This window comes from Flavobacterium sp. KMS, assembly GCF_000813005.1.
Classification (GTDB): domain Bacteria; phylum Bacteroidota; class Bacteroidia; order Flavobacteriales; family Flavobacteriaceae; genus Flavobacterium.
Genome location: NZ_JSYP01000020.1, coordinates 1 through 57,671, shown reverse-complemented (window position 1 = coordinate 57,671; position 57,671 = coordinate 1). Strand labels below are relative to the sequence as shown.

Below are 57,671 nucleotides of genomic sequence, written 5' to 3'. Positions count from 1 at the left end.
GTTTTTGCCGAGCATATTGCTAAAACCCAAGGAACTCAACTTATACTTACAGGAAGAAGCGCTAAAAACGAAACAATCCAAAAGTTTATAGGAAACCTGCCAAACGCGCAATATTACGCATGTGATGTTAACAGGTATGAAGAAGTAGAAAACCTGATACAAACTATCCTGACCGATTACAAAAAAATAGATGGAATTATTCATTGTGCAGGTATAGGTTTGGCAAGTACAATTATAGAGAAAACAGCAACAGAAATCTATAAGGTATTGCCACCAAAAATTGCAGGAGTACAAAATTTAGACAAAGCATTACAAAATAAAACAATAGATTTTATGATGTATTGCTCTTCCATTTCTTCGGTATTGGGAGATATAGGATTGTCTGATTATGCAGCTGCTAATGCCTATATGGATCATTTTGCAAAAAAACGCAATCGTTTAGTTCAAGATGGTAAACGTAAAGGAACGACACTTTCTGTAAACTGGGGATTATGGGAAAGTGGAGGTATGCAAGCCAATGCTGAGAGTATAGAATTTTTATCAAAACAATGGGGAATGTCTCCTCTTCCTGAGGCAGAAGGAGCAAAAGCTTTGGATAAGGTACTACAACTAGCAAAGGAACAAACCATTGTGGTATATGGTACTAAAAATAAACTAGACAAAACCTTTGGAGTTAAAGGAATTGATATAGTAGTTCTTGATGAAAATAGTATTTCTGAGCAACCAACAGAAGATTTAAAGACAATTGCTTATCAGAAAATAGTCGAAATATTTAAGAAAGAGCTAAAATTAAAAGAAGAACATATTCAAACCCAACTACCTTTTGAGGAGTATGGTATAGACTCAATGTTGGTAGTAAAACTAACCAATAGATTAGGAGATGTTTTTGATAACGTTTCGGTATCGTTACTGTTTGAATATCAAACAATAGACCAACTTGTGTCTTATTTTGTAAAAGAACATTCAGCTACTTTGCAAGCATTAAAAGCTACAAAACATACATATGATGTTCCCGTTGACAAAATAATTAAGAAAGAAGAAGATTTTGCTATAATTGAAGCAAAAGAGTACACGCGTTTTATGCAACCAAAATTAGTTTCGGTTGTAAAAAAGGAAGAAATAAAAAACGAAGATATTGCCATAATTGGATTGAGCGGAATCTATCCTGGGGCAAAAGATATTGCGGAGTTCTGGGAAAATCTTAAAGCAGGTAAAGATAGTATTACAGAGATACCTGAACAACGATGGAATATTGATGAGTTTTATAATGAGCAGAAAGGAAAAAAAGGAACAAGTTATAGCAAATGGGGAGGTTTTATTGATGATATAGATAAGTTCGATTCCTTGTTTTTTAATATTTCGCCACGTGAAGCTTCAATGATGGATCCACAAGAACGTTTGTTTTTACAAACTGCCTGGCATGCGATTGAAGATGCGGGATATACCAAAAAGAAATTACAAAATATAGGGAAAAACACAGCTACAGATATAGGAGGTAACGTAGGTGTTTTTGTTGGAGTAATGTATGAAGAATACCAATTGTTCGGAATAGAAGAAAGATTCAAGGGTAATTTTATCGCTCCAACGGGAAATGCCAGTAGTATAGCCAATAGAGTTTCTTATTTTTTAGATCTTCATGGGCCAAGTATGGCTGTAGCTACGATGTGTTCTTCCTCGTTAATTGCCATCCAGATGGCTTGCGAAAACATACATTCTGGTAACTGTGAAGCAGCTATAGCGGGAGGTGTTAATTTAAGCATACATCCGGGCAAATATTTAATGTTGAGCGATTTGCATCTAGTGTCAGAAAAAGGCAAATGCGAAACCTTTGGCGAAGGTGGAGATGGGTATGTTCCTTCAGAAGGAGTGGGCGCAGTCATGTTAAAATCCTTAGCAAAAGCTAAAGAAGATGGAGATCAAATTTATGGGGTTATCAAAGGTGGAGCTATAAACCATGGTGGAAAAGTAAACGGATATACGGTACCTAATCCTAATGCGCAAGCCGCAGTAATTTCCAAAGCAATGGAAAAAGCAGGTGTTTCGGCTAATGCCTATAGTTATATCGAAGCTCATGGTACAGGAACCAAATTAGGAGATCCTATCGAGATTGCCGGACTTAAAAAAGCATTTGCAGGGGCCGAAAATCAATCTTGCAAGATTGGTTCGGTAAAATCGAATATTGGGCATAGCGAGGCAGCAGCAGGAATATCTGGAGTTACGAAGGTGCTTTTGCAACTCAAGAATAAGCAACTTGTTCCTTCATTACATTCTAAGAAATTAAATACCAATATCGATTTTGAAAATAGTCCATTTAAAGTACAGCAAGAATTAGAAGATTGGATTACTACAGATGGCAGGCCAAGAATAGCAGGTATAAGTAGTTTTGGGGCAGGAGGTACCAATGTACATCTTGTGATAGAAGAATATGAAAATGCTACACAGGATTTGGCAGATAATCAAGATCCTGTTATCGTTCCTATATCGGCTAAAGATGCTATACGATTAAAAGAATATGTCCAAAATATAGGCAACTATTTAGAAGAAAATATAGCGCAGCTTACGATTAATGATATAGCCTATACTTTGCAAACAGGAAGAGAAGCAATGGAGAGCAGAGTTGCTTTTATAGTTACAGATGCACACCAATTGGTTGCAAAACTAAAGCAATATCTAGTAGAACCTACGGTAGGAATACTAGGCGAAATAGAGACCAATAAATTGTTTCATTATAAAGAAATAAGCAATGACGCTGAGCAGGCTATAAGACAAAAAGATCAGGAAGTTTTGGCTACTTTATGGACTCAGGGAGAACGTATTGATTGGAGTCGTTTGCATGATAAAACGCCTAATATCATTAGTCTGCCAAATTATCCATTTGCCAAAGAATATTGTTGGTTTAAGCCAAAAGAAGCAATAGCAATTAAAAAAGAGCATCCATTAGTACATCAACAATTTCATAAATTAGATAGTTCTCGATTTATAAGTAAATATTCGGGTACCGAACAATTTTTGTCAGAACATATCCTGAATACAGAAAAAATCTTACCTGGTGTGGCCTATCTTGAGATAGCAAGAATTTCAGGAGGATTATATATAGATAAAAAAATAGCGCAATTAAGAGATGTATTTTGGATGTCTCCATTACAAGTTAACGGACATTCCAGATCAATAGTTACTGAATTACAGACATTAAATGAAGAAATTACTTTTACTGTTAAAGATAAAGAACAAGAAAACATTGTTTTTAGTCAGGGTAAAATCAGTACCGCCTTTTCAAAACAAACAGAAAGAGTTGATACAGAATTAATCCGTAATCGATTATTGGATGTTGTTTATAAAGAAGAATATTATAAATTATTTAAAGAACTTGGATTTCATTATGGAACAAGTTTTCAAGGAATCGAATACATCCAATATTCCAAAAATGAGGCCTTAGCAAAAATTAGTATTGATAAAGATTTATCAGATCAGTATTGGGCTGTTCAGGCAATGGATAGTGCTTTACAGACCTGTTTAGGAATTCACCTTAATGGGAATACAAAACAATTGCCATTATCAATCCCATTTAGTGTTAAAGAAGTAAATATTTACAAAGAATTACCTTCTTCGTTCTGGTCTTATGTAACTATAAAAGAACAAGATGAAGGACAAAACGCGCTAAAACACTATGATGTAAAATTAATAGATGGCACGGGAGAAGTAATAATGAGTTTTATAGATTTTGTAACGCTACCTTTTATAAATCAAGAGCAAGCAGTATCGAATAAAATAGAAGCTTACACACAATTATATTCTTATGAGTGGAAATCTAAACCAATCACAGAGAGTGCAATAATCAACTCTAATAGAAATTATGAAGTTATTCTGGCAGGTTCAACTTCAGAAATAGCCGAACGATTAACTGATGAACTGGAAATTCAGGTTACGAGTATACAAAGCCAGAACGAGGAAGAATTTTTTAATGCTATTCTGGATTGTGTTAAACAAAAACTGATTCATAAAAAAGAGACTCATTTCTTCATTGTATTTGAAAACCAAGAAAGTTTGGCGTATAGTTTTGTTTCTGGAATATTGAAATCTGCAAACAAAGAGAACCCTATAATCTCAGGGAAAACGATAACAGTAAATCAAATTTCAATAGAGAACATAGACCTTCTGTGCAAGATTATAAAAGAAGAAAAAAATACAAAAGATACAGAAGTTCGATATAGCAATAGCGGTCGTGAAGTTAAAGAAATTGGATTCTATGAGAAGACATTCAATGAAAATACGATTACCATTAAACCTAATGGAGTTTATATCATTACTGGAGGAGCTGGAGGACTAGGGATGATTTTTGCAAACTATTTGAATCAATTTGAAAACACCAAACTCTTTTTGATTGGAAGAAGTGAATTATCTCAAGAAAAGAAAAACACTATCAATGCATTAAATAATGCAAAGTATATCCGTTGTGATGTTACTAATCGAGTAGCTATGTCTATGGTAATTAATGAAATCCTTAGAGAAGAGAGACAAATTAATGGAATTATTCATAGTGCTGGAATAGGAACAGCGAGTCAGATAATAAAAAAGATCCCAGAAGAAATACATAAAGTATTATCCCCAAAGATTGATGCAACTAGAATTTTAGATGAATTGACACAGCAACTGCCATTAGATTTTATGATGTATGTATCTTCCATTTCTGCCATTATGGGAGATATAGGATTAGCTGATTATGCCTCTGCCAATGCCTATATGGATGCTTATGCGCTATATAGAAACCAATTGGTAAAAGAAGGAAAACGCTCAGGAAAATCCATTACAATCAATTGGGGATTATGGGAAAATGGAGGACTACAAATTCATGAAGAAAGTCAGAAATATTTAGAGCATTATTGGGCAATGGTACCATTGCCTACAACAGAAGGGCTTAAAGCATTATCTCGTATTTTTAAAGAAGCGCCGTCGCAAGTAATGGTTGTGTATGAGAAAGCATCTAAACTCATAGAAAAGAAAGAACAAAAAATAATAGGCTCAGCTACAAATAATTCTGTAGTTACAAAAGAGATTTGTATTGAATATTTTAGAAATCTGATAGCCGAAGAGTTACAAATAGAACCTGAGAGAATAGGTTTAACGATACCATTTGAAACGTATGGAATGGATTCTATCCGTATCGTAAAACTTACCAATAAGTTAAATGAAGATTTTGACGACATCTCAAATACATTGTTTTTTGAGAATCCAACTCTGGAAGATTTAGCAATATACTTCATGAAGTATCAGTCGGATTCGATGTTGAAACTCACAGAACCTCAGCAAGGAAAACAAACATTTGTAGCAGATAAAAGTGAAACTTTTTACCATAAAGAAGTAAAAGAACCAATAGCAGTTAATTCTAAAGCTATTGAGGAGCCTATTGCAATTATTGGTGTGGCAGGAAAATACCCTGGAGCCAATACCTTGGAAGAATTTTGGGAGAACTTAAAAACAGGAAAAGATAGCATTACAGAAATTCCAAAAAACAGATGGAATACCGAATTATTCTTTGATCAGGAAAAAGGTAAAGAAGGAAAAACGTATAGTAAATGGGGTGGTTTTGTAGAGGATGTAGACAAGTTTGATCCTATATTTTTTAATATATCGCCCAAAGAAGCGGAGCTAATGGATCCACAGGAACGTTTGTTTTTACAAACAGCCTGGGCGACGGTCGAAGATGCAGGATATACGCCAGAAGATCTGAATCAAAAAGTAGGTGTTTTTGTTGGGGTAATGTATAGTGAGTATGCCATGTTTGGTATAGATGCCATGCATGGAGACCAATTTGTAACACCAAAAGGAATCCATAGTAGTATAGCTAATAGAGTTTCTTATGTAATGAATTTTGAAGGACCGAGTATGGCTATCGATACCATGTGTTCTTCTTCTATTACCGCAATACATTTGGCTTGTGAGAGTATCCGAAAAGGAGAATGTACAACCGCAATAGCAGGAGGAGTAAATCTTAATTTACATCCGTATAAATATCTCTCGCTAAGTAGTGCTGGTTTTGTATCGAGTCAGGGAAAATGTGCCGCTTTTGGCGAAGGGGCAGATGGGTATGTTCCAGGTGAAGGAGTTGGAGCAGTACTTTTAAAACCACTATCAGAAGCTATAAAAGATAAAGATCAAATTTATGGTGTTATCCGATCTACAGAAATCAATCATGGCGGAAGATCCAATGGTTTTCATGTGCCTAATCCTAATGCGCAAGCCAAGGTTATTCAAAAAGCAATTCAAAAAGCAGGGATAGAAGCCTCCTCATTGCAGTATATCGAAACTCATGGTACAGGTACAAGTTTAGGAGACCCAATAGAAATAGCAGGGTTATCTCAGGCCTTAAATCTTGGTTATAATGCTAATTGCAAAATAGGGTCTGTAAAATCTAATATTGGGCATTGCGAGTCGGCTGCTGGAATTTCGGGATTGACAAAAATTTTGCTTCAATTTAAAAACAAACAAATAGCCCCTTCGATTCATAGTACTATACTCAATAAGCATATTCAATTTGATGAAAGTCCATTTGAGGTTCAGCAAGAACTCACAGATTGGATAATTAAAGATTCAGAGAAAAGAAGAGCGGGTTTAAGCAGTTTTGGAGCAGGAGGAAGTAATGGGCATATCATACTCGAAGAATATCAAAGAAATGATGAAAGAGATACTCATAAGATAGAGCCAGTACTCCTTGTTTTATCGGCAAAGAATACCGAACGATTAAAGCAGAAAGCCGAAGAACTTATTCAATTTCTGGATGAAAATGATACTATTTCGTTGACAGATTTAGCCTATACATTACAACTAGGCCGAGTTGCTATGGAAACGAGATTATGTATAGAAGTTGCATCTGTAAAAGCACTAAAAAAGGAACTTTATGACTATTTGCAAGATCAGTTTTTAGGGTATCAAAACACCTTAAAAAGCTACGAATTAAATAAAACAGTCAATACAGATATTTTGTATAAAACAGCTTTGGATAATAAAGATCTAAATGAACTGGCAAAATCGTGGATTCAGGGAGAATACATTGCATGGGAAAAGCTCTATAATACACAACCCAAGCGAATAAGTTTACCAACATATCCATTTGTAAAGAAGAGGTATTGGTTACCAGAAATCTCGGAGAAATTAGACAAAAGAGAAAAGGTATCAAAAGTTATTCATCCATTATTTCAAAATTAAATCACATGAAATTCAAGATTATATATACAGGAGAAGAGTCATTCTTTCAATATTATAAAATAAAAGGAAAGAAAACTTTACCATTATCAGCTTATATAGAGATGATAAGAGTTGCAGGATGTAAAGTAAATAATGGAGAAATCAATGTAATACAAAACTTTAAATGGAATCTGCCTATTATAATAGAAAAGGATCCGTTGGTACTTTATATCGAATTATGGGAACAAAAAGAGGGATTCTCTTTTGAATTCTATCAGGAAAATGATGCTTTTCATAAAACAATATATGCACAAGGAAATTTATTAAATGTTTCCAGAGCTATACCTACGAAGATTAAATTGGAGCACTTGGCGGGTATAGTTCCTGAGTTAAACAAAGAAGAATTCTATAAGCAGTTAGCAAATAAATCATTTGAATATAGTAATGAATTACAGAGTATTCATTCTGTATTTCAAATACAAAATCAGTCATGGACAAGGGTTACTCCCAAAGAGGAACATGAGCAGTATGTGTTACCATTAAATATAATTGAAAGTGCTTTTCAGACTTTAAAAGGGCAGCAAGACAGTAATACTTCAAGGATAGAAAGCATTGAAGGAATGCATATATATGGAGATATTAAGGATACACAATGGTGTCAGGTAATCAAGGAAGAAGGTAAAGAGGTACTCTATACCGTTAATCTGCTTAGTGCGGGAGGAGAAGTCCTTTTAGTATTTGAAGGAGTAAAGTTGTTTTCGGATAATAGTGTTTTCGGATTGCAATATTTTGAAGAAGTATGGGAAGAGATTAAAGAAATCAATCAAGAAACCAATCCTTTTCAGGAAAAGAAAATTCTATGTCTGGGTGATACTAATGATGTACTTCTTCACTTTAAAAATGCATTTACAAAACATGGTGCAGCCGTAATTCATGCTCCATCTATGGAGAATATCAAAGGATCTTTTGATTATGTATTTATATTCCCAGATCGTTCTTTGGTACTCAATGATAACGAAAGTATATCTTATGGAAAAGAAGAAGAATTTGTATTTATATGTTTAAAAAAGCTTTTAGAATTAAAAACTAATAATTCTCAGATACAGATTATTACAAACCAGACGCAGAAAGTTTTTCCTACTGATATAGTTCAGGAAAAAGGAGCTGGAATCTTTGGTTTAGTTGGTACTGTAGCTGCCGAAATGCCAACTTGGAATTTTAGAGTAATTGATATCAATGAAAAAGAGTTAATAGATTTTGAAAAATTAGCGATTAAAATACTAGAAGCAAACGAAACATTAGTGGGGTATAGAAACGGAAGTTTTTATAAGAAACTATTAAATACTATAGATGTATTACCTGCATTACCTTATTCTAATAAAATTAGAAAAAACGGAACGTATGTAATTCTTGGAGGAGCTGGTGGATTAGGTAAAATCACTACCGAACACTTGATTAATAAATATAATGCCAAAGTATATTGGTTAGGAAGAAGGCCATTAGATATATCTATAAAAGCTAGTATAGAAGATTTTTCCGGATATAGCAGGAAGCCTGTTTATATTTCATGCGATGCGAATAAACTAGAAGATGTAAAAACTGTCTTTGAACAAATAAAATCTAGTGGAGAAACTATAAACGGTGTAATTCATTCTGCTTTAGTACTGGAAGATAAACCATTTTATGCAATGAGTTTTTCGGATTTTACTAAAGCCTTTGCTCCAAAATCAATAGCAGTTCAAAATTTGGTTCAGGCATTCAAACACGAACCTTTAGATTTTATGTGTTTTTATTCCTCTATTCAAGGGTTTTTTAACGGTCCAGGACAAGCCAATTATGCCGCTGGATGTACCTATAAAAATGCTTTAGCAAAGGTAATTGAGCAAAAATATAATATACCTGCATATACCATTAATTGGGGATATTGGGGGAATATAGGTGTGGCTTCGGATGCTAAATATGCAGATCGAATGGATCAAATGGGAATAGGGAGCATTGAAGCAAAAGAAGGAATGATTGCCTTTGAAAAAATTCTGGAAGGCGAAAAAAAGGAACTATATGCAGTGAAGTTTTCTAAAAAAACGATTGCAAAAAGTTTAACGTCCAGAATAAAAAAGGACTCCTTAGTAAAAAAGATTACTGAAGAGAAAAGACTGATGGATCAATTTGAGTTAAATGCCTCAGATAGTGAAGAACATCAAAATAGTGTATTAGCCATAGTACAAAAAATAGCAGCTTCTCTAATTAAGCTTCCTCAGGAAGAGTTTGATATAGACGAACCTTTTTCTACAATGGGGTACGATTCTATTTTGAGTAGTCAACTTAGCGAATACATAAACAAAGAACTAAATATTGATATCCAACCAACGGACTTATTTAATTATCCTAGTATTCGATCATTGGTGCAATATATTATCGAAAATAAGGACGGTTGGAAACACAAGATAATAGAAACCAAAAATGTAAATATACCAGTACCTAATAAGGAAGAGTATATAACAACCCAAACAATAGATGAAAAAATAGATTCAGGTGATATCGCAATTGTTGGTATGAGTGGAGCTTATGCAGGAGCTTCTAATTTAGAAGAATATTGGGAAGCTCTAAAAGGAGGAGAAAGTCTAATAAGAGAAGCCCCAATAGAAAGATGGGATAGTGCGCTTCATTACAGTCCTATTAAAGGTGAAGAAGATAAAACCTATAGTAAGTGGGGTGGTTTTATGGATAATGTAGACAAGTTTGATGCAGGATTTTTTAAAATATCAGGTATAGAAGCCGAAAACATGGATCCACAACAACGATTGTTTTTAGAGCATTGTTGGCATGCATTAGAAGATGCAAATTTAACGCAAATTCATTTAGATGGTAAACAAGTAGGAGTTTATGCCGGAGTAGGAAATAGCGATTATATACAAAATCCAAAAAACAAGCATGTATCCGTTTTTTGGGGTATGGATAATTCAATTCTTGCAGCCAGAATCTCATATTATTTAAATTTAAGAGGACCTGCAATAGCAATTGATTCAGCATGTTCATCATCATTAGTAGCATTAGAAGCAGCTTGTAGAAACCTGTTAACAAGAAATATTGATATGGGGATTTGTGGAGGCATAAGTTTAGCAGCCACGCCACTATTTCATAAAATGGCAAGCAAAGCAGGAATGTTAAGTGAGGACGGGCAGTGTTTTACATTTGATCATAGAGCAAACGGATTTGTACCAGGAGAAGGTGTAGGCGTAGTGGTTGTTAAGCGATTAAGCGATGCCCTAAGAGATGGTGATATGATTTATGCCGTAATTAAGGGAATACTCACTAACCAAGATGGAGCAACCAATGGAATTTTGGCACCAAGCGCACCATCACAAGAAGCTTTGGAAAAACAAGTATATGAAACTTTTAATATAAATCCAGAAACTATAAGCTATGTAGAAGCGCATGGAACAGGAACTAAATTAGGAGATCCCATAGAAGTGGAAGCTCTTACTAAGGCTTTTAGAACAAAAACACAAAAAAAGAATTACTGTGGTATTGGAAGTGTAAAGACCAACATTGGACATACTCTGCATGCAGCAGGATTAGCGGGATTGCAAAAAGTGATTTTGGCAATGCAACACAAACAAATGCCACCTTCTTTAAATTATCAAAAAAATAACGAATTTATAGATTTTGAGAATAGTCCTTTTTATGTAAATACAGCGCTCAAACCTTGGGATGATTATGTAGGAGGTAAAAGAAGAGCCGCCATTAGCAGTTTTGGTTTTAGCGGAACTAATGCGCATGCTATTATTGAAGAATATATTCCTTCTCCTTCAGAAAAAGGAGAAGAGATAAATGGTAAAGTAATCATCGCTATATCTGCAAAAGATAAAAATAGTCTAGAGCGATATGGCAAAAAAGTATTATCGTTTGTTCAGGACAACCCAAATATTTCATTAAACTCTTTGGCATACACGTTTCAAGTAGGGCGTACTGCAATGGAAGAGCGTTTTGCCTGTGTAGCACAGAATAAAGAAGAGCTACTATTGAAGTTAAAAAACTTTTTAAATCTGGATCGTGAAAAATCTAGCGTCTCAGGTTTTTATACAAATAATATAAGAGTACAAGAGAACACTACTATAAAAGGTATTTCGGGGAAACTATTTGTAGAAAGTGCCATTAAACATGCAGAATTAGAAACTGTAGCAGAATTATGGACACAAGGTGTAAAAATAGATTGGGAGTTATTTTATAATCAAACGATAAAGAAAATTAAAATACCATCGTATCCATTCGAGAGAGATCGATATTGGATTGAGGAAACAGAAATAGAATCTCAAAAAACTTCAAAAATACATCCATTAATTCATCAAAATGCATCGACACTTAACGAGCAGAGATTTGTAAGTGACTTTAATGGTACAGAATATTTTATTAAAGAGCATATAGTAAATGGCTCTGGTTTATTCCCTGGAGCTGCATATATAGAAATGGCAAGAGAAGCCGGAGAAATTAGTACTAATACTGAGATTAATGAATTATATGATCTTACATGGCAAGAACCTTTAAGAGATAAAGAAAACTGGCCTCAGCTTAATACTGTAATCTCAAAAACGGCAAGTTCAGAATATCAATATCAAATATTTTCAACTCACAACGAGAAAAAAGTTATACATAGCTCAGGTAAATTGAGAAAAATATTAGCTAATACTGAGCTTTCAGAACGATTAGATGTAGAGAAAATAAGAACTGAGTTATCTCTATCTAAGAATAAAAAGGAGATATATGAACACTTTAATGATTTAGGATTTGATTATGGAAAAAACTTTCAAGGAATTGAAAATATTAAATATTCTCGGGATAAAGCACTAGTTGAATTAACATTTAAAAAGCAGGATCAGTTTGTTTTAGAGCCAGGTATGTTAGATAGTATATTTCAATGTACTATAGGACTTTCATTAGAAGGAAAAACCAATATAATTTATGTTCCATATAGTATACAAAGGCTTAGTATCTATAAAGACCTACCTCTCAAAGCCTGGTGTTTGGTTGAGTTAGTAGCGACTAAATCTAATGCTGCGGGCATCCGAAAATATAATATGGTTTTGGTAAATAGTTTAGGAGAAACGATTTTAAAGTTAGATGAATTCACACTATTGCCATTAGAAAGCATTCCTGCAGATAAAGATAAAACACAAGAAGATCGCAAAGAAGGAATCCAATATTTTAATAAAGTATGGAAAAATACTGCCCCACAAATAAGTAAGGATAAAGAAAATAAGCAATTGGTTTATTTGGCAGGATTTCAAAATGAGATAGCCGAAAAAATAAAGTGCAATGGTTTGGATGTTAGTGTCCTATCAGATAGTCAAGATCCTAAAGATGCATTTGGGGTTATTTTTAAGAAGCTTAAAGAAATTATAAGAACAAAAGAGGAGATACAGCTTACTATCGTGATAGAAAGCAGCAAGTACAATCAATATGGATATTTGGTAGCATTGCTTCAATCTGCTCAATTAGAATGTTCTAAAGTAGCAGGGAAAGTAATAGTTCTGGAAGATGCGGCTAGAAAGAGTATAGAAGAAATTCTTCAAATTCTATCATCAGAAAGAAATTTGGAAGGTCTAGAAGTTCGATATATAAATGGACAGCGACAAGAAAGAATTTTGGAAGCCATAACTCCAGAAAAACAAACTCCAGAAGTAAAAATTAAGGAAGGAGGAGTGTATTGGTTAACTGGAGGAATGGGTGGTTTAGGACAAATATTCTTAGAACATATTTTGAAAACCAAGGATACAAAAGTAATTCTTACTGGTAGAAGTGTTAGTAACGATGCTTATAAAAAAATAGTAGACTCCTATCCAAATGTGCTATATAGTAGCTGCGATGTATCTGATAAAGAATCAGTAGTACTTCAGTTTCAGCAAATAAAACAACAATTTGGTGGTCTGGACGGAATCATACATAGTGCAGGAATTATAAGAGATTGTTTGATAATTCATAAAACTATAGAAGAAGCAACAGAAGTAGTAAAACCTAAAATGGACGGTATACGATTTTTAGATGAAGTTACTAAAAATGAAAAATTAGATTTTTTTGTAAGTTTTTCTGCCGTAGCAGCAGTAATGGGAAATCAGGGGCAAAGCGATTATGCTGCTGCCAATGCTTACATGGACAATTTTATGACTTACAGAAGGATAAAATATGAACAAGGAGATCGATTTGGTAAGAGCATAAGCATTAATTGGCCGCTATGGGAAAATGGGGGAATGAAAATGTCTGAAGAACAAAAACAGTATATAAAAAATCAAACAGGTATGTTACCAATGCCTAATGAGATAGGGACCAATAGTTTTGATCTCATATTGTTTAGTGAGCATACGCAGATGATGCCAGTATATGGTTTATTAGAAAAAATTAAAACACATAAAGCAAGTATTAAAGAGATTGTAAAAGAGGTAAAGGAGAAGAAAGACAAAGAATACAATCAGGAAACGTTAAAAGCATTTATTACTTCTTATTTAATAGATCTTTTATCAGAAGAATTTAAGTTGCCTAAAGAACGATTTGAACTTCATAAATATTTTGAAGATTTCGGAATAGATTCGATTAGCATTACCAAATTAACGAATAGTTTTGATGCTGTTTTTAATGATATTCCGAGAACCTTATTTTTTGAGTACCAATCACTTCAGGAGTTAATAGGGTATTTTCTAGAAAACCAACAAGCAACAATGCAAGAATTGTTGCTAAAAAATGAAGATTCATTGTATTCATTATCGCATAAAGAAGAAGGTAATGAAACATTTTTGGATGAAGTCGTTGAAGAAAAAAATCAAGATTTAGGTCAATTTATAGCGGAGGACAATCCAAAATATCAAGATGCTTTTTCAGTAGCCAAAAATACAGATAACGAAGAAAAAATAGCAATTATAGGATTAGCAGGAAAGTACCCTGGAGCAAATAATGTACAAGAGTTTTGGGAAAATTTAAAACAAGGAAAAGATAGTATAACCGAAATACCAGATGATCGATGGGATATGACCACTTTTTATGATGAAGAAAAAGGTAAATCAGGTAAAAGTTATAGTAAATGGGGCGGTTTTATAGAAGGAGTAGATAAGTTTGACCCATTATTTTTTAATATATCTCCTCGAGAAGCAGAAATTATGGAGCCTCAAGAGCGATTGTTTTTACAAACAGCTTGGGAAACTATTGAAGATGCAGGTTATACAAGAGAGCAATTAGGACAGTCGACTCAAGCAAACGAAATGACTGGCAATGTAGGTGTTTTTGTAGGCGTAATGTATGAAGAATATCAACTATATGGTATAGAAGAACAGCATAAAGGAAATCAGATTCATCTAGTAGGTAATCCGAGTAGTATAGCCAATAGGGTTTCTTATTTCTTTAATTTTCATGGACCAAGTATGGCTCTCGATACGATGTGTTCCTCTTCGATAACTGCAGTAGAATTGGCTTGCCAGAGTATTATGAACGGAGATTGTAAGGCAGCAATTGCAGGTGGAGTAAACGTAAGTATTCATCCTAATAAATATTTGCTTTTAAGTAAAGCTGGATTTGCATCTAGTACAGGACGTTGTAAAAGTTTTGGAGAAGGTGGCGATGGCTATGTACCATCTGAAGGAGTTGGGGCAGTTTTGCTAAAAAAAATGTCTGACGCAGAGCGTGATGGAGATCATATTTATGGCGTTATCAGAGGCGCTTCGTTAAACCATGGCGGAAAAACGAATGGATACACGGTTCCTAATCCCAAAGCTCAAACTTCGGTAATTAAAAGAGCTATGGAAAAGGCTAACCTCAACGCAAATGAAATTTCATATATCGAAGCTCATGGTACAGGAACAAGTTTAGGAGATCCGATAGAAGTAGCGAGTCTTAAAAAAGCATTTCAGGTAGACAATGAAGATTATTTATGCAAGATTGGCTCTGTAAAATCTAATATAGGACATTGCGAATCGGCTGCAGGAATATCAGGAATAACAAAAGTATTGTTACAATTAAAGCATAAACAATTAGTACCATCTATTCATGCAGAGGAACAAAATGCTAATATTAATTTTAGTAATACTCCATTTAGGGTACAAAAAATATTAGAACCATGGGATACTAATGGAAACTCGAGAATAGCAGGTATTAGTAGTTTTGGAGCAGGAGGTAGTAATGCTCATTTGATTATTGAAGAATACAATATTCAAGAAAGGCAAGATAACTATGACCAGCCAATACCGCTATGGGTTATGTCTGCAAAATCAGAGAAACAACTAAAGGAATATGTAGAGAAGCTTTTGAAATTTATAAAAGATCAGGAAGAACTTTTACCGCAAGAAGTTGCATACACGCTTCAGGTAGGAAGAGAAGCAATGTCGCATCGACTCGCTTTTTATGCTACTACTATTGAGGAAGCAATCACCCAATTAAATGCTTATTTGGATGGAGTTTCGTTAGATTATTATTACGGAACTATAAATCCAGATGTACTAATGAAGGACGATGTAGCAGATACTGAAATCAAAAGATTATGGGAAACCGGGGATGCAAGGATATTAGAATTATGGTGTTTGGGAAGAAAGACTGAATGGTCTATGTACTATGATAAAAAACAATTACCTCAAAAGATAAGCTTACCTACATACCCTTTTGTAAAAAAACATTGTTGGTTTTCTAAAATTGATAAAGCTAGCGAAAGTGTTGTAAAATCAAAGGAAGCCACACAGATACATCCTATGCTTCATGAAAACATTTCGGATCTGGAAGGAATTAAATTTCAAAGTGATTTCTCAGGAAACGAAACGTTCTTAAAAGATCATTTGGTAAATTCTGAAAAACTATTTCCAGGAGTTGCCTATATAGAATTGGCTAGAAAAGCACTAGAAGAAGTAACACATCAGGAGGTATTACAACTCAAAGACATTACTTGGTTGAAACCATTAAAAGTTGAAAATAAAACAAAAAAAGTTACCACTCTGGTATCTAAAGATAAAAGCGAAATTGTAGTTCAAATATCAAGTAATGAAGAAGGGAAAAGTATAACGCATGCCGAGATAAAACTGGGCAGAGAAGAGTTAAAACAACCCTTGCAATACAATATTTCGCTTTTAAAAGAACAAATGCAAGGAGAGAAAGAAGGTGCAGCATGTTATGAGGCTTTTAAAAAGGTAGGTTTAGAATATGGTGATAGTTTTCAAGGAATCAAAAAAATGTATTTTAATGATCATGAATCATTGGTTAGGATTGATTTACCTACATATGAAGGTGTTGTATTAAATCCAGGAGTTTTAGATGCGGCATTGCAAGCAACTATTGGTGTAGATTTTAATAACAAAGAAGGAGGACTTCAATTACCATATAGCCTTCAGGCGGTAGATATCTATGCCAAAGATCTATCGGAAGCTTCTTGGTGTTATGTACAAAAGCATAATGAAAAAAGCAGAACACAAAAATATTCAATGCAAGTATTGGATCAAGATGGAAATGTATTGATAGGAATGAGAGATTTTGTGTCGATACCATTAAGTCCGGAACCAAAAATAAAGCAAGAAAAGAACGATAGTGAGTCTATTGGAATTTATTATGAATCTGTATGGGAGCAAACATCTTTCGAAAATCAAGTTCAGGTTGCTCATAAAAAGAATGCTTTTATTGGAACTAAAAACGAATACACTTTAAGATTAGAAAAAGAAATACAAACCAATGGAGGAAGTGTAAGCTGGTATAGAGATGTAATGGAAGTTCCTTTGGACATAAAATCTATTTATTTTTTGCAAGGTATATGGGATGCAAATGATAAAAGCGAGGGGCTTGAGCAAATTGATAAAATAGAATTAAATGTATTTAACAATATAAAAGCTTTACAAAAAAGAAGTACCGAAAAACTAGAAATAGTATTTGTAACTAAACAAACTCAAAAGGTAATTTCTTCGGACATAGTTACTGAAAAAGGAGCAGGTATTGTTGGATTTGTTGGTTCATTGGTAAAAGAAGAAATGAACTGGGTTTTTAAAAGTGTAGATGTTTCGGAGCCCAATGATATGAAGAGTATACTTCAAGTTTCCTATTCTAAAATGGGAGAATCATTTGCGATTAGAAATTTCAATTTATATCAAAATATACTTGTACCAGTAGAAGATAAAATAAAAAAGCAATATTCAAAATTTAGAAAAGGCGGAGTATATGTGATTTTAGGAGGAGCAGGTGGTTTAGGAAAAGTTACAACTTCATACTTAGTAAAAGAATATCAGGCCAAAGTGTATTGGTTAGGAAGAAAAGAGCAAGACGATACTATTACAGCAGCAATTGAAGAAATAGCACAATACGGAGTATCTCCAACATATATCCAATGTGATGCAGGCAATAAGCTAAGCATGCAATCGGCGTATACACAAATCAAGCTTACATCTGAAGATATCAATGGGATTTTTCATTCGGCTATAGTGCTCAATGATAAAATAATTGCCAATATGAGCGAAGAAGATTTTACAAAATCATTCTACCCAAAATCAGTAGGAAGTCAATATTTAATAGAGGCTTTTAGCCAGGAAGAATTGGACTTTATTTGTTTTTATTCCTCAGCACAAAGTTTCTTTAGAGCAGCTGGTCAATCTAATTACGCTGCAGGATGTACCTATAAAGATAGTTTAGCAAAACAAGTTCAGCAAAAATCAGGAATCCCAACCTATGTAATCCATTGGGGATATTGGGGGAATACAGGAATTGTTTCAACTAAGGGGTACGAACAACGTATGCAACAAATGGGTATAGGAAGTATTAATGAAGCTGAAGGTATGCAATCGTTAGAAAAAGTTTTCACACAAAAAAGCGGTCAACTTTTCGTAATGAAATTTTTGAATGATGCCGTAATTAAGAGAATGAATATTTTTCAATTGAAAAAGCAAAAAGTTCAACCTCCAAAAGTGGCAACAATAGAACTTAAAAGAATCAAATTAACGTCTCCAAAACAAATCTTAAATTAAAATGACTACTATAAAAAATAATGCTATAGAAATGGAAAGGATATGTTATAAATCTTTACTCAGTATTTTAATGAGTATGGGGTTTAGAAATGACATAGCTAGCGAAATAGACCTGTTAAAAATAGAATTAAAGGTTATTGATAAACACACTCGTTTGCTGGAAGAATGTATTCGTAGTTTGAAAAGCCATAAATATCTTCACGAAAATGAAGGGATGCTAACGATTTCTAAAGTAATTCAGGATGAATTAAGAGATTTTGATTGGCAGGTAACATTACAAAAAAGCACTATAGAAATGCCAGAAATGGCAAATCATGCTAAATTATTATTTGCATGTCTGGAAGGGTTACAGTCCATATTTCAAGGAAAGGTTAATGCAACAGATGTAATGTTTCCTGATGGAAGTATGGAGCTGGTTTCTGGAGTCTATAAAGGGAATGAACAAGCCGATTATTTTAATGATATACTATGTCAGGTAGTAGAAAATATTGTAGCAGATAATGTTGAAGCCTTAGGAGAAGGAGAAAAATTTACCATCCTGGAAGTTGGAGCAGGTACAGGAGGAACAAGTAATTTATTATTTAAGGTATTAAGTGCATACAAAGATAAAATAAGTTATGTATACACAGATTTATCCAAAAGCTTCTTGTTTCATGCAGAGAAGCATTACAAAAGCATTGCGCCTTATCTGGAAACTAAACTTTTTAATATCGAAAAGTCACCAGAAAATCAGGAACTCCCATTAGGAAGTTTTGATATGGTAATTGGAGCAAATGTAGTACATGCAACAAAAAACATTAGAAATAGCCTTCAAAATATAAAAGGAGTGCTCAAGAAAAATGGAGTGTTGGTATTAAATGAAATAGCTCAGAATGATATATACGCAACCCTCACATTTGGATTGCTCGATGGCTGGTGGTTGTATGAAGATGCAGAAGTAAGGCTGGAAGGTAGCCCGGGATTATCTACTGCGGGATGGCAAAAAGTATTAACAGATACAGGCTTTGTCAATGCGATGAATTACCCAGAAGACGAAGAATTATTTCAACAAATTATAATATCTCAAAGTGATGGCGAAATTATCTTGGCAAAAGAGGAGGTTAAAGTAGCACAAAGTGTTAGAGAAATTAAATCGGATAAAGCAGCAATAGATTCTAACAATGCTACGGAATCATCACAAACTGTAGATATTAGAGAGATAGAAAATTTTATAAAGACAAAATTAGCTTTAGTGCTAAAAATGGAGGTTTCAGAATTTGATGAGATAACACCAATGTCTGATTATGGAGTAGATTCAATTATAGGATTAGAATTAATAAAGGAAATAAATGAAACGCTAACAGATGCAATTCCAACTACAATATTATTTGATTATCCTACCATAAAAGAATTTTCTAAATACTTGGCAGAAGAACATAGTTCGGCTTTTACTATGCAGCCAGCAGTATCAAAAAATGAAACCAGGCTAGAGAATGAAGTCTTAAAGCAACCAGTAGAAACAATAAAAGAAGAAGAAACAGCTTTTTTTATAAATAAAGAAAAAAGTCAAGCGCAACGCCTATGGTTAGAAAAACCTGCCACGATAGCAGATATTAAGGTTGTTGAATTTAATTTACCCGCAATACAACAAGATGAGGTTCTGGTTGAGATTTCTCATTTCTCGCTCAATTTTGGGGATTTACTTTGTGTAAAAGGATTATATCCTACAATGCCTCCGTATCCTTTTTCGCCAGGATTTGAGGCCTCGGGAACGATTATGGAAGTAGGCGAAAGAGTAACCAATTTTAAGACTGGAGATAGAGTAATAGTAATGACTGATGGGAGTTACGGATTGCATAGTACACATTGTGTTGCTAATGAATTACAGCTGTTATCCATACCCGAAAATCAATCTTTTGAAGAAGCATGTGCAATTCCTACAGTAGCGATGACTATGGTAGAAGCTTTTAGGAGAGTACAGATAAAAAAAGGAGATTATATTTTAATTCAAACCGCCACAGGTGGTATCGGACATATTGCTGTACAATTAGCCAAATATTTTGAATTAAAGATTATTGCCACAGCAGGCAGTGATGATAAAATAAATTATTTAAAGCAAATAGGAGTTCCATATACGATTAATTATAGAGAACAAAATTTTGAAGAAGAAGTAAATAAAATAACGAATGGCCAAGGGGTAATGGTTGTTGTGAATACGCTTTCGGGCGAAAATATTCAGAAAGGAATCAATTGTTTAGGAAAAAGAGGGCAGTATATAGAGTTATCGATGACAGCATTAAAATCGGCAAATAAAATCGATTTGAGTAAATTTTCAAACAATCAAACCTTTATAGCAGTTGATTTAAGAAAATTAATAGGCGAAGATCGAGAATATATTGAAGGCTTATGGGCTGAATGTAAAGAATATATAGAAAAGGGAATTTTAAAATCAGTGATAAGTACAGAAGTTGCTTTTGAAGATTATAAAAAAGCCTATACAATATTAGAAGACAGAAATAATATTGGTAAAGTCATTGTAAGAGCCAATTCGGCAAGAACGTCACAGATAGAAATTCCATTACGTAATTCTACAGAAAGTAAAAAATCCAATCAAAACGCCAAAGCATTGGATATAGCTATAGTTGGAATGAGTGGGCAATATGGTAGTGCAAAGGATTTAAATGATTTTTGGGAAAAAATAAAAGAAGGGGAAAGCCTTATAGAAGAAGTACCAAATGATAGATGGAATATTGAAGAACATTTCTCTGCAGATCAGGAAGTAGCTAATAAAACCTATAGTAAATGGGGAAGTTTTTTAAGAGACATAGATAAATTTGATCCCCTGTTTTTTAGAATATCTGGTAAAGAAGCGGAGGGTATGGATCCGCAACAACGTTTATTTTTAGAACATTGCTGGAAGGCTTTTGAAGATGCAGCTATTGTATCAGATCAGTTAAATGGGGCAAAATGCGGAATATATGTTGGAGCAGGACAAGGAGATTATGTGCAAACAAATAATCTGGAAAATGCAGCAATTTATTGGGGAAATAGTAGTGCCATCTTAGCTTCAAGAATATCCTATTTCCTTAATTTAAAAGGTCCTGCTATTGCTATAGATACAGCATGTTCATCATCATTGGTGGCAATAGAGATGGCTTGCAAAAGTTTATATCACAAAGAAATTGATGTAGCATTAAGCGGTGGCGTATTTATTAATACAACACCTAGATTTTACAAATTATCAAGCAAGGCAGGTATGCTAAGTAAAGACGGTCAATGTTATGCTTTTGATCATCGTGCCAATGGGTTTGTACCAGGAGAAGGGGTAGGCGTTCTGGTACTTAAGAGATTAGAAGATGCAAAAAGAGATGGCGATTATATACATGGTATTATAAAAGGAGTAGAAACTAATCAGGATGGAACTACAAATGGGATTTTAGCACCAAGTATGAAATCTCAGGAAGAATTAGAAAATGCAGTATATCAAAAATATGATATTCACCCAGATAGCATAACTTATATAGAGGCGCATGGTACTGGAACAGGCCTTGGTGATCCTATAGAGTTTGAAGGATTAACACGTGCTTTTAGAAAACAAACCAATAACACTAATTATTGCGGATTAGGGAGTGTAAAAACTAATATTGGCCATACTGTTTATGCAGCTGGAGTAGCAGGAGTACAAAAAGTAATATTGGCATTACAGCATAAAAAAATACCGCCAACTTTAAATTATGAAAAGGCAAATAGTTTAATAAACTTAGAAAACAGTCCTTTTTATATAACAAATAAAATACAAGACTGGGTTACTGCTGATGCAACACCAAGGAGAGCAGCGGTAAGTAGTTTTGGGTTTAGCGGAACAAATGCCCATCTGGTTGTAGAAGAGTATGAAAATAAGCATCAACAAAACCGTTCTAATAAAGAGTTTGTTATACCAATATCTGCAAAAAGCGAGAAAGCTCTTGAACGCCAAATAAAACAACTTATTGATTACCTGGAGCAAAAACCAGTAATTTCTATTGCAGATGTAGCGTATACTTTGCAAATAGGACGTCAATCTATGGAATTCCGTAGCGTATTTATAACAGATTCTATAACAGACTTTTTAATTAAGCTAAAGAACGATAAGAGTACTGTAAGTTCAAGCGCAATCTCGGCGAAAGAAAAAAATCAATTCAAGACCTTTTTGTCAAACGGAGCGGGAGAAGCTTATATAAAATATGCTACAGAACATAATGAATATCAGTCTTTGGCCAGTTTATGGGCTATGGGCGTAGCTGTCGACTGGAATAAATTATATAGTGATAATAAAGAGAAACCTCAAAGAATAAGCTTACCAACGTATGCTTTTGAAAAAGACAGGTATTGGTTAAAAAACAATACCATTATCGAGTCGAATCAAGGAATACAAAAACGACATCCTTTGTTACATCAAAGTGTAAGCGTAGATGAGGGAATTCAAAAATTTAGCAGTACTTATTTAGGAGAAGAGCACTTTTTTAGAGATCATATTTTTAGAAATAAAAAAATATTACCAGGAGTAGCTTATTTAGAGCTAGCCAAAACTGCTGGAGAAAAGAGTATAGAAAAACATATTACGCAATTTAAAAACGTGTTATGGCTTCAGCCTATATGGCATCAAGGAAATGAAGTAAAAATTGAAACAGAAATCATCAAACAAAAGGGAAGCCTTCAATATGTTGTATATAGTAACATAGAAGGAAAAGATACTTTGGGTTCGGAAAAACAAATTCATAGCCAAGGAGAACTGACCTCAATCGAAGTCTCAACACCTATAAAACATGATATAGAGAAAATTAAAAAATCTCTTAACAAAAGTATTTCCAGAGATGCTTTCTATAAGACATACCAAGAAATAGGATTAGAGTTAGGAGCCTCTTTTAGAGGAGTGCAACACTTGTGGTATAACTCTTCTGAAGCAATTTCTAAAATTGAATTGCCAAAAGGAGAAGGATATACTTTGACTCCAGGTATTATGGATAGTGCTTTGCAAACATGTATAGGGATTAATTTAGAAAAAGAAGTAACAGGACTTCTATTTCCTTTTAGCGTAGAGCAGATTGATATTTACCAACCATTAGAAGAGAATATATGGTCGTATGTACGAAAAAGTAAAAACAACAAATCAGATGAAGTCATTAATTATGACGTAGATATTTGTAATCTGAATGGAGAAGTATTAATCGCATTTCAGAATGTATTATTTCTGCCAGAAAGAAAAACAATGCCAGAAATAATAACAACTGAGCAAGCACAATTTTATAAACCAGTTTGGAAAGAGACTCCAATAAGTGCTAAAAGAAATGCCGAAGTAAAACGTAAAATAGTAATCTGTGATGCTGCTCCAGAAATGGCAGCACATTTTCATGAATTATTAAATACGGATATAGCTGTGATTGAAGCCAATTCTGCCGAAACTTATTTTGAAAAGACAATAGCAATAATCAAGGAATTGATAACAAGCAAAGAAACTGTCGAACTAATCCTTGCATATCCTATAAATAAGCAGTTAGACATAGCGTTTTTAAGTGCTTTATTAAAAACAGCTTCGCTAGAGAACTCAAAAATCATAACAAAAATGATAGGAGTTGATAAGGAGTTTACAATATCAAATAGTGTCGTTATTTCTAAAATAATTGAAAATGAAATAGCATCAACAGATCAGGAAATTAAATATACGAAAGGAAACAGAAATTGTAAACAGCTAGAACTAGTTAGCCTTCCAAATTCTAAAGGAAAAACAGCTATTAAAAGAAATGGTCTCTATGTGATTACTGGAGGAATGGGGAGTTTAGGACGCATTTTGGCAACACATATAAGTAGTCATAAAAAAGCTAAAGTCATTCTTTTAGGACGTAAAAGATTAAATAAAAGTCAACAAGATTTTATTGGGAATTTGCCAAATGTAACCTACATGATTTGTGATTTAGCAAGTGAGCAAAAAGTACAGAATACAATTTCTAAAATTAAAACAAAGTTTGGAAATATAAACGGACTCATTCACGCAGCAGGAATCACAAAAGATAGTTTAATCCTAGCCAAAACAGAAGAAGAAGCTAAAAGTGTTTTTACTCCAAAAATGGAAGGACTAAAACACTTAGACGAAGTATGTAAAGATGAACCTTTAGACTTTATGATGCTATTTTCTTCTATCGTAAGTGAATTAGGAAATATTGGGCAATCAGATTATGCTGCAGCCAATGCCTATCTTAATAATTATGCTTTATATAGAGAAGAGAAACGATTACAAGGAAACAGACAAGGTAAAACCTATAGTATTGGATGGGGATTTTGGCAAGATGGAGGAATGAGATTGCAAAATGAACAAATAGCCTATTTAGAGACTCAATGGGGGATGAAACCAATGCCAACAGAAGTAGGATTAGAATTATTTGAAACAATTTTATCTACAAATTCTCAAAATATAATAGTAGCCTATGGAGATTCGAAAAAAATAGGAAATGTTATTACGAACCATTTTACTGAAAAGAAAAAGGATGAAAATGCAGTAGAACAAATTGGAAAAAATGTTAGAGAAGCGCTCACGGATAAGTTACACTTATTGATTGCAGATCTATTAAAGCTAGATAAAGATAAAATAGAAAGAGATAAAGATTTAGCATTATATGGAGTAGATTCAATTTTACTAACCGAATTAAATGCTGAGCTGAATGCTTATTATGAGATTTCATTATTACCGTCAGTATTTTACAATAATACAACTATAGAAAGTTTAGCTGAGCATTTATTAGAGGAATATAATGCAGCCGTTCATGATAAACATCAAGACATTGATGCAGTAATTTCAGAAAACGGATCAAGTAATAAAAATACCTCATCGAGTACAAAAAATAACGAGCATAGCCTAAGTCAGCTAGATACTAACGAATTACAAAGTACCATAGAAGGGTCTTCTTATTTGATACAATTTCATAAGATAGTACCCGAAAAACCTAATGTTTTTATTATACCAGGAGTTCCGGGTATTGCGTATGGATATTATGAATTAGCAGAGCAGTTCTCTAAATATGGAAACTGTTATGGAATCACTATGCAAGGAATTTTTGATAATAAAAAACCACTAGACAGCATAGAAAAAATGGCTAGCCATAATGTAGCTGAGATTGCTAAAATAGCACAACCAGACTCAGCGATATATCTTGTTACGCATAGTTTTGGCGGACTAATTAGTTATGAAATGGTAAAGCAGTTACAAGCATTATGTATAGAAGTTAAACAAATATTTATGCTCGATTGTTTTCCTAATACATTATCCAGCAACGAGATGGATAAAACTGTTTTGTTCCTTAATTTATTCCCTGAAATATTTGATAAAGTAGAAATAGAAGCTTTAAAAAATAGAGTACAAGCCATTCTACAAGAAAAAAATACAGTTAGAAAGGAATTATTATATGATTTCATTACAACAAATGGAGTAACAGTAAATGAACAAATGTTTGGAAAACTATGGGATGTTTTTGATGTATCTATGAGTTGTACTTACGAAATGGATATTCAGCATCAGGTTCCTATTACACTAGCCAAAGTAAAAGATCAGGTAATTACAAATGGATCCTATGATTTAGGTTGGAGTCCATATTTTGAACAGGTAGAAGTAATAGATGTAGAAGGAGATCATTTTTCGATAATAAGAGAACCTCATTGCTCCAAATGGGTTAAAGAAATAACATTTTATAAAGAACAAAAAGAACAAGAATCCTTGAATTAAATAACATAAAAAAATATACGTAATAATGATAGTATCTATAACTAAAATAAAAAGTACATCTCTATTAAAATCAATGTCATTATTCTCTGTAGAATACAGATTAAAAAAACAAATGAAAGAGGTAAAGTGCTTAAAATATAGAAGTTTGAAACTTTTTAGGATTGTCTATACAATGACATTATGGAGAGACCATGAGCATATGTTGGAATTTAGAAACAATGGTGAACATAGAAATGTGATGAAAGATATTGGTAAAATAGCAGTATACGGAGCCTATGTTTCTTATGAAACAGAAAAAAGTCCTTCATGGAGATCTGCCATAAAGATGTTAGATGAAAAAGGGAAAAAAGTAAATTATTAATTGGCCTTTTTAAAATATAGAATATGGAAATTAAAAAACAGTTTCATCCAATTAGACTAATAAATAGTAGTGAATTGGAAGATAAGAAAATGATAGGTATCAATAAAGAAAATGTAGAGCTTGTAATAGTTAATAATAACGATGAGATTAAAATATTTCAAGGACTTTGCCCGCACGAAAAAGAATTGCTGAGTTTTGGTGAAATTGATGGAGAGCAAAATATAGTATGCCCAGCGCATCAATGGAAGTTTAATTGCACATCAGGAGAAAATAAATGCAAATCAAAAGACGGTTTAAAAACATTCTATTATGAAATAGTTAATGGGGATATCTTTATTGATAAAAATGAACTTTTGGCTCATAAAAGAGAGATGGAAAATACACCTGAGCAAAGATACATACCTATAAAATCATTAAAAGATTTGCCAGGTCCCAAAACAATACCAGTTTTTGGTAATTCGTTAAGCTTTCTTTCTAAGATGACAAAAGTGCATTTGCAATACGAAGAATGGGCAAAAGAATATGGATCTTTTTATAAAATTAATGTTAATGGCGAAAACGGAGTAGTGATTTCTGAAGTGTCTTTTATCAAGGAAATTCTAAACCAACGCCCTTATAAATACAGACGTTTTAAAAATATCAGACCCGTATTAGAAGAGATGGATGTTCATAACCTTTTTTCAACAGAAGGAGATGAATGGAAAAGAAGCAGAAAATACGTAACTCAAGCACTCTCTAATAAAGTACTTAGATCCTTTTATCCATCTATAAAAGAAACTACAGAAGACCTTTATAATCATTGGGAGAGAACATTGGAAAAAACGTCAGAAATAGACGTGCATAAAGATATTTTTAATTACTCATTTGATATTATATCCTATTTAGCATTTGGACAGAAAATAGGAACTGTTGGAAATGACGGAAATAAAATTCAAAACAATTATAAAAGAGTAATGAACATGATACAATTTCGAATTGTAGTTCCTGTTCAATATTGGAAATTTTTTAAACTACCTAAGGATTATAAATTAGATAGAGATTTAAAAGAAATAAAACAAGGTATCTGGAAGTATATAAATGAAGCAAAGGAAAGAATAAGATTAAATCCTGAACTGAAAGAAAACCCGACAAACTATATAGAGGCATTATTACAGGCAACAGATGATGATGGAGTACACTTAACAGATGAAGAGATTTATCCAAGCATATTTGGAACACTTGTAGCTGGAGAAGATACAACTGCCAATACTATATTATGGGTACTACATTATATTACAGACTATCCCGAAGTTCAGAAGAAGATGAGAGAAGAAATATCGCTTGTTTTAGGAGAAGAAAAGTTTTTACAAGTAATGGACGATTCCAATCAATTAGAGTATGTAAATGCAGTTATTTATGAGGTAATGAGGTTAAAACCAGTAATCCCAGTCATCGCATTAACTACAAATGAAGACTGTATTATTGGAGAATATGAAATACCAAAAGATACAGATGTATTTTTATTATCCCATTATAGAGATCAGGAAAGTTGTCCTTTTTTAAAAAGAGAAGCATTTGATCCGGAACGCTGGGTAGATAGCAAAAGTATCACGTTTCATACAACTCAAAGTAACCTTATACCCTTTGGACTTGGAAAAAGAATATGTCCAGGGAAATCATTGGCAATGGTAGAAATGAAAACCATTTTGTGTATGATTTTAAAAAATTATGAAATCACAAAAGCAGATAAAGAAAATAGTGTAGAAGATCATTTTAATACAACTCTTGGACCTAGTAAATTCAATATAAAAATTAAGCGTTTGAACACACCTGTTTTGGTTGTATAAATGCAATTGTAAACAAGAGCCTTAAAATTTTAAAAACAATAAAATGAATAATAAAACTGCAATTATATTAGGGGGAGGAATTTCTGGATTAATGGTTTCAAAAGTACTCAGTAAAAGATATAAAAAAGTAATTCTAATCGAAAAAGATGAACTAGAGGACAAGCCAGAAGTGCGACAAGGTCAATCTCACGGAGGACAGTTTCATGTGTTGTTGCTTAGAGGGTTAAATACTTTAGAACACTATTTTCCAAGGATTACAAAAGAATTAAAAGATGATGGAGCTGTAGAACTAGACCTTGCCAATGGAGCATACTGGTATTCTTATGGAGGTATAAAACAAAATATGATTACGGGGATAAATACATTGATATGTAGTAGAAAATTAATTGATTATAGAGTTCGAAAAAGAGTAGAAAAAATACCGAATGTGCAAATAGTCGATAAAACAAAATATATCGATTTAATTGAAAAAAACGGAACGATTAAAGGAGTAAAAGTTAAGGGTATAGATACTGAGGAATATGTAATAGAATCCGATTTGGTAATTGATGCGACGGGAAGAGGTTCTTTAACACCTAAGTGGTTAGAAAACAACAATTATTCAAAGCCAGAAGAAGAGAGAACGATAGTTAACATTACATACAAAACAGCTATATACACGAGACCTGAAGGAGGACTTCAGGGAGGAAAGGTAATGATGTATGCACCAAAATCTCCCGATAAAATAGGAGTGGTAATACAACCCATTGAAAATAATAAAAACTTGGTTTGTGTAGCTGGTTGGCATAAAGAAGATCCTCCGACAGACGAAGATTTAATGGAATTTCTTAAACAATTACCAGACAAAAATTTTTATAATGTGCTAGCAGCATGCCAAAAAGAAAGTGACTTTGTAGTCTATAAGTTCCCATATTGCTTAAGGAAATATTATGAGAAGTTATCTAAATTCCCTAAAGGATTCCTTCCGATAGGAGATGTGTTTTGCAATTTAAATCCTGCACATGGACAAGGTATAACTTCTGCTTGTTTACAAGTAGAAATTTTAGAAGAACTAATAGAGAAACATGATCCGGCAAATATGTCAAAGATATATTTTGAAAAAGTAGCTAAGATCTTGGATCAATGTTGGGATGCCTCATCGTATGAAAATTTCAGGTATGAAGAAACCATAGGTAAAAAACCTAAAGGAGTAAAACTAGTCAATAAATATATGGTAGCAATTCATAAGGCAGCCAATAAGGATGCATCGGTATATAGTGAGCTTGTAAAGGTTTCTGTCATGATAGAACCTGTAACAAATTTATTCTCTCCCAATTTTATGTGGAAAGTATTTGTGGCCAATATGCGTAAATAGTTTTTTATTAATTAAAACCAAGAAAAATCAATGAAAGCAATAATGTTTCCAGGACAAGGAGCCCAATACAAAGGAATGGGAAAAGATCTTTTTGATAAGTATAAAGACAAAACGGAAATAGCTTCAAATATCCTTGGATATGACCTAGAAGAATTATGTCTTAAAGATCCCAAAAGAGAACTTAACAAAACAGAGTTTACACAACCTGCTTTGTTTGTTGTTAACGCACTAAAATATGATGAACAATTTGCCTCAACTCAAGCAGATTATTTTATCGGTCATAGTTTAGGAGAATATAATGCTTTATTGGCGGCAGGAGCATTTGATTTTGAAACGGGAGTACGAATTGTACAAAAAAGAGGAGCCTTAATGGGAGAAGCTTCTGGAGGGGCAATGGCAGCTGTTTTAGGATTAGATGAAATCACTTTAAAAGAAAAATTGAAAGAGGGAGGACATGATGCTATTGATATAGCTAATTTCAATACACCTAGTCAAGTAGTAGTATCAGGTCCTGAAGAAGCAATTAATCAGCTGGTAAAAGATTTTGACAGGCAAGATATAAAAATTATTCAATTACTAGTTACCGCACCATTTCACTCCAGGTATATGAAAAGTGCAGTAGAAGAGTTTAACGGCTTTATTCATAAACTAGAGTTTAATAGTCTTAAAGTTCCAGTAGTTTCTAATGTTACAGCAAGAAGTTACGCCCAACATGAAATTAAAGATTTGCTCGGAACACAAATAGCAAGTTCAGTACAATGGGTTGATTCTATCCGTTATCTGATGGGAAAAAATGTTAAAGAATATGAAGAAGTAGGAGGAGATAGATTAACCAAAATGGTTGAGCAAATTCAGAGCAGTTGTTCGCCTATTTATGAAGAAATAAAGATAGAAGAGCCAATCCTTATTAGTGAAAAACAAGTAAAAAATATAGCGGAAGAAACAACCGGTATTCATGAAAAAAACACGTTAGGAAGTAGTACGTTTTGCGAAAGATACAATACATCTTATGCTTATGTTGCAGGTGGACTTCATATGGGAATAACTTCAGTAGAGATGGTGAAGAAAATGGCAAATTCTCAAATGTTAAGTTTTTTGGGAACCAAAGGACGTACCATAAAGGAAATTAATAATGATATAGAAAGGCTTCAGAAACAAGTCGCAAAAGAGAAAACTTTTGGAGTTAATTTATATCACAATATTCTGGATCCTAACAAAGAGATAGAATTAGTCAATAGTTTGCTAAAGCAAGGGATAACAATAATAGAAGCAGGAGGATTTAGTCAAATTACTTCAGCCTTAGCGTATTTTAGAATTGTAGGTTTAGAGAGGAAAGACGGTCAAAATATAGTTTGTAATAACCAAATCATAGCCAAAATATCGCGACCAGAAGTTGCAGAAGGTTTTATGAAACCAGTTCCGGAAAGGCTTATCAAAAGGTTGTTAGATAACGGATGGATTACACAAGATCAGGCAGAAATGGCAAGAGAAATTCCTTTAAGTGGAGATATCTGCATAGAAGCAGATCCGGGAGGGGTAACGCATAGGAGTTCTGCATTTGTATTGTTTCCATCGATAAAAAGTTTGCGTAACCAAATCCAAGAGCAATATAAGTATAAAGACCCAATACATCTGGGGATTTCAGGAGGAATAGGAACTCCGGAAGCTGCTGTTAGTGCTTTTATCATGGAAGCCGATTTTGTACTCACAGGTTCAATTAATCAATGTACAGTAGAATCTGGTTTAAGCCCTATAGCCAAAGAGTTATTACAAAATAGTGATGTACAGGATACAGCATATATTCCAGACGAAGAACTGTTTGAAATTGGCATACAAGCACAGGTGTTAAAGAAAGGAGTTCTCTTTGCAACACGTGCAAAAAAACTATACGAGTTGTATCAACGCTATGATGGTTTAGATGATTTGCCCATTGATGTAAGAGAACAACTAGAGGCTAAATACTTCAAGAAAACATTACCAGAAGTATGGCAAATTATCAAACAAGAGTTTATACAAAGAGATGAAATAGCACAAATAGCGAGTATAGAAGAAAGACCTAAGAAAAAGATGGCTACTATATTTAAATATTATTTAAGGCAGGCAAACCAATATGCATTAGAAGGAGCTACAGATGAACAAGCTAATTTTCAAATACAGTCAGGAGCAGCTTTAGGTGCATTTAATCAATGGGTAAAAGGAACACCATTAGAAGAATGGCAAAACAGACATGTAGATCAAATAGGAATGAAAATCATGGAATCTGCAGAAAAATTAATGAATAAAAAAGCTGCATTGGTTTAAAGATAGTGTCGGATAAAAAAGTATAAAATATTAAAACGAATAAAAATATGAATACCGCTAGAGAACATGCAGTAGTAATTGGGGGGAGTATGGCAGGCTTAGTTGCAGCAAGAGCATTAAGCAACCATTTTAAAAAAGTAACCATTATAGAAAAAGATAAAGTAGATAATAAACCAGAAACGAGAAAAGGACAACCACAAACGAGACATATCCATTTGGTACTAGCCCATGCAATGAACATACTCTTAGCGTATTTTCCATCGCTAAAAAAAGAATTAATAGAAAATGGCGCATCAGAACTGGATGTCGGTAATGATTACAATTGGTATTCATACGGAGGGTTCAAGAAAAAAGGAGTTACAGGAATTACTGCACTTACGATGACAAGGGAGCTTTTAGAATATCATGTAAAAAAACAGGTTTTGAATATCAAGAATATTACGATTCAAGATGAAACCAAAGCCTTAGAAATGAAAATGCAAAATGAGAATGTCAACGCTTTGGTATTAGAAAAAGCAGGTGAAAAACAGATTATAAATACCGATTTTATAGTAGATGCTTCAGGAAGAGGAACCAAAGCTTATAAATGGTTAGAACAATATGGATATCCAACACCAGAAGAAACTAAAATCAAGATTGATATCATGTATGTAACCATATTATTTGAACGTAAAAAAATGCTTCCGGAAGAAAAATTAGAAGTAATTAGCTATACTCCAGAGGCACCAAATGAAAAATTAGGAGCCGTGCTGATGCCTATTGAAAATAATAGATGGGTACTTACATTAATAGGAATGAGAGGAGTTGAACCACCTCAAAATGATGAAGAACTACTAAAGTTTTTAAAAGGACTGCCTATTTCAGGATTATATGATGCCATATTAGGAGCAACAAGGCTTACAGATTTTCTAGTGTTTAAATGTCCACATAGTATAAGAAGACATTATGAAAAACTAGAGAGATTTCCGGGGTCATATTTAGTCTTAGGGGATGCAGTTTCAAACTTCAACCCAATGTATGCCCAAGGAATGGCATCAGCTATATGTCAGGCCAAAATTCTAGACGAAGTATTGAGAATTACACCATCGAATGATAAAGTTTTTAAGACTTATATAAACAAAGTAAATAAAGTAATAGAAGATTTCTGGACTTCGGGATCTTATGAAGATTTTAAATACCCAGAAACAGAAGGAGAAAAACCTGCTGGACTCAAAATGGTTAATGGATATATGAAAGCTTTACAAAAAGCAGCTAATAAAGACACCGAATTATTTAAAGAATTATTAGAAGTAGCAGGATATCTTAAATCAGGAAAAGATTTATTCAGACCCAAAATTTTGTGGAAAGTATTTAAAGGAAACATATAATTAACATAAAAACATTACAACATGAAAAATAAAATAGTAGAACAAATTAGAGAAAATTTAATCGAGATTATTCCAGAATTAGAAGGTCAAACAATATCTAATGATGAAAAACTATCAGATATTGGAGCAAATTCTATCGATAGAGCAGAATTAATTGCACTAACATTAGAACAATTAGAAAAAGAAATCCCCAGAATAGAATTAGCAGGAGCACAAACCATAAATGAGTTGGCAGAATTGATTGCTGAAAAATAAAAACACCAACGTTTATATGAATCCGGATCAAATATATAAAGCTTGTGTAACGGGAATGGGAGTAATAACGCCTATAGCAATAGGAATCCCTGCCTTTACAGAGGCTTTAAAAAAAGGGAAATCGAATTTTGCTATAAAAGAGTATACTGTTGAAGACAGAACTTTTAACTACATATATGGAAAAGTAGAAAATTTTGATCTCAAAAAAAGCATAGCAGACAGTGAGTTTGAGGAACATTGGAAACTAAAAATAAATCGTTTACGAGATATTTCATCAAGCACTGCTTATGGAATATTTTGTGCTCTGGAAGCTTGGCATAATGCCAAGCTTCCTTTAACGATTGATAAAAGCAAAATTGCTATAGTTGTGGCAGGTAGTAATACACAACAACAGTATTGTCAGGAGATTAGAGATACATACAAAAGTAAAATGCAATTCATGAAACCCTCCTACGGATTCAATTTTTTGGATAGTGATATGATAGGTGTTGCTTCAGAATTATTCGAGATTACAGGAGAAGGATTTACTATTGGTGCAGCCAGCGCGAGCGGAAATATGGGAATCATTCAAGCCTGCAGACTTATAGAAAATAATGAATATGATGTCGTTATGGTAATTGCTCCTATGATGGATTTATCGGTATTCGAATATCAAGGACTTTCTGCTTTGGGAGCTATGCAACCAATAGCATCAGCGATAGACGAAGTTCCGCTATACAAACCCTTTGATATAGATCATGGAGGATTTATATATGGACAAAATGCAGGAGCAATTATATTAGAATCAAAAGAATATGCACAACAAAGAAAGGCAAAAGTGTTCGGAACTATATCTGGATATGGAGTTACATTGGATGCCAATAGGAATCCAAATCCTTCAGTAGATGGAGAGCAAAGAGCGATAGCCAAAGCGATGCAAAAAGCGGGGATTTTACCAGAACAAATTGATTATATCAATGCACATGGGACAGGAGCAAAATTAGGAGATCATACAGAGGTTGAAGCTTTGATTAATTTACAGCTCAAAAACAAACCTATAAATAGTACAAAATCATTAATAGGTCATGGCATTACAGCAGCAGGAACAGTCGAAGCCATTGCGAGTTTGATACAAATGAATGGGAATTTTGTGCATGAAAGCCTTAATTTAAAAACACCAATAGATTACCCTATGGACTGGATACAAAGTTATAGAGACCTCCATTCGATACAATACACATTGAGCAATAGCTTTGGTTTTGGAGGTATTAATACAGCAATCATTTTAGAAGCGTAATCAATATAGAATCAAAAAAAAATATGAGAGCAGGAATAGAAGCTATAAATATATATTGTGGATCAGCAGCCATAAACGTAGTTGAATTAGCAAAGCATAGACAATTAAATATAGATCGATTTGAAAATTTGTTAATGAAAGAAAAAACAGTACCAATGCCTTATGAAGACCCTATTTCTAACGGAGTAAATGCAGCAAAACCCATATTGGATGCATTGACAGAAGAAGAAATAGAAAGTATAGATATGCTAATCAGCTGTTCAGAATCAGGAATTGATTTTGGAAAGTCGATGAGTACGTACATGCATGATTATTTAAAACTTAGTAGAAATTGCAGATTGTTTGAACTCAAGAACGCATGTTATTCAGGAACAGCAGGATTACAGATGGCTGTTAATTTTATTCTTTCAGGTACAGCTCCCGGCAGAAAAGTTTTAGTAATAGCTACAGATATCATGAGGATGAGTACAGTAGAAGGAGCAGCTATGGAAATGTCTTTTGTAGAACCTTCATCAGGATCAGGAGCTGTAGCAATGTTAATTAGTGATAAACCCAAGATATTTGAAATAGACAAAGGTGCTAGCGGTTATTATGGTTATGAAGTTATGGATACCTGTAGACCTGTTCCCGATAAAGAAGCAGGTGACTCCGATTTATCGTTATTATCATATCTGGATTGTTGTGAAAACAGCTTTAAAGAATATCAAAAGAGAGTCGAAGATGCAGATTATCAGGATAGTTTTCAATATTTAGTTTTCCATACCCCTTTTGGAGGAATGGTAAAAGGAGCACACCGAACCAATATGCGAAAATTTAAGAAGGCGAAACCAGATCAAATTGAAAGAGATTTTCAAGAACGTGTAGCTCCATCTTTAGAATATTGTCAGAGAGTTGGAAATATTATGGGAGCCACTACCTATTTAGCATTAGTAAGTATGATTGAAAAAGGAAACTTCGAAACCCCAAAAAGAGTGGGTATCTTTTCGTATGGATCAGGATGTTGTTCAGAATTTTTTAGTGGAATAATACATCCCGAAAGCCAAGCTTTAATTTCATCCTTGGCTATAGAGGGACATTTAGATGAACGGGTGGTATTATCAATGGAAGAATATGAAAATACTTTTGGAGTCAATTCAGAAATCAAATTTGGAACCAGAGATTTCAAAATAGACACCTCATTATTTCCAAAACCATTTAGTAAAGTAAAAGGAAAAAAGAAACTAATCTTTTCTGAAATTAAAAATTATCACAGAATTTACGAATGGGTATGATACAAGTCGATAAAATATACAATACTATTTTAGTAAGTCAACAACGAGAAGTTATCCATATTCAACTCAACAGACCCAAACAGAATAATAGTATTAATGCAGTAATGGTGAATGAACTTTTGGAGGTTTTAGAAAATACAAAGCAAAACGCCAAAGTAAAAATCATTATATTATCAGGAAACGAAAATCAATTCTGTACAGGAATGGATTTTGAAGCTGTAGTACATCAGAAGGATGAAGCTTTAATGAGTCAACAACCTGATCAATATTATAATTTATTGCAGACAATTAGCGAAATTGATAAGGTTGTAATAGCAAAAGTAGAAGGGAAAGTAAATGCAGGAGGGTTAGGATTAGTGGCAGCTAGTGATATAGTAATTGCAGGTAATCAGGCAACTTTTGGATTATCCGAAGCTCTATTCGGATTGTTACCCGCTTGTGTAATGCCTTTTTTAATACAAAGAGTTGGGCCGCAGAAAGCCAAATGGTTGACATTAATTACACATGGAATAACGGCAGAGCGAGCTTATGAAATAGGTTTAGTAGATGAAGTAACAGACGAAATTAGTAATCAGGTAAGGAAAAATTTATTACGACTTAGTCGATTAGAAACTAATACAATTCAGGAAATTAAATCCTATACAGCAAAACTTTGGATAATTAAGGATGAAACCAAAATAGTAGCAGTTAATAAATTACAATCACTAATAGAATCAGAAGTTGTACAAAATAATATAAAAAACTTTGTAGAGAAAGGAGAGTATCCATGGGAGAAGTAGTAAGTATTACAGAAATTACCAAAGATATCGTACAAATTACGATGCAAGATAAAGAGTCAAGAAATACATTTTCTAAAGAGCTAATAAAAGGATTAAAAGATGCTTTTGCTATCGTAAACCAAAAGAAAGAATATAAAGTAGTAATCCTAACAGGGTATGATAGCTATTTTTCTTGCGGAGGAACTCAGGATGAATTACAACAAATATATGATGGAGAGTTAAAATTTACCGAATTAGATTTTTTTACAGCACCAATAGATTGTGAAATACCTGTAATTGCTGCCATGCAAGGACATGCTATAGGAGGAGGACTAGTGTTTGGATGTTATGCAGATTTTCAAATTTTAGGAAAAGAAAACATATATACAGCTAACTTCATGAAATACGGATTTACTCCAGGAATGGGAGCGACATATATGGTGCCCTTACGGTTTGGCTCCTCTTTAGGATGCGAAATGCTTTTTACAGCCGAAAGTTATAGAGGAGGAGAATTACAAGAACGTGGTGTATCCTTACAAGTAGTTCCAAAAAAAGAAGTTATTACAGAGGCAATAGTATTAGCAAAGAAGTTAGCCGAGAAACCAAGACTTTCATTAGTGATATTAAAAAAGCATTTAACATCAAAAATCAAGGCAAGTTTAAAAGAAGTATTTGATCAGGAATTAGAAATGCACGAAATAACTTTTCAACAATCACAAGTCAAAGAAAATATAAAAGCCTTGTTCGGGAGGTAAATAACTAAAAGATATTACATAAAAACAGGTCAAACTCATATGGGATATATTTAGTAATTTAAAAAAAATGTAGTAATCTTACACAAGTATGAAAAAGTATAAAGTCGTCTTTTTATTTTCTGGTCAAGGCAGTCAGTATCGTAATATGGGTAAAGGTCTATTTACGAACAATGCCGTTTTTAGATCAAGTATTGAAGAAAGTGATTTAATTTTTCAGAAATACCTGCATAGATCCCTTGTGAATGAATTATATGGTAATGATGATACAGATTTTGATGAGCTATTAATCACTCATCCGGCTATTGTGGCAATAGAGATTGCTATGATAGAGGTAATGAAATCTTATAACATTTTGCCAGATTATGTTTTTGGACAAAGTCTTGGGGAGTTCGCTGCCGGTGTTGCAGCTGGTGTTTGGTCTGCACCTACAGCTATAAAAGCGGCTGTAGAACAGTCCAAATCTTTAACGAGAAGCAACCTTGAAGGAGGTATGCTTACGGTTATAAATGCTGAGGCGCACCATAAATCCAAAATATATGAGCAGTATGATTTGTGTCTTGCCAGCGATAATTTTCAGGGAAGTTATACTGTCTCAGGTACAGCAATTAATTTAGATCAATATCAAAAAATCTTAAAGAAAGAAGAGATAATGCATGCACGGATTCCAGTCACCATTCCTTTTCATTCTCCCCTTATTTATGAAGGTTTAAAAGATTTTTCGTTTTATATGCAACAAGGTATTGAATTGGCTAAACCTAAAGTGCCTTATGTGTCTAGCCTAACATCGGATTTCTTAACAAGCGTAGATACAGAGTATTATAATCAAGTTGTAAGTTCATATTCTAGTCATATAAAAGGAATTGATTTTTTAGAACAACTCGGTCCATGTATATATATTGATTTAGGGCCTTCTGGTACTAGTGCTACTTTTACTAAATATTCAATACCAAAAACATCAGAGTCATACATACAGCTAATTTTATCTCCTTTTGGGAATGAGCTCAGACAACTAGAAAAATTAAATGGTTTAATTTCTAATCCCTCCAATTATGCTATTTGAAGGCACTATAAAACTCGTAAGAGAAAATTCAGTACATTCAGCTGGATATACTATTATAAAGCAAGAATTAGCAGATTTGTATGGATATTTAAAAGATTTGCATTTAGATGAGATAACCTATCTAAATTCTTTAAAATTCGATAAACGAAAATCTAGTTATTTGTTAGGACGTATAAGCGCAAAAAGTGCTTTAAGCAAAATTATTCCAGCCAAGATAGCAATGAATTCTTTTAAAGTAGGTTTTGGAGTTTTTCAATTTCCTGTTATAGAGTATTTACCTTACTCTGGCTTTCAGGTTTCTATTACCCACTGTGATGCTATTGGAATTTCTATGGCTTATCCAGAAGCTCATCCTATTGGTATAGATATAGAGAGAATTAATCCCGATAAAGTCGATTTGATGGTTAGTATGTTTACCAAAGAAGAAATAATTTTAGTAAATTCAGAACTTAATGATAAGGCTACTGCCTATACGCTGCTTTGGACAGTAAAGGAAGGCCTTTCTAAAATTTTAAAGACAGGGATGATGATTGATTTTAAATATTTAGAATTAGATTCTCTTAATTATAAAGATGGAATATACACGGGAAACTTTAAAAATTTTACGCAGTACAAATCATTTTCTATAGTTTTAAAATCTTATATTATTTCTATTATTTGCCCCAGAAATACAAATATAAATTTAACTGATTTTACAAAAGATCTAACCTGTCTAAACTCACTGTCTTAATGATTTATGTGCAACTTTTTGAGGTTACTAATGGTGTTTTTAATAATCAATGTTACCTAATTCATAATCAATATGAAGGTATTTTGATTGATCCGGCTTGGAATTATGAGCTTATCAATTCTTACATAGAAGAAAATGGAATCTTATTAAAGGGAGTGTTGATTACACATGGGCATCTAGATCATATAGACCTGGCAGAAGAATTCTCGAAAAAAAATAATGTTTCTATATGGATTTCGGATATAGATGCAATTAATTTTCGATTAACATACTCTAAATTACAATTGGTTTCTCACTTACAGAGCTTTAAAATTGGTACAATAGAAATAACTCCGATTTTTACCCCAGGGCATACTTCAGGTAGTGTTTGTTATTTAATAGATAAGCATGTGTTTTCTGGAGATACCGTTTTTATCGAGGGTGTTGGAGTTTGTTCCAAAGAAGGAGCTGGAAATTTGTATGATTCCGTTCAATTCTTGAAAAGTTACTTACCTGTTTATTCACTGTTTTGGCCTGGTCATTCATATGGCACAGCACCAGGAAAAGATATGTCTTATTTAATGCTCTATAATATTTATTTTCAATTTAACTCAAAAAAATCTTTTGTAGGTTTTCGAACTCGAAAATATCAACCTACAGTATTTAAGTGGCCTTTTGGCAAAAAAACGGATAGTTCCTCTTTATAATACTACAATTTAAAGTTGACAGAGGTTATAAAAAATGTATCTTAACCTATCTTCCTATATTTAAAGACTGTTAATTTTGAGTAAAACTACTTAGCTTTTAGTCAAAAAATATCAATATTTTAAGTAAGACGGAAAATTCTTTCTAATTAATGATTTTTATTTTATTCAATACCAATGATTTAAAAAATATCTTAAAATTAAGTACAATTTTAGTTTGTATACATCAAAAACGTTCCTATATTTGCAACCGCTTAGAACAACAAAGCGTATTAATACAAGCTTCGGGGAGATACTCAAGCGGCCAACGAGGGCAGACTGTAAATCTGCTGTGTAAACTTCGCAGGTTCGAATCCTGCTCTCCCCACGAAAAGGGAAAAGAAGTGAAAAGGCAACTTAGTCAAGCTTTTTTTTAATCCTGAAAATGTTAAAACCCTGCAAATCTAAAGATTTGCAGGGTTTTTTGTTTAAAAACAGTTTTGATATTTATAAAAACAGATTAGAAGGGATTAATTTACGACGACTAGTACTCTGTAGATCTAATATTGATTCATGGAGTCTTTCTAGATGTGTTTTTTATGAGTTTTAAAGCGGAAAACCAAAATGATTATGGAAATGTTCCGTATAAGAGTTATGTGGACTGGAAAGGCGTTGTTTTATTGTAGATAGGCTTAGAATCTAATATGGCGACTTTATTGATGTGTTTGGTGTTAGAATGTTATGAAGGTTGATTTATATTGTTTCGAATGTTTATTCGTTTGTTTTAATTTTAAGTTATGAATTAGTGATGATAAATCGGTAATGTATAAAAACAAAAAAATCTCCACTAGGGAGATTTTTTTGTTTTATTCTAAAATTGATGTTATTTGGCTAAAAGCTCTAATATTTTTGCTCTAAGTTCATCGCCTCTTAAATCTTGTGCAACTACTTTTCCTGTTGCATCTAGTATAAATGTTGCAGGAATTGATTGAACACCGTATTGAGCTGCGATTGGCTCTTCCCAAAATTTCAAGTTAGAAACTTGTGTCCAGGTTAAGTTATCTTTTGCAATAGCTTCTTTCCAAGCTTTAGCTTCTTTGTCTAAAGAAACACCAACTATGTTAAGACCTTTTGAATGTAACTCTTTATAGATAGCTACAACATTTGGATTCTCTTTTCTACAAGGTCCGCACCATGAAGCCCAGAAATCAACGATAGTTACTTTGCCTAAACTTTCTTTAAGCGATACCATTTTTCCTTCTGGATTAGGAGCAGAAAAATCTGACCTTCAGTTTGCGCTACCAACTGGAGGAGCAGTAGCACCAACAGCAGGCATTTTCATTTGACCGATTTTTTCTTTTACTTCTTTACCAGGTTTAGTGTTTTTTACTGATTCATCTAAACTAGTATAAAGAGCTTCTGCTTTTTTTACATCAGTAGATGGATCATTCAACATTCCTTTGATAATTAAAGCGCTGATGAAAGATTTTGGGTGAGATTCAGCATATGTAGTATATTTTGCTTTAGTCTCAGTTTGAACATCACCTTGGATTTTCATGAATTCTTTCATTAAACCATTGATTACTGCTGTATCTTTAGCTTGTTGAGCAGTATTCATAGTTTGTGTGTTTTTTTTCTGGAAATCAACTAATTTCTTCTGAACTTTCATAAGTTCATCATTAAATTTCACATACTCATCATTGTTGTATGTTCCAGAAATTTTAGATTTATGGATACTATCTTTATCCACAACAACTTTAATTTCTCCTGTTTCTAGGATAAAAGGAATTGGTCCTTGAGCTCCTTGTAATTGTAATGTATGAAATGCAGGTTCAGTAACTTTACCTTTAATTTCAAATTTTCCATTTTCAACTTTTGCAGTGTCTAGAGCAATAAGAGCTCCTGTAGTTTGATCTTGAGTTTGTAGGATTATAGTTTTCCCGTTTTCAATTCCTGTTGCAGTTCCAGTAATAAGGTATTCACCGTCTTTAACTTTGTTGCATGAAATTATTGCTATAGAAGCAGTAAGTAAAAAAAATATTTTTTTCATTATTAATTAGTTAATTGATTTGTGGAACAAAAGTATTTAAAATTATAAAAGATAAATAATTTTGTAACCTAAAATTTTGTTATAGTTTTTTGTAAGATAAAAACCTTGTAGTCAGTTGGTTTAGGGTGTTTTTTGTAAGGATGTGTGACTCTTTTGATTTAATTTTAAAATAAAAAATAATATTTTAGGTGTTTTTGCAGCAAAAAAAAAGCATCCGCCAATGGTGGATGCTTTTTTACAGAGACTATAATTTTAGTCTTGATTTGTTTTCTTTCTCCAAGTAAAAGAGTTAAGAATATGTCTTTTTGCAAATCTTCCAGGAGAATCTGCATTTACCATTTTTACATAAGTAGCTTTTGGTACGCTGATGTATTCGTAAACGCTACCATTTGAGAAATCAATAATTAATCTACCTTCTACAAATTTGTAATCTGTAATAGATGAAGTAGCGATTGTTTCTGTATATTCTGGCAAGTTTAGTTTAATTGTCTCAGGATTGATACTTACCAAAAAGTGGTAAGCTTCAATAACTAATTTACTTTTTTCTTCTGCTTCTTTCAAACCAGCGTCGTTACCTTGAAATTTGTCAGGATGACATTCTTTCATAGCATTACGGTAAATGGTTTTTAAATCTTTTAATTCTGCAGTTTTGTCTACGTTTAGTAACTTGCGGTATTCAACTATTTTTTTCATAAATAAGATAACTACTTGTCTATTAGATTGAAATTAATATTTGTTTAATTCAAAAAAGACAAATTTTTTGCAAAGGTACACTTTTTTTTAACTTTTTACTTTCGTAGTAAAAAATATTCAAAAAATATGTAAAAGCTTGATTTTTAAATAGAATAAGTTTGCTGATTCTTAATACTATGTACTGAAAAAGCAAAAGATTAAAAAATGATTGTTTTATTTTTGTTCAGGCTTATTATTTGCCTTGTCAAAGTTTTTTGATTTTTTAGGATACTTGTTATAGCTAATATCACTTGGGTTTTCGATTATAGATTTTATTGTAATCCAATCTCCAACTACGTGATTAGCATGTGCTATCTTGTAATCTAAAAGGTATTCACCACAAAAATAGTTGTTGTTTTCATCCTTCTCCATTATCCCAGTATAAACCCCTTTTTGTAACATTTTTTCTTGAGAAGCCTTTGTCATGATATTTTTATTTAAAAATTGAAGCTGCAAAGTTAATCAATATATTGTTTGGTTTAGGGAGTTCGTGACAATCTAAGTATATTTGCACATGCAAAAAAACTTTAGACCAAATCCTAATTCGTTCAAAAATACATTTTGTGTTTTTCAGGAAGTAACTTCGAAAGAAGTTGAAGGTTTGAAAATTCAATTTGAAAGTAAAGCAGGAAGTAGGTATTATTATTCCGATTTAGGAATGTATCGTTTCTCTAACCATTGGGGAAGATTGGCTAATAGCAAATGGCGTTTGGTTGCTATGGAACCTGAAACAGAATCTAAATTTAAACTGGGTTTTGCGGCTTGGAGTTCTTTTTATCCTGATAATGCCATTGATAAAATATATTATATTGAAGCTGATTATTCTAGAAACACGGTTAATTATCAACACAAGAATAATCCAGAATATGATAATAAAGCTATACTTAGAACCAGTTTTGAAACAACAAAAAGGATTAAACAAATTAGAAACTTGCAACAACTAACTTCATGGGCAAAATATTTTGATTATGAAGATATCGATATTTTGCGTAAAGCAATTATAAATGAACTTATTTTTACAGAGAAAACTTTAGAAGAAATTAAAAGAGAAATAGAATAATGGGAAGGAATAACGAAAGAAATATTAAGAAACACAACGATAAGTTGCACAAGGCACAAGACAAAGTAAAACAAGCTGAAATTGCGCGTAAGGAGAAATTAAAACAAATTGTAAAGAAGTTTAATGAGGATAAATCTTCATCTGATAAATAAAATATATGGAAAACGATAAATTCAGTGGTTTAAAAGAAAGTGTTCAGGAAATAATAGATTTAATTGCTGCTAAACAAAATAAATCTGCGAACAATAAATTGGCAGAAGTAAGTGATATTTTGGATGATTTGCTCGATTTTTCGGAAGAGGATGAAGATTTAATCGAGATTAGTAAATATCAGGTTTTATTAAACCAGTTACATCAAAAGATAAATACTGCCGAATAATTTTAGATTTTTGTCTTTATGGAAAATTCCAAATGTTATTGCGATACACGTTTATATTTTGATAATTGTTGTGGTTTATATCTCAAGAATAATCAAAATGCGCCAACTGCATTAGCTTTAATGCGTTCTCGTTTTTCGGCTTATGTTATTAAAGATGCCGATTATTTATTGGCTACGACCCATTCTTCCGAAAGGAAATATTATTCGAAAGAGGATATCTTGAATTGGGCTATAGCCAATGAATGGCAGCAATTGGAAATTATAAGTTTTACAGAAACTACAGTTGCATTTAAGGCTTACTTCTTGGATGAAAAGAAACAACCTCAAATACATTATGAGTTTTCTACTTTTAAACTAGAAAATGGGGTTTGGTATTATCTTGAAGGAAAATTTGAATAATTAGTAGTTTTTAACTGATTATCAGTTAATTTTTGATTAAATCTTTTAACTAAAAATTAATATCTGTTTGTTTTAGCTACATTCTAAAATGATGTAATTTTAGAATTATGAAAGAGGAACATAAAAAAGGGTTTTATTTTAAAACGTATGAAGCGCCAAATCAGTCTCCGTTTGAAAAACTTTTTGGTATTTTCAAAGAGCTAATTACCCATACTTCGGGTGATTTTGATGAAGCTATAGATTGGCTTCGTGAGTTGGATAAAGAATACAAACTTACAGATGAGAATTATACCATCGACGATTTTATAGAAGATCTAAAAAAGAAAGGTTATATAAAAGACGAAATAAAAGAAGATGGTTCTTCAGGAATTGGAATTACTGCCAAAACTGAGCGTGCGATAAGGCAACAAGCACTTGATCAGATATTCGGAAATTTAAAACGTTCTGGAAACGGAAACCACAAAACTAAATATGCCGGAAATGGAGATGAACATACGGGGGAATTCCGTGAGTTTCATTTTGGCGATGGGTTAGAACGAATTTCACTCACAGAAAGTTTGCGTAATGCTCAAATCAATAATGGAGTGGAGAGTTTTATGCTTACTGAAAACGATTTGGTTGTGGAGGAAACACAATACAAATCGCAAATGAGTACAGTCTTAATGATTGATATTAGTCATAGTATGATTTTGTATGGCGAAGATCGTATTACTCCAGCCAAAAAAGTTGCCATGGCACTCGCCGAATTAATTACTACTCGTTATCCTAAAGATACACTTGATATTCTGGTTTTCGGAAACGATGCCTGGACAATTGCTATCAAGGATTTACCGTACTTAAAAGTTGGACCATATCATACCAATACAGTTGCTGGTTTGCAACTGGCGATGGATTTATTACGCCGAAAAAGAAATACAAACAAACAAATTTTTATGATTACTGATGGTAAGCCAAGTTGCGTTCGTGAGCGCGATGGATCTTATTATATGAACAGTAATGGTTTAGACGAATATATTGTAGACAAATGTTACAATCAGGCACAACAAGCTAGAAAGTTGCATATTCCTATTACTACATTTATGATTGCAAGTGATCCTTATTTGCAACGTTTTGTCAACCATTTTACCGAAGCTAATCAGGGAAAAGCATTCTATACGGGATTAAAGGGTCTTGGCGAAATGATTTTTGAAGATTATGAAGCGAATAGAAAAAAGAGGGTTCGGTAAAGAGTCTCAAAGGTTCGGTGCAATAAAGCGACAAAGATTTGCCGTAGAGACGCACAGCAGTGCGTCTAACTTTAGATAAAGTTTCATAGATGCACAGCTGCGTTTAATAGTTCAAATATAAAATAAACAACAAATTGATATTTCAATAAAAATGGAAATAAATAATATAAACACATTAGGCCAATTAAAAGCCTCTGGATATAAAAGTAAAAGCATTAAAGATGAATTGCGAAATAATCTTCGTGAAAAGATAAAATCAGGTAAACCTGTTTTTGAGGGTGTTCATGGTTTTGAGAATACTGTTATTCCGGAGTTAGAACGTGCTATTTTATCACGCCATAATATTAATTTGTTAGGACTTCGTGGTCAGGCCAAAACAAGATTGGCTCGTAAGATGGTCGAATTATTAGATGAATACATTCCATTTGTGGCTGGGTCAGAAATTAATGATGATCCATTCAAGCCAATTTCTCGCTTTGCAAAAGATATAATTGCCGAAAAAGGAGATGAAACACCCATAGAATGGCTGCATAGAAATAATCGTTTCTTCGAAAAACTTGCTACGCCAGATGTAACCGTTGCCGATTTAATAGGGGATGTGGATCCAATAAAAGCTGCCAATTTAAAGCTTTCTTATGCCGATGACCGTGTGATTCATTTCGGAATGATTCCGCGTGCCAATCGTTGTATTTTTGTAATTAATGAATTACCCGATTTGCAAGCTAGGATTCAAGTAGCTTTGTTTAATATTTTACAAGAAGGAGATATTCAGATAAGAGGATTTAAGTTAAGAATGCCTCTAGATATGCAATTTGTATTTACTGCAAATCCTGAGGATTACACGAATCGAGGAAGTATAGTTACGCCATTAAAAGATAGAATTGGTTCACAAATCCTGACACATTATCCAGAAACCGTTGCTATTGCCAGAACGATTACAGAACAGGAAGCTAAATTAGATGCAAGCCAGAATGAATCGGTTTATATTCCTAGTTTGGCCAAGGACTTATTGGAGCAAATAAGTTTTGAAGCTCGCGAAAGTGAGTTTGTAGATAATAAAAGTGGTGTGAGTGCCAGAATGAGTATTACGGCTTATGAGAACTTATTGAGTACTGCTGAGCGTCGTGCTTTGCGTGCAGGCATTGATAAAACAGTTTTGCGTTTATCTGACTTTATGGGGATTATTCCAGCTATTACAGGAAAAGTCGAATTGGTTTATGAAGGAGAGCAGGAGGGAGCGGCAATTGTTGCACAACGCTTAATAGGTGATGCTATTCGAACGTTTTTCCCTATATATTTCCCAAAGATTGAAAAACTTGAAAAACCAAATGAGAAAACACCATATACCGATACAATTGAATGGTTTTTTACAGAAAGTGGTTTTGAATTGTTAGATGATTGTTCGGATGCCGAATACAAGAAAATTCTTGATGGGATTCCTCCATTGGATATTTTACTTAAAAAATATCAGTCTGAATTGCCAGTTGAAGATCGTTATTTTATGAAAGAGTTCATATTATGGGGTTTGGTAGAATATAAAAAATTAAGCAAAGATCGTTTTTCCGAAGGATATGAATTCAAGGACATGTATGGTAGTTATATCAGTAAACTGTAAAGATTTAAAATAAGGGAGAGATAATTGTCGCTCCCTTTTTTTGTGCTGTTTTATATTTAAAAGATTTAGCTTTTGATATTTATCTTCAATTATAGTGCTGCATATTTTAATTAGTCTACCTTGTCCCGTTGGTTGCATTTGTATTCCAGCAAATACACAAATGGAGAATAGCTTTGAGGCTTTGATTGCTACTTATATTGAAAATAAAGTAGGAATATCTGAACAGTTTTTGAGTACGGAATTAGCAAATAATTTAAAACAAAATCTTATTGATTTAAATGCTAAAAGTTTACTGCAGGATGCGGGAATAGGAAATTCGGAGAAAGTAACTTATGATGGAGCTATTCGTAGTGATTCGATTTACTGGCTTGATAAAAAGCATAATAATGCATTCGAAAATGAATTTTTTATTCAGATTGAAGCTTTTATAGCTTATTTAAACATTAGTTGCTATGCTGGTATAACTGGTTATGAGTTTCATTATTCTTTATATGAAACGGGAGATTTTTATTTAAAACACTTAGATCAATTTAAGAATAATCCGAGTAGGAAATACTCAATGATTAGTTATTTAAATGCTGATTGGAAAGAAAGTGATGGAGGAGAACTACTTATTCATCAGTTAAATAACAATCAGAAAATTAGTCCTACTCAAGGGAAAACTGTCTTTTTTAAAAGTGATGAATTAGTTCATGAAGTATTAGTTACCCAAAACACAAGAATGAGTATTACGGGCTGGTTAAAGAGTGATTAATTGCTTGTTTACCAGTATGTTTTAAATTTTTATAAAAATAACTCTACTAATTCTATAGAATATTAGAAATATATTTATAGATTTGTAAAAGAAATGAGAAATAAAAGCCAAAATACAATTCCTTATGACTGTAACACGATAATGTGTTATATGTATGATTTATTGTATGAACAAGCATTCTATGGTTTGGTTAGTTAGTAAAGAAAAAGCCTTTTTTAAATACTTTTAAAAGGCTTTTTACTTAAGATTTTTAAAAAGAAAATTTTAAACCATTAAGAAATTAAGTTTCATTAAGTATTGCTCTTGTTTTTTTAAGCTAAAAATTAAATTCGTTTGAATCTGTGTCATCTGTTTTTTTTTTGAAATTATATGCTAAAAAAAGTACGAGATTAAATATTTAAAACTTAATGAGCTTAATTTCTTAATGGTAAAATAAAAATAAATTATGAGCTTATATTCTATAAATACGAACATTATGATGCAATGCTGCCAGATGAAAATCCTTCCCTGTTGCAGAAGTTGCTGTTATTTATAAAATAATATTTTGAGCTCTTTTGTAACATCTACAAAAGGGTTTTTTTATGCAGTTCATTTTCAATTACTATACTTTATTTAATAAAAAATATAATTTAACACCCCATAAAATTATGAGTTCACAAATCGTAAAACAGAACCCTTTTCAATCGATGATTGATCGTTTTAATATAGCAGCCGACATTCTTCAACTGAATGAATCGGTTAGAGAAAAATTGCAAAGACCAGAGAAACAAATAGTAGTTAATTTCTCCATTACACTCGATAATGGTTCAGAACAAAATTTTGAAGGTTATCGCGTAATACACAATACTGCTTTAGGACCATCTAAAGGAGGTATTCGTTATGATACTGCTGTTAATCTAGACGAGGTTAAAGCACTTGCAGCGTGGATGACATGGAAATCAGCTGTCACAGGAATCCCATTTGGTGGAGCCAAAGGCGGTATTATCTGTGACCCAAGATTGCATTCTAAATCCGAATTAGAAAAAATAACACGAGAATATACTAATGCTTTATCAGATATTTTTGGTCCAGATAAAGATGTTCCGGCTCCAGATATGGGAACTGGTCCAGATGAGATGGGGTGGCTAATGGATGAGTTTTCATTAGTTCATGGTAAAACCATTCATGCTGTTGTAACTGGTAAACATTTGCATTCGGGAGGTTCCTTAGGTAGAGTAGAAGCTACTGGTAGAGGGGTAAGTATTATTAGTATTCTGGCGCTTCAAAAATTAAAATTAAGACCTGCAAGATCTACAGCTGCCATTCAGGGGTTTGGAAATGTAGGACTTCATTCGGCTTTGTTTTTATTCGAAAAAGGACTGAAAATTGTTGCTGTTAGTGATGTTTCTGAAGCTTTTTATAATCCAGAAGGAATTAATATCCCTGAGCTTATTTTGTATTATAATCTAAATAACAAAAGCGTTAACGGATATCCAAATGCAGTTGCTATAAAACATGAAGATTTATTATTACTAGATGTAGATGTACTTATTCCTGCTGCCAAAGAAGATGTAATTACTGCTGTAAATGCTGGGGATGTTCGGGCAAAAATAATTGTTGAAGGAGCAAACGGACCAGTTTCTTCAGATGCAGATAAAATCTTGCATGAAAATAATGTTTTGGTTGTGCCAGACATTTTAGCAAACGCGGGAGGAGTTACGGTATCCTATTTTGAGTGGCTTCAGAATTGTCTTTTAGAGTCCTGGAGAATCAGTCAGATTAATAAACGCTTGGAAGATATACTGGAGAAAAGTTTCGAAACAGTTTTTGCTACTTCAAGAAAATATAAAGTAACACCACGTATTGCAGCTTATATAATTGCTTTGCGTAAAGTCGCAGATATTCAGGCTGTAAAAGAGATTAAATTGATTGAGAAAAAATTCAAACAGAATTAAATTTATTAGATACTAATTTGACTTTCAACTAGATTAAGATTATTTCCATTGGTTTCATATAATCAATGGAAATGTCTTTTTCTTAAAACTTTCAATAATTTACAAGACCTCTTTCCCTAAATACGAACATACTATTTAAAAAATGGAACACATTAATTTTTTGGCGTTTGCCATGCCAGCTTTTTTTCTTTTTGTATATATCGAGTTTCGACTTGCTCAGCGAAGTAACAGGCCCGAATTATTTAACTATGAAAGCTCTGTTTCGAATATAAGTATTGGTATTGCCGAGCGGCTAATCAACCTCTTTATTGCTGCTAGTTTTTATCAATTGTATTATTGGATTTATAATAATTATAGGCTTTTTGAGATACCGAGTAATTTTTTAGTTTGGCTAGGATTGATTCTCGCTACAGATTTTGTTTGGTATTGGTATCATAGATTAGGGCATGAAGTAAATTTTTTCTGGGCTGCTCATATTGTACACCACCATAGCAGTGAATTCAATTTTACAGCAGCAGCAAGAATAACTACTTTTCAGGCAATTATTCGCACTGGATTTTGGTGTGTTTTACCGTTTATAGGTTTTCATCCTACAATGGTTATTACGATGCTTATTGTACATGGAGCTTATTCTTTCTTTACGCATACTCAGGTTATAGGAAGAATAAAATGGTTAGAATATGTTTTTGTTACCCCATCTGTTCATGGAATACACCATGCTTCAGATGAGAAATACTTAGATAAAAATTATGGAGATATGTTTACGTTTTGGGATCGCATTTTTGGGACTTTCCAAGAAGAGGAAGAAAAACCAAAATACGGACTGACTCATCCATTAAAAAGCTATAGTTTTCTTTGGCAGCATTTTCATTATTATTTTGAGATTTATGAATTATGGAAACGGTCTAAAGGATTTAAAGACGGTTGGAATGCTATATTTGGAAGTCCTGCTGATATGGATCAAGATATTCGTCCAATTTTAGAGAAACGATTTTTGCAAGACAAAGACAATCCTAGTCATCGGCTTAAGTTCAAGAATTATCTTTATTTACAATTGGGAGTAAGTACCTTTTTGCTAACAATTTTTACCTATTATTTTGATTCTTTGGATGCATCCGATAAAATATTTGTTTTATCTTTTATTATTATTACGCTTATTAATTGTGGTGCTTTATTAGAACAACGCAAATGGATTTATTATCTAGAATATTTTCGCATTTTTATTTGTACAACTTATTCTTTATATATCGTAAACGAAGTTGAATTTTTTATTATCCCTGTTATTATAATGTTTTTAGCAGAACAGGTTTTTTCTTTGGGAGAAAAATACCAAAATGTCGTACTTCAGTTAGAAACATCAGAATGAATTATAAAGAAATGAGATTTTAAAAGCACTTCTTTTTGAAAGATTTTTTTTTGCCACAGACTTTTGCTGATTAGAGAGATTTACTTGATAACAATCTGGTTATATCTTTCTTTGATTTAAATAAACTGTGGCTTTTTTTATATTGTTTTGAGAATTAATATTTTTCTTCAAAAACTTCATTATAAATTATTATTTATTTTTTCCTTTTAATGCTTCAAGCTTTAATACTTTAGATTCTTTACTTTTTTGATGTTTTTTAAATAATGTCCGAATCTATGGATTAAAAAACTTTTAGTGGTTATTGTAACTATTGTTTGTGAGTAGATTTGTATTTTAAATTGTAGGGTAAACAATTTTTTTGAATTCAATTTTATTTTGGGCTTTGTTATTAGTTAGAAAATGAGGAAATTTTGGTTTCCTCATTTCTATTTTTAGGAGGATATTGTATTCTATTTTTCTTTATCTGAAAAGATTCATTTAATCTTTTTTTACCATTTTAATGTCTTTTGGTTTTTATTTCTTTCGGCTACTCTTTTACTTATTTAAACTTCTGCTAAAAAAACATATTAATAGGTGTTTTTATAATCGCTCTATAGATTATTATTTAAAACTTTTCTTATAAACGAGTATTGTCCTATTCTATAAGTTTAAAAACTTTTATTGGTAAAAACAGATAAGCTTATGGGAGACCTTTGTAGCTTCAAACTAACTGTGTTTGAAGAAATAAATGAAGAGAGATAGATTTAATTAAATCTTACTGTGATGTGATTTAAGATTTTTTTATTTCTACAATAAATTAAAAACACATAATAATTCAATTAAATAATAAATCATATGAAGAATAGATTACTCCCTTTGCTTTTTGTTTTAGGTTGTTATTCCGCTTACTCACAAGTAGGTATAGGGACACTAACACCAAGTACTTCATCGCAACTAGAAGTTTTTGCTAGCGATAGAGGTATCCTAATTCCAAGAGTTACATTAACAAGCTCAACGGATGCTACTACAATTAAAAATGGTAACGTAGAAAGTTTATTAGTTTTTAATACTGCAACTGTTTCTGATATTAAGCCAGGTTACTATTACTGGTATGAAGGTAAGTGGAATAGAATTACTATTTCAAGTGAAGCCACTGGAGGTAGTGGTGGTGTTGTTGGAGGTAATGGTGTTCCAGGTAATAGAGGAGAAGCTGGGTATCCTGGTGCAGATGTAAGTATTTATACAGATCAAGTGTCAGGTATTGTTTATGTGCAAAATGTAGATGGAACTTGGACAACTCTTAATGGTAAAAATGGACTTGACGGTAAAAATGGAATTGCTGGAGGCATTGGCTTACCAGGAGAAGCAGGTTTAGATGGAACAATTCAAATGTATATTGACCAGTCTACTGGTATTATATATATAAGAGATCCAAAAAACAAAGATAATTGGATTCCATTAAGTGTTAAGAACGGAATTGATGGAGTTAATGGTAAACCAGGAACTGATGGTGTATCAATACCATCTGGATCAACAATTGTTATTGATAATACTACAGGTACTATTTATGTATTGACACCTGGAGCAGATCCAACTGACCCTGCAAGTTGGACTTCAATTAATGGTAAGAATGGACTTGACGGTAAAAATGGTTTATCTGGAGGTAATGGAGTACCAGGAGCAGAAGGTACAGCTGGAATAGATGGAACAATCCAAATGTATATTGATCAATCTACAGGTATTGTATATGTAAGAGACCCTAAGGATGCTACCAAATGGATTCCATTAACTGGTGAAAGAGGTATAGATGGAATTAAAGGTATAGATGGTGAACCGGGTAAAGCGGGTACAATTACTACACTTGATGCTATTGTAAAAGATTCTAGTGGAAATATTTATGCTTACGTAGGATCTGATGGAACAATTGCGGGTCGGGATGCTGAATGGGCAGCAAAATCTCCAAATTGGGTTAAAATAAATGGCTTAAATGGTGAAGCTGGAATTCCAGGTACTGACGGAGAGCCAGGTACGCCGGGTTCAATCACTACACTTGATGCAATTGTAAAAACACCAAGTGGTGATATTTATGCATATGTAGGGGCTGATAAAACAGTTACGGGTCGTGATAAAGAATGGGTTGATAAATCTCCAAACTGGGTTAAAATAAATGGATTAAATGGAGAAGCTGGAATTCCAGGTACTGACGGAGAGCCAGGTACGCCAGGTTCAATCACTACACTTGATGCAATTGTAAAAACACCAAGTGGTGATATTTATGCGTATGTTGGGGCTGATAAAACAGTTGCAGGTCGTGATAAAGAATGGGTTGATAAATCTCAAAACTGGGTTAAAATAAATGGATTGAATGGAGAAGATGGAATTGCAGGTGCAACAGGGGAGCCAGGTAAAGCGGGTTCAATTACTACGCTTGATGCAATTGTAAAATCTCCAAATGGTGATATTTATGCTTATGTAGGAACAAGTCAAACTGTTGCAGAAAGAGATGCAGAATGGGCAGAAAAATCTCCAAACTGGATTAAGATCAATGGTTTAAATGGTAAAGAAGGAATTGCAGGTGCAACAGGGGAGCCAGGTAAAGCAGGTTCAATCACAACACTTGATGCAATTGTAAAATCTCCAAATGGTGACATTTATGCCTATATAGGAACAAGTCAAACTGTTGCAGAAAGAGATGCCGAATGGGCAGCAAAATCTCCAAACTGGGCAAAAATTAATGGACTAAATGGTGAGAGCGGAATTCCTGGTGCAGATGGTGAACCAGGTACTCCAGGGTCAATCACTACGCTTGATGCGATTGTAAAATCACCAAATGGCGATATTTATGCTTATGTCGGGACTGATAAAACAGTTGCAGGTCGTGATAAAGAATGGGTGGATAAATCTCCAAACTGGGTTAGAATTAGTGGTAAAGATGGAGTTGATGGAGCTCCTGGTTTAGCTGGAGGTCCTGGGGCGCCTGGCGATACAGGTGTTATAATTCCAGAAGGTACTACAACTTGGATTAATACAACAGATGGAGTTATCTATGTAAAAGATGCTGCGGGAGAATGGATTGCTGTAAGCGGAAAAGTAGCGCCTAATAACATTTTGGGAATACAAGTAATTAGTGATGATTATGTAGTAACAGTAGATGATTATACAGTTATAGCAGAAAACTTAACTAAAGATATTACAATTTCACTTCCAGATCCAGCTTTAAGTAAAGGTAGAATATTGGTGATCAACCAGTTTGATATGGTAAAAGCTGATGATACTCCTATAGTAGTTAATTTTAATTATGAAATACGTTATTCAAGTAAAGCTAGATATACTTATATGGCAGGAAGTTTATTTGGAGGAGCAACTGCAGGAAGTATGAAAGTTACGTTACAATCAAATGGAGTAAACTGGTACGTAATTACGTACACCATGTAATTTAAATTATTATTTACTTATAGTTCGTAAGCCTGGTCATTCAATTGGCCAAGGCTTATTGGCTATGGCTAGAAAAATAACGTTAAAAATTAAGAACAATGAAAAAAAATATTTTAGTATTATTAATAACAATCTTGTCTTTTGCGCAGGTTTTTGCGCAAAATGCAGATCCCATAGGAATAGGAACCCAAAAAGCAGATGCATCTGCGGTTTTGGAATTAAAATCTTCCAATCAAGGATTTTTGCTACCTCGTTTAACTACAGAGCAAAGAGATGGGATATCAAATCCAGCAGTTGGATTGACAATTTTTAATCTAGAGACTAATTGTATAGAGAGCTATACTGGTGAAGACTGGGTAGGTAATTGTGGTACGCCAAAAGCAATGATTAAGATTCTTAACTGTGATAGCGATGTTGTTATTGCAGGAGATTTTAAAGAAGGACAGAGTGTGTCTAATACAACTCTTACCTTAAAATTAAATGTAGAAAAAAAGGGATCATATATTATCTCTGTAGCTGCAAAACCTGATAATGGATATTATTACAATGCTTCGGGTACGTTCTCGAGTACTGGACCAGTAGAGCTTATTATTGGAGGAATGGGATCTCCTAAAGCGGAAAGAACTGCATCAAATCCTGATAAGATTTATATTACCATGAATGATGTAGAGTCTACTTGTACAAAAGATATATTGGTAGCACCTTCGGCTATTGCTCCTATGTTTGCTCTTAATGGAGTAAGTGCTAATGGTATTGGAATTGTGAATTCACCATTGAATTCTTCAACAAATTCAATTACTATTTCACTTAGTGGAAATACTAGTGCATTTGGTTCTACTTATAGTATTCCAGCTGTTACAGTTAATGGAATGACATTTGGACCGTCTTCAGGGACCTTTACTCAAAACCCAATGACAATTACATTAACAGGTAGAGGCACGCCGCTTGCTGGAGGAACATTTCCAGTTACTATAACTTCAAATGGTACCTTAACCCCAAATTCTGTTACCATGAATTATACTGTAGCTTCTCCTAATTTAAGATTAGTCGATTTTAATGGAGGTGGTTATGGTGCTAATTCAGGAGAGGCACTGGCTCTTATAAAAGCCGCTGCAAATTTTGGTACTTCTACTACTAGTATAGTAAAAGCACAAGGATTTACTGTTTCTAATAGTGGTAACATGGCAAGTACCGTTGCGAGTAAACCAGATATTATCGTAGTGCATTATCCGTATAATATGAATACAGCTGAAGCAACTTTGCTTAAGGGGTATCTTGATGCGGGAGGAGTAGTACTTTATTTTACTGAATCAGGTAATACTCAAGTTGCATTGAATGTTGCAACAATGATGGGGTATCCAAGCAACATTCTTACAAATTCAAATGTAACTCAAGTAAGAGTAGAACAGTTTAACGCTGTTAATGATCAAATCATCAAAGGCCCTTTTGGAGATTTAACTGGCTTAGGCTGGGAAGATGATGGTGGTGGTGGTAATGCTATGAAAGGTTTCCCAGCTGGAGCAATTGTTGATTATAATACCAATGCGGGAGGTTCAAGAGTGTTTAGGGCTACAGGAACTAGTTTGTTCTTTGTAGGTGATGGAGGTTGGTTAAACCGAAATTTACTTGATGGAACTACACCAAAACTTAGTGGAAACGGAGGAGCAAACTCTGCATTATGGGGTAACATTATGGCATGGGCAGTAAGCAGAGCTACTACAAATGGAATAAATTATAAACCATAACTTTAAATTGGGTTTTATTATAGAGGAAAGGGCAGTTCAGAAATGAACTGCCCTTTCCTGTTTATGAATAAACCTTAGGATGTTTTATGGAATTTTAAATGAACGGTGTCGATATATTATTAAAAAAGTATTTATAAAAGAAAAATTTGTTGTCTTTTTCTTGAAGATATTATTTCATAGTTCTTTTTTCTTGTTTAAATAATTAAAAAGCTGATTTGTGCTATGAATAATGGGTTAGAGTAATAGATAGATATTGATATTTCAAATGGTGTAAGTGTCTTATTTCTATGTTTTAAAGATTTTGTAAGTATGCCTTAAATTGTAAGTATAAAAACTTTTAAGGGTATAAATAAGTTTTGTTTACAGGGAACTTTGTGCTTTGAAACTAAGTGTTTAATTATGAAGAACATTGATGTTGATAATGTGTAGAAATTAATTCTATAAAGCAATTAAAATAGTAGAAAATCTATGATGTCAGAATGTGATTTGTCTTTTCGTGCAACAAGATCCTATACTTTCAATTCTTTATTAATTGACTTAATATCAAGTTATGATGAGGTTTTTTGCAGTAGAATCAATTTCGATGAAGTAAATAATTTTAATAACCCATTAAAGATTAAATAATATGAAGAATAGATTACTCCCTTTACTTTTTGTCTTAGGTAGTTATTCAGCCTACTCACAGGTAGGAATAGGAAAACTAAATCCAGATGCTTCAGCTCAGCTGGAAGTATATGCTACGGACAAAGGTATGTTAATCCCAAGAGTTACATTAACAGGCTCAACGGATATTACTACAATTGCAAAAGGTAACAAAGAAAGTTTACTGGTTTTTAATATGGCGACTGTATCAGACGTTAAGCCAGGTTATTACTATTGGTCTGTATCTGATAATAGTTGGCAAAGACTTGCTATTTCAAGTGAAGTTACTGGCGGGATCGCTGGTTTAGCTGGAGGTCAAGGTGTTCCTGGAGATGTAGGAGTTACTGTTCCCGCGGATGCTATTGCTTGGATAGATACTGCTACTGGTTATGTATATATTAAAGATGCCGATGGTAAGTGGGTTAAAGTAAGTGGAAAAGATGGAGTTGATGGTGCAGCTGGTTTAGCTGGAGGTCCTGGAGTTCCTGGAGTAGA

The 57,671-nt window shown here is 33.2% G+C and carries 30 protein-coding genes, 1 tRNA gene and 2 pseudogenes (1 of these 33 running past the window's edge); 29 read left to right on the top strand and 4 right to left on the bottom strand.

The features are described 5' to 3' along the window. The 17 genes from OA93_RS24830 to OA93_RS18505 form a co-directional block, all read left to right on the top strand. Window positions 1-7,203, top strand: partial view of an SDR family NAD(P)-dependent oxidoreductase gene (locus tag OA93_RS24830; protein WP_039115228.1) — the 3' portion only. The gene continues 9,078 nt to the left of window position 1, outside the view; the window shows 7,203 of its 16,281 coding nt (coding positions 9,079-16,281); the start codon falls outside the window, past its left edge; the stop codon is at window positions 7,201-7,203. Between the two features lie 5 nt (window positions 7,204-7,208). Then, a complete protein-coding gene (locus OA93_RS24230) occupies window positions 7,209-18,152 on the top strand; it encodes an SDR family NAD(P)-dependent oxidoreductase (protein ID WP_131474505.1) in 10,944 nt (3,647 codons plus the stop codon). A gap of 1 nt (window position 18,153) precedes the next feature. Next, a complete protein-coding gene (locus tag OA93_RS24225; RefSeq protein ID WP_082001843.1) occupies window positions 18,154-25,884 on the top strand; it encodes an SDR family NAD(P)-dependent oxidoreductase in 7,731 nt (2,576 codons plus the stop codon). Between the two features lie 172 nt (window positions 25,885-26,056). Then, complete coding sequence (locus OA93_RS24940; RefSeq protein WP_131474504.1) at window positions 26,057-26,245, top strand: hypothetical protein; 189 nt, start codon at window positions 26,057-26,059, stop codon at window positions 26,243-26,245. Between the two features lie 23 nt (window positions 26,246-26,268). Continuing rightward, window positions 26,269-28,071 carry a cytochrome P450 gene (locus OA93_RS18565; RefSeq protein ID WP_039115224.1) on the top strand — a complete coding sequence of 601 codons (1,803 nt, stop codon included), beginning with the start codon at window positions 26,269-26,271 and terminating at the stop codon, window positions 28,069-28,071. 43 nt (window positions 28,072-28,114) lie between these two features. Then, a complete protein-coding gene (locus OA93_RS18560) occupies window positions 28,115-29,425 on the top strand; it encodes an FAD-dependent monooxygenase (protein ID WP_039115222.1) in 1,311 nt (436 codons plus the stop codon). A 30-nt stretch (window positions 29,426-29,455) separates the two neighbouring features. Continuing rightward, window positions 29,456-31,726, top strand: coding sequence for an ACP S-malonyltransferase (gene fabD, locus OA93_RS18555; RefSeq protein ID WP_039115220.1), 2,271 nt, complete (start codon window positions 29,456-29,458; stop codon window positions 31,724-31,726). A gap of 47 nt (window positions 31,727-31,773) precedes the next feature. Beyond that, window positions 31,774-33,093, top strand: a complete 1,320-nt coding sequence (locus tag OA93_RS18550) for an FAD-dependent monooxygenase (protein WP_039115218.1) — start codon at window positions 31,774-31,776, stop codon at window positions 33,091-33,093. A 21-nt stretch (window positions 33,094-33,114) separates the two neighbouring features. Beyond that, the gene (locus tag OA93_RS18545; protein WP_039115217.1) at window positions 33,115-33,348 is read left to right on the top strand and encodes a phosphopantetheine-binding protein; all 234 of its coding nucleotides are present in this window, start codon (window positions 33,115-33,117) and stop codon (window positions 33,346-33,348) included. A gap of 16 nt (window positions 33,349-33,364) precedes the next feature. Then, on the top strand, window positions 33,365-34,624 hold the full coding sequence (locus OA93_RS18540) for a beta-ketoacyl synthase N-terminal-like domain-containing protein (protein ID WP_039115216.1): 1,260 nt from the start codon (window positions 33,365-33,367) through the stop codon (window positions 34,622-34,624). 23 nt (window positions 34,625-34,647) lie between these two features. Continuing rightward, window positions 34,648-35,895 (top strand): hydroxymethylglutaryl-CoA synthase family protein, encoded by a 1,248-nt coding sequence (locus tag OA93_RS18535; RefSeq protein ID WP_039115214.1) that lies wholly within the window; start codon window positions 34,648-34,650, stop codon window positions 35,893-35,895. After that, window positions 35,886-36,674, top strand: a complete 789-nt coding sequence (locus OA93_RS18530; protein ID WP_039115213.1) for an enoyl-CoA hydratase/isomerase — start codon at window positions 35,886-35,888, stop codon at window positions 36,672-36,674. The genes OA93_RS18535 and OA93_RS18530 overlap by 10 nt, the downstream gene beginning before the upstream one ends. Continuing rightward, a complete protein-coding gene (locus OA93_RS18525) occupies window positions 36,662-37,408 on the top strand; it encodes a polyketide synthase (RefSeq protein WP_039115212.1) in 747 nt (248 codons plus the stop codon). The genes OA93_RS18530 and OA93_RS18525 overlap by 13 nt, the downstream gene beginning before the upstream one ends. Before the next feature lie 88 nt (window positions 37,409-37,496). Then, the gene (locus tag OA93_RS18520; RefSeq protein WP_039115210.1) at window positions 37,497-38,468 is read left to right on the top strand and encodes an acyltransferase domain-containing protein; all 972 of its coding nucleotides are present in this window, start codon (window positions 37,497-37,499) and stop codon (window positions 38,466-38,468) included. Continuing rightward, complete coding sequence (locus OA93_RS18515; protein ID WP_052259518.1) at window positions 38,458-39,198, top strand: 4'-phosphopantetheinyl transferase family protein; 741 nt, start codon at window positions 38,458-38,460, stop codon at window positions 39,196-39,198. Before OA93_RS18520 ends, OA93_RS18515 begins: the two co-directional genes overlap by 11 nt. Beyond that, a complete protein-coding gene (locus OA93_RS18510; protein ID WP_052259517.1) occupies window positions 39,198-39,884 on the top strand; it encodes an MBL fold metallo-hydrolase in 687 nt (228 codons plus the stop codon). Before OA93_RS18515 ends, OA93_RS18510 begins: the two co-directional genes overlap by 1 nt. A gap of 283 nt (window positions 39,885-40,167) precedes the next feature. Further along, a tRNA-Tyr gene (locus OA93_RS18505) sits at window positions 40,168-40,248 on the top strand. Between the two features lie 495 nt (window positions 40,249-40,743). Here OA93_RS18505 and OA93_RS18500 read toward each other — a convergent pair. From OA93_RS18500 to OA93_RS18485, 4 genes and pseudogenes are all read right to left on the bottom strand, one after another. Continuing rightward, a pseudogene (locus OA93_RS18500) lies at window positions 40,744-41,130 on the bottom strand (TlpA disulfide reductase family protein); the annotation flags it as partial. Window positions 41,131-41,148: 18 nt separating this feature from the next. Next, complete coding sequence (locus tag OA93_RS18495; RefSeq protein WP_035628626.1) at window positions 41,149-41,910, bottom strand: DUF4369 domain-containing protein; 762 nt, start codon at window positions 41,908-41,910, stop codon at window positions 41,149-41,151. 252 nt (window positions 41,911-42,162) lie between these two features. Continuing rightward, complete coding sequence (locus OA93_RS18490; protein WP_039115207.1) at window positions 42,163-42,603, bottom strand: KTSC domain-containing protein; 441 nt, start codon at window positions 42,601-42,603, stop codon at window positions 42,163-42,165. A gap of 213 nt (window positions 42,604-42,816) precedes the next feature. Continuing rightward, complete coding sequence (locus tag OA93_RS18485; RefSeq protein ID WP_039115206.1) at window positions 42,817-43,068, bottom strand: hypothetical protein; 252 nt, start codon at window positions 43,066-43,068, stop codon at window positions 42,817-42,819. Between the two features lie 88 nt (window positions 43,069-43,156). Between OA93_RS18485 and OA93_RS18480 the strand changes: the two genes are divergently transcribed. The 12 genes and pseudogenes from OA93_RS18480 to OA93_RS18430 form a co-directional block, all read left to right on the top strand. Continuing rightward, a complete protein-coding gene (locus OA93_RS18480; protein WP_039115204.1) occupies window positions 43,157-43,702 on the top strand; it encodes a hypothetical protein in 546 nt (181 codons plus the stop codon). Then, window positions 43,702-43,854 carry a hypothetical protein gene (locus tag OA93_RS25140; protein WP_165572120.1) on the top strand — a complete coding sequence of 51 codons (153 nt, stop codon included), beginning with the start codon at window positions 43,702-43,704 and terminating at the stop codon, window positions 43,852-43,854. Before OA93_RS18480 ends, OA93_RS25140 begins: the two co-directional genes overlap by 1 nt. A 5-nt stretch (window positions 43,855-43,859) precedes the next feature. Beyond that, window positions 43,860-44,081 (top strand): hypothetical protein, encoded by a 222-nt coding sequence (locus tag OA93_RS18475; protein ID WP_035628634.1) that lies wholly within the window; start codon window positions 43,860-43,862, stop codon window positions 44,079-44,081. Between the two features lie 18 nt (window positions 44,082-44,099). Continuing rightward, window positions 44,100-44,480 (top strand): YchJ family metal-binding protein, encoded by a 381-nt coding sequence (locus OA93_RS18470; RefSeq protein WP_039115201.1) that lies wholly within the window; start codon window positions 44,100-44,102, stop codon window positions 44,478-44,480. A 107-nt stretch (window positions 44,481-44,587) separates the two neighbouring features. Continuing rightward, the gene (locus tag OA93_RS18465; RefSeq protein ID WP_039115200.1) at window positions 44,588-45,706 is read left to right on the top strand and encodes a VWA domain-containing protein; all 1,119 of its coding nucleotides are present in this window, start codon (window positions 44,588-44,590) and stop codon (window positions 45,704-45,706) included. A 151-nt stretch (window positions 45,707-45,857) separates the two neighbouring features. Next, window positions 45,858-47,321 carry an AAA family ATPase gene (locus OA93_RS18460; RefSeq protein ID WP_039115199.1) on the top strand — a complete coding sequence of 488 codons (1,464 nt, stop codon included), beginning with the start codon at window positions 45,858-45,860 and terminating at the stop codon, window positions 47,319-47,321. Between the two features lie 160 nt (window positions 47,322-47,481). Beyond that, window positions 47,482-48,075, top strand: coding sequence for a 2OG-Fe(II) oxygenase family protein (locus OA93_RS18455; RefSeq protein ID WP_039115197.1), 594 nt, complete (start codon window positions 47,482-47,484; stop codon window positions 48,073-48,075). A gap of 647 nt (window positions 48,076-48,722) precedes the next feature. Then, window positions 48,723-50,009 carry a Glu/Leu/Phe/Val dehydrogenase gene (locus tag OA93_RS18450; RefSeq protein WP_240474765.1) on the top strand — a complete coding sequence of 429 codons (1,287 nt, stop codon included), beginning with the start codon at window positions 48,723-48,725 and terminating at the stop codon, window positions 50,007-50,009. A gap of 142 nt (window positions 50,010-50,151) precedes the next feature. Beyond that, window positions 50,152-51,375 carry a sterol desaturase family protein gene (locus tag OA93_RS18445; protein ID WP_039115195.1) on the top strand — a complete coding sequence of 408 codons (1,224 nt, stop codon included), beginning with the start codon at window positions 50,152-50,154 and terminating at the stop codon, window positions 51,373-51,375. Window positions 51,376-52,209: 834 nt separating this feature from the next. After that, complete coding sequence (locus OA93_RS18440; RefSeq protein WP_039115193.1) at window positions 52,210-54,789, top strand: hypothetical protein; 2,580 nt, start codon at window positions 52,210-52,212, stop codon at window positions 54,787-54,789. 98 nt (window positions 54,790-54,887) lie between these two features. After that, window positions 54,888-56,534, top strand: a complete 1,647-nt coding sequence (locus tag OA93_RS18435; RefSeq protein WP_039115192.1) for a hypothetical protein — start codon at window positions 54,888-54,890, stop codon at window positions 56,532-56,534. 625 nt (window positions 56,535-57,159) lie between these two features. Beyond that, window positions 57,160-57,671, top strand: a pseudogene (locus OA93_RS18430) (hypothetical protein); the annotation flags it as partial.

What these genes read in the sequence shown, in the direction of transcription:
- OA93_RS24230 (WP_131474505.1), top strand. Translation starts at nt 7,209, where the DNA reads ATGAAATTCAAGATTATATATACAGGAGAAGAGTCATTCTTTCAATAT.
- OA93_RS24225 (WP_082001843.1), top strand. Translation starts at nt 18,154, where the DNA reads ATGACTACTATAAAAAATAATGCTATAGAAATGGAAAGGATATGTTAT.
- OA93_RS24940 (WP_131474504.1), top strand. Translation starts at nt 26,057, where the DNA reads ATGACATTATGGAGAGACCATGAGCATATGTTGGAATTTAGAAACAAT.
- OA93_RS18565 (WP_039115224.1), top strand. Translation starts at nt 26,269, where the DNA reads ATGGAAATTAAAAAACAGTTTCATCCAATTAGACTAATAAATAGTAGT.
- OA93_RS18560 (WP_039115222.1), top strand. Translation starts at nt 28,115, where the DNA reads ATGAATAATAAAACTGCAATTATATTAGGGGGAGGAATTTCTGGATTA.
- fabD (WP_039115220.1), top strand. Translation starts at nt 29,456, where the DNA reads ATGAAAGCAATAATGTTTCCAGGACAAGGAGCCCAATACAAAGGAATG.
- OA93_RS18550 (WP_039115218.1), top strand. Translation starts at nt 31,774, where the DNA reads ATGAATACCGCTAGAGAACATGCAGTAGTAATTGGGGGGAGTATGGCA.
- OA93_RS18545 (WP_039115217.1), top strand. Translation starts at nt 33,115, where the DNA reads ATGAAAAATAAAATAGTAGAACAAATTAGAGAAAATTTAATCGAGATT.
- OA93_RS18540 (WP_039115216.1), top strand. Translation starts at nt 33,365, where the DNA reads ATGAATCCGGATCAAATATATAAAGCTTGTGTAACGGGAATGGGAGTA.
- OA93_RS18535 (WP_039115214.1), top strand. Translation starts at nt 34,648, where the DNA reads ATGAGAGCAGGAATAGAAGCTATAAATATATATTGTGGATCAGCAGCC.
- OA93_RS18530 (WP_039115213.1), top strand. Translation starts at nt 35,886, where the DNA reads ATGGGTATGATACAAGTCGATAAAATATACAATACTATTTTAGTAAGT.
- OA93_RS18525 (WP_039115212.1), top strand. Translation starts at nt 36,662, where the DNA reads ATGGGAGAAGTAGTAAGTATTACAGAAATTACCAAAGATATCGTACAA.
- OA93_RS18520 (WP_039115210.1), top strand. Translation starts at nt 37,497, where the DNA reads ATGAAAAAGTATAAAGTCGTCTTTTTATTTTCTGGTCAAGGCAGTCAG.
- OA93_RS18515 (WP_052259518.1), top strand. Translation starts at nt 38,458, where the DNA reads ATGCTATTTGAAGGCACTATAAAACTCGTAAGAGAAAATTCAGTACAT.
- OA93_RS18510 (WP_052259517.1), top strand. Translation starts at nt 39,198, where the DNA reads ATGATTTATGTGCAACTTTTTGAGGTTACTAATGGTGTTTTTAATAAT.
- OA93_RS18495 (WP_035628626.1), bottom strand. Translation starts at nt 41,910, where the DNA reads ATGAAAAAAATATTTTTTTTACTTACTGCTTCTATAGCAATAATTTCA.
- OA93_RS18490 (WP_039115207.1), bottom strand. Translation starts at nt 42,603, where the DNA reads ATGAAAAAAATAGTTGAATACCGCAAGTTACTAAACGTAGACAAAACT.
- OA93_RS18485 (WP_039115206.1), bottom strand. Translation starts at nt 43,068, where the DNA reads ATGACAAAGGCTTCTCAAGAAAAAATGTTACAAAAAGGGGTTTATACT.
- OA93_RS18480 (WP_039115204.1), top strand. Translation starts at nt 43,157, where the DNA reads ATGCAAAAAAACTTTAGACCAAATCCTAATTCGTTCAAAAATACATTT.
- OA93_RS25140 (WP_165572120.1), top strand. Translation starts at nt 43,702, where the DNA reads ATGGGAAGGAATAACGAAAGAAATATTAAGAAACACAACGATAAGTTG.
- OA93_RS18475 (WP_035628634.1), top strand. Translation starts at nt 43,860, where the DNA reads ATGGAAAACGATAAATTCAGTGGTTTAAAAGAAAGTGTTCAGGAAATA.
- OA93_RS18470 (WP_039115201.1), top strand. Translation starts at nt 44,100, where the DNA reads ATGGAAAATTCCAAATGTTATTGCGATACACGTTTATATTTTGATAAT.
- OA93_RS18465 (WP_039115200.1), top strand. Translation starts at nt 44,588, where the DNA reads ATGAAAGAGGAACATAAAAAAGGGTTTTATTTTAAAACGTATGAAGCG.
- OA93_RS18460 (WP_039115199.1), top strand. Translation starts at nt 45,858, where the DNA reads ATGGAAATAAATAATATAAACACATTAGGCCAATTAAAAGCCTCTGGA.
- OA93_RS18455 (WP_039115197.1), top strand. Translation starts at nt 47,482, where the DNA reads ATGGAGAATAGCTTTGAGGCTTTGATTGCTACTTATATTGAAAATAAA.
- OA93_RS18450 (WP_240474765.1), top strand. Translation starts at nt 48,723, where the DNA reads ATGAGTTCACAAATCGTAAAACAGAACCCTTTTCAATCGATGATTGAT.
- OA93_RS18445 (WP_039115195.1), top strand. Translation starts at nt 50,152, where the DNA reads ATGGAACACATTAATTTTTTGGCGTTTGCCATGCCAGCTTTTTTTCTT.
- OA93_RS18440 (WP_039115193.1), top strand. Translation starts at nt 52,210, where the DNA reads ATGAAGAATAGATTACTCCCTTTGCTTTTTGTTTTAGGTTGTTATTCC.
- OA93_RS18435 (WP_039115192.1), top strand. Translation starts at nt 54,888, where the DNA reads ATGAAAAAAAATATTTTAGTATTATTAATAACAATCTTGTCTTTTGCG.